The following is a 56,731-nucleotide window of genomic DNA, read 5'->3' as shown; positions in this document are numbered from 1 at the left end:
GCCAGTTATGCCCCGTTGTCGCCGTGCAAGACTTTCTGCGAATAACCGCATCAACAGCTTTCGAACCGTCCCGCGCGAAATATCGTAGAGAGGCATCAGTTCGGTCTCTGAAATCTCCTGCTCCAGTTGTCCCGTGACACGATTGCGCGTGATGCGCCTGTACAGCGCCTCGAGCGGCGAGTTGGGCACGATGTCGATCTGCCGAAATTTCTGAGACTGCGCTCCATTTCTTTTCAAGAGGTTGCCCGTGTCGCATTTCTGAAACCGATTCAGTGTGTGTGATAGGTGGTTCGTTTTATTTGAACAGTTTCGGGTTATTTCGTAAGTAGATTTTCCGCTTGGTTAAGCTGCGGCCGGGATTGGTCGTAACGGGTTGAGATATGCCTGATCGGGTGTTTGCCCGTCCAGCGATGAATGCGGTCTCCTACCGTTGTAGAACACCAGATACCGGCGCAGGCTTTCACGCGCAGCCGAGACGCCGTCGTATGCGCGCAGATACACCTCCTCGTATTTGATCGTTCGCCACAGCCGTTCGACGAAGACGTTGCCGCGCGCTACGGGTCGGAGCCTCTTGAGATGATGGTGTACCTGGCGGGACAGGGGGGTAGAGACGTAGGCGCACGGCAGGTTGACGATGTGGCGCCGGATATGCTGAATGGCCTGCTGCGCCCCTTCTGTCGCAAGTGTGATGCCGTTTTGACCGGTGGGGGAGGCAGCGGACCCTTTGAAGGCGGATTTCGCCGCAGGTGTCCCCGAGCTCCAACGCCAGATCAGCGAAATCGTCAGAGGGGACTCAGGCCGTCTCGATCGACTCGAGCGTGGAATTCGCACTCTGTGGGCGCCGCTCGATCGCGACGGGGCGGCCCGGCCTGTTCTCGCGCTCTGGTGCGATGAACCTGGATGGAATTGTCCCTACAAGGCCCGTGCGGCCGTCGGTCGGCCTGCGCCTCTTCAGCACCTAACAGTGCGCTGGCGGGCTCTGACGCTGATGATCCTACATGATCTCTTCGGAGCGGATCTGGTGCCCGGCGCGGTCCTGCCGGAGGCCGCCCTCGTCCTGTTCCTGCGTGTCGCACTATTGCCGTGGCTCACGGATGGGCGGGATCTACGGAACGGCAAAGGAAAGTGCACGATTGACGCTGGAGCGGAACGAGTCCACAGATTGAGCAAGAGGCAGTCCACCGGTTAAATGGAAATTTCCTCGACGAGAGAGGCAATTTCGGCCGAATCCACCCATGAAACTAAAACGACATTGAACTGATTTCCAGCATACTTATTTATGTTCGATAATGCAAACTTATTGGACATAATTGCAATCGGCAAGCTGGGGCGCTTAGGTTGGTATTCTATAGCCAAAAGCGCCGCGCACCTGTAGGCTGCGGCCATGACATTTGCCCGGCCGGATCCCCTCAGCGCCCTTGGCACCCCGTCCAGGATACCCTCCTGGGCCTCTTCCGTGCGCGCGGAAACCTTTGAAGATGTTGCGTTCTTTTCAGGTGCGGCGCTGAGCCATCTGCACTTTGTGCTGGAACGCGAGGAGGTGCCCCGGGCCTTGCTGCGGGACAGGCTGGCGTTGCGGGCGGCGGAGGCTTGCGTCGCGTTTTCCGGGCGCCCGGAGCGGGCCGCAGAGCTGCGCGATGCGATCCACCTTCTGCGCCCCGGCGACCTGCCCGGACCGGCAGGCGAAACCTGCCTTGAATGGCGGCGGGCTGCGGAGCGGCCCCTCTCGGTCAAGGCGCTGGCCCGCGCGCTGCCGGGCATTGAGCCGGGGCAGATCGCCATATGGCTCGACGCGGGACGCGGAGCGCCGGTGACCCGTGCGGCGATGGTTCTGGAGGCGGTGCAGTCCGATGCCCCGCGCGCGCCGGCGCTGGTGCTGGCCGATGCCGCCCTCGCGCAGGCGCTTGGTTGGGCCCATGTGGTCCCGCTGCTGGCCGCGGGCCTGAAACGCGCCGATCTGCGGAAGCAGGGTGATGACCTGCGGCTGGCCTGCCATCGCGCGCTTCTGACTTCGGCGGTCGAAGCGCTGCGTCTCGCTGCCGACCTCACCCGCCGGGCGGCGCATCTGGAGGCGGTCACCCCGAAGCTGCGGGCAAAGGCGGCGGGCGCCGCTGTTGAGATGTTGCTGACCCGCGACGCTGTTGCGCCCGCAGCACTACCCCTGCCGGATCGTGCCGCGCGGCGGCTGTGCGACCGTCTGGTCGATCTTGGTGCGGTGCGCGAGCTGACGGGCCGCGACACCTTCCGGCTCTACGGGGTGTAGAGATGGCGAAGGACAGATCGGAGCCGGAGCTTGACCGCGAGTTGTCCGACCTGCCGCCGGAGCTGAGGTGGCGCGAATGGATGCGCCGGATCGAGGCGGTGCTGTTTGCCAGCGCCTCGCCGGTGCCGCGCGAAGATCTGGCGCGGGTCGTGGGGCAGGGGGTGTCGGTCGATCTGCTGGTCGAGGATCTTAGCGCCAATCTTGAGGGTCGGGCCTTCGAGATCGCCCGTGTCGCCGGTGGCTGGATGTTCCGGACGCGGGCGGCCTACGCCCCCGCGATCCGCGCTGCGGCGGATGTCGGCGACCAGTTGCTGGACCTGAGCGGATTCGACGTCGCGGTGCTGGCGGCCATCGCGTACAACCAGCCGATCACCCGCGACGGGCTGAAGGACATCTTCGGCAAGGAGATCAGCCGCGACCTGATCGGGCGGCTGCATGAACGAGAGCTGATCGGGACCGGGCCAAGGGCGCCGCGTCGCGGGGCGCCCTATACCTTCGTCACCACCACGCAGTTCCTTGTCGCCTTCGGGTTGGCGAGCCTGCGCGATCTTCCCGATCGAGAGCAACTGGAGGATGCGGGATTCTCCGACATGAGCAAGTAGCGATTGATGCTGCTTCTGATGAGGAGATAACCGAAGTCTAGTCGTTTAGTTCAACGCCCTTGTTCTTGTAGACGCGCCAAAGTCCCAGACGCTTGATGCGATACTCAACCAGTTCTGGAGAAGTGCCGAACCAAGCGGCAATCTCAGCGGCTGACTTCCCTGCAGTGACCTGGGATCTCACTTCGGTTTCGGGGAGCATGGTCGCGGAAGCGAGATAGAACGCGTCGTGTTCTTCAGTGCTATCATACGTCCGACCGAACGCGTCGGCGACTTTGGCAATCCGGGTCAGTTTGTGTCCGAGGAGGATGTGCCAGCACTCTTCCAAATATGTAACTTTCTGACGTTCCGGTGTGTGACTGTCGTTCCGCAAAATTGCCCACCTATCCTCTGTCATGTCGAGAGGTACGCTCATGGCTGACCATTCGCGGCCGCCTTGTCCAAGCAAGAACTTCGCGCTTTCGGCACCAAGGCCATGGACATCGGAGATTGTGTAAACATCCACGCCATCAATTCGAATGTTCAGCGCGTCGAGGGGCGCATCTAATGCAACCTCCAAGTCGTCCCGCAGTCCATTCGCCATTTCTTCCATCTCGGATTTGGACAGTGCGACTGCCCCGGCCAACTCAGAGTCGGTTTCGGCGAAGTCCTCGCTGATAGGGAACGCGTTGCTGTTGTTTCGTACGAGTTGTTGTGCCGCCTGCAAGAGGCAGTGTACCGTTTTTGACTGGACGTTCTTCGCTGCGCGGAAGTGAACCAACGCCACACTGTCGAAGGATAGACCAGCATCTTGGGCATCCGGACCGAGCCACTCGATAATCCGAATCGTTGAATTGTTGTCGGGTTCACCCTCGCCGCGCTCAATCCGGGCCAGTGAGGAAAAGCTGATGCCGACGCGCTCTGATAGAGCCCTGATGCTAAGCCCTTCAGATTCGCGCTTTTTCTTCAGCGCTTTGATCAAAGCCTGCTTGTCTGTTTTCATAAGTTAATGCCGTGCTAATCGCACGCCTTGACACGGCGTGCAGTCCTCCCATAGTGTGCTTTTAACACAGAGTCGCACAACATCAAGTGTTCGGGCCTCGGTCCGAGGGCTTCTGGAAAGGGGCGGTAGGAATGAGGAAGAGCATTGAGGGCGACCTTAAAGCCATCGGCTTAGGCCTCGACGCCGGCATTCTGCCGACGGTGTTCAATCGGGGGGTCATTCGGCCCGACAACTCCTCGATTGTCTTGAAACCTTCGGGCCAGGAGAAAGCCGATGCACGGCACCAATCGACACGATCCGCAACCCGACCGTGGGAACGGCCCGCCGGATGGCAAGGGACGACCGGACAATCCCGGGCGCCCGCTTCCGGAGCACCGTTCGTCCAGCCAGGACTACGGTCTCGCTATGCGGAAGGCATAGGGGAATGCCGGGACGCGTACCCGGGTCTGCTCGCGTTTCCTCAAGAAAGGCAGATGTGGCTCTTCACTGAGAGCGATCTGATCGAAGGCCTAGGTAGACGAGCCGCATTTGCCATTCAACTTCCCTACACCACCAGAAGGCCGGTTCGAGCCTGGGGCTTTTGGACTACTGCTGTCAGTAAAACATGGATCGGGCCGAGGCATACGAATTTTCCCGATGGCTCGATTTGCGCATTCGAGCCACGAGACAAGACATGGCTTCCCGGCGGTTCGGTGACCGGACTGCTCGACCTTTATAGCCTCTGGGCCGTGCGACATCTCTACCTCGAGAAATACGGAAAATGGCCCGGCCGGCAATCTGTGCTGATTGCAGCTGAGAGACTGCTCGAACTCGGCGACGATGAGTTTTGCGGATGTGAACATCCATTCGGGAAATACGCCCAATGCTGTCGGTCATCTGACCAGAAGAACGCCTCCGGTTCTGAGTTACTGGATTTTGCAATGAAGACCCGCAGGCCTCCAGCGGAGGTTCTTCGGTTTGTTTGGAACCCAACCAGCCCTCCGCCTCGGAGGAACTACTAACACGCCAGACTTGAGAAGGAGAATTCAGATGGCAGGCAAAGGCAACAGCGGGAGCTATCGCAGCGCGAAATCGGGGCGGTATGTGACAAAGACTTATGGGAAGTCACATCCGCGCACCACGGTAAAAGAAGCGCCTGGCAAGAGCGGTTCTACCGGTGGCAGCTATCGGAGCGCAATTTCCGGTCGCTTCGTGACGGCAAAGCATGGCAAGGCGAACCCGGGTACGACCGTTCGAGAAAAGTGAGTTTGCCTCTCGCTCAGAGAATGTGTTAGCCAGGCTTCGTCCTAACGTACGGAAATTCGCCGTACACTTGACATGTACGACGATATGCCGTACATAGTTTCGTGTGAGCGGCGTCTTGCCGCTTGACGTCGTTTCGGAGCAAGGAGGCAACCATGTTGGCGTTTGAGGATAGCACTGTCGCTGTCGACGAGCCCAAGAGCGCTCGGCTGGAAGCGCGTACACAGCCTTCGGTGAAGGATGTGATCAGTCGCGCAGCAACCCTGAGCGGTGTTGAAGTAAGCTCCTTTGTTGTGAGCGCTGCATACAAGGCCGCGCAGACCACGATTGAAGCTCACAAGTTGACGGCGTTGGAGAGCGAGGCGGATCGTGCTGCGTTCTTTGGCGCTCTTGTGAGTCCTCCGAAGCCGAATAATCGGTTGAAGCAGGCTTTTGCATTGCGCGAGACGCTGATCGCGAATGCCGACTGACGCCGCCGTAGACACCAAGTTCACAATCGAGCCGTTCGATGCCAAGAGCCAGGATCGAACGGCTTTTTCCTGTGGTGTACCTCAAATCGACAATTACCTGAAGCTGACGGCCAAGAAGGGGTCGAAGGCTGATGTCGTCCGGATCTGGGTCGTGCTCGACGAGGACCGCAAAACCCTTGGGTTCTACGGTATCAACATGCATGCCGTCGTTGCAGAGGATATGCCGGAAGCATTGGCCAAGAAAGCACCGAGGCACGGCATGCTGCCAGCCGCGTTCATTTCCATGATAGGTGTCGATCAAACGATGCAGGGCAAGGGCTTGGGCAGCGCATTGCTTGCTGATGCGCTCAACAGGATTGGTCGCGTCTCAGACGAAATCGGAACCTGTGCTGTCCTTCTCGATGTGTTCGACTGCGGAAACCCCGAAACGGTGGCGCGCCGAAAAGCATACTACGAATCCTTCGGCTTCATTCCTTTGCCAGATCAGCCTTTGCGCCTTTTCATGCCGATACAGACCGTGCGGACATTGTCGGGCTAAGAGTTCACGGCATGAAGCCGCGATCTTATTTCGCAGTCATATCGGGACGGCAACGAGGAATCTCGTAGGGGAAGGATTAAACTACGTGTTTATTGAAAGACTCACTCTAACGAATTTTCGTTGTTACGGACCACTTGAGACAAGCGTTGATCTGGGCCCTCGTCTCACTGCTTTTGTCGGCATCAATGGCGCAGGAAAGACTGCCATGATGCAGGCCTTGCAGCGCCTCTTTGGAGTGACGAACGATCAAAGACGACTGCGGCGTGAGGATTTTCACATCCCTACTTCCGAATTGGTCGTGCCGGCTCAGCGGAACCTCGTTCTCGAGGCAATTATTGCCTTCCCAGAGCTAGATGCTGACGGCGGCGATGGCGTGGCAATTCCGGAATTCTTTCACCAGATGGCCGCTGATGAAGCCGGAAAGTTAAAATGCCGGCTTCGACTTGAAGCGACATGGACCGATGATGGTACGCTCGATGGTGCAGTTGAACAGAAATATTGGGCGATCAGAACTTTCGGCGCGTTCACTGACGCTGACTGCATTGATCTGAAGGCAACCGACAGGGCGCGGATCCAAATGCTTTACGTGCCGGCGACGCGAGACGGCGCATCGCAGGTGACGGCATTTTTGCGGGGAAGGTTGTGGCGTGCTATTAACTGGTCGCAAGGGGTACGCGACGCATTCACGAACACCGGCGCAACCTTGAACGGCGCATTTGGGGTGGAGCCGGCCGTTGATGTCATTGCCGCCGCGGTGACTCGGCGGTGGCAAGAAGTGCACACTGCGGGAACTGACGCAACGCCTGTCTTCCGCCCACTTGATCTCCGCTTTGAGCAATTCATCCGTAAGGTCGAAGTGGTCTTCCACCCGGACGAGGCCGGACGGGAGCGAGCTTTTGATGACTTGAGCGACGGACAAAGGTCGCTCTTTCACCTTGCTATGACTGCTGCGGCTCTTGATGTGGAAGCCGGAATCGCCGCAGATCCTGAGAGTGCCGGGTTCCAGGCTGGCGGCGTTCCCCTGCCGGCGCTCACCCTCATCGCGATTGAAGAGCCTGAAAACAATCTTGCTCCCTTCTATCTCTCCCGCATCGTTCGTCAGGTAAAAGACCTGACGAAATCGACACAGGCGCAGGCCGTGGTATCCAGTCATTCTCCGAGCATCCTTGCCCGCGTGGACCCTGCCGAGGTTCGACATTTTCGCCTCGATCCTCTTGATCGCACGGCTCACATCCGTCCGATTAAGCTGCCGACTGGCGAGGAAGAGGCGTCGAAGTTCATTCGTGAAGCGGTCAGGACCTACCCCGAACTTTATTTTGCGCGCTTCGTCGTGTTTGGGGAAGGAGCATCCGAAGAAGTCGTTCTCCCGCGCCTCGCCGATGCAATGGGTCTCGACATTGATCGTTCCTTCGTCTCGGTTGTTCCATTGGGCGGGCGCCATGTGAACCATCTCTGGCGACTGCTGACCGACCTCGACATTCCATACGCGACGCTGCTGGACCTTGATTGGGGGCGAGCTGGTGGTGGGTGGGGACGTATCAAGACTGCATGTACTCAGTTGCTCGCAAATAACGTCGCGCCGCAGGACATTTTTGGAAAGCATCTTGACCCAAAGGGGCCAGATGCCAATCTCGCGGCTTTCGATGCGTGGGCGGTCGAGGACACTGAGAATATCAATAACTGGATGAATTGGCTGCGCCAATTCAACGTCTTCTTCTGCGCGCCCCTCGATCTCGATTATTCGATGCTGAAGGCCCTACCGCTCGCCTACCAGATCGTTGAGCCAGGTCGCCATGGGCCTTCGCCCGCAGGTGAGCCTCGCACGGCGGTGCTCGGCGACGACGGTTTGCCTCATCTCTATGCCACCGACCAGGATGTCTTGATGCGTTGGTATCGCTACTTGTTCTTAGGACGCGGCAAGCCGAGCACCCACGTTCGGGTTCTGAGTGGACAAGTGCCAGCTGCTCTCGCGGCCGCCGCTCCTGAAGAGTTGCGCGCGCTCGTTACCTCGATTGCAGCGCGGCTTGCCCCGCCACCTCCCCCCGCAGCCTGACCATGCGCCTCATTCGACCAGATGACTGGCGCCCCAGTGGCATTGATGATCTCGAACCAGAGGCATGGAATGCCTTGCGTTACCCAAGCTCGGCTTGCGTTGTAGCTGGTCCTGGCGCCGGCAAGACCGAATTTCTGGCACAACGCGCCGACTATCTGCTTGAGACGGGCCTCTGCCGCGCGCCGCATCGCGTGCTGGCGATTTCCTTCAAAACAGATGCGGCTAACAATCTCGCGGCGCGTGTCCGCCAAAGGTGCCCACCAGAGTTTGCCAACCGGTTCGTGTCGGTCACTTTTGATGCTTTCACCAAGAGTCTGGTGGATCGCTTTCTCAACGCCATCCCGGCGGACTGGCGCCCGACCCGGCCTTATGAAATCGCCTTTCCAAAGCACAAGGCGATTGAGGGTTTCCTCACAACCGCCCGACTCCATGCACCGCCAGAATGGCATTCGGAAATCGCTGGCTATGGCCCAAGCAACTTTGAACCCAAGGTCGTTGGTAGTTATCGCCTGCCAATGGGGCCTATCGCGCCTCAAAATGCCGCTGAATTCGCCGTCGCCCGCTGGTGGGCAGCGCAATTGCGGCCTGGGCAAACCTCTTCGCTCACATTCGTTGGCATCAATCGGCTCGCGGAGCTGCTGCTCCGTGCCAATCCCCACATCCGTCGGGCGCTTGTCGCCACATATCCCTTCGTGTTTGTCGATGAATTCCAAGACACCACCTACGCGCAATACGACTTTCTGTTGTCGGCCTTCCATGGTGGACAGACAGTTGTCACTGGCGTCGGTGACGACAAGCAGCGGATCATGGTCTTCGCTGGCGCACGCCATGACGCTTTCCAGCGGTTGCAGGCCGATTTCGGAGGCGCCCGCTTTCCCCTCCTCTTTAACTTCCGTTCCTCGCCCGACCTGGTCGCTATCCAGCACGTTGTCGCGCGCGCGCTGGATCCGGATGCCGCCCCAATGGTCGCTCAAACTGTCTGCCAAGTCGATGGCGACGTGGCTCAGGTCTGGACCAGCCAGACCAAGGAGGCGGAAGCTACCCACCTGGCTCAATGGATTGCCAACGATATGGTCTCACGCGGCCGCGCACCGCGCGACTACGCACTCCTCGTGAAGCAGAAATCCGATGAATACGAGCAAGAAGTCGCGGGAGCTTTTGCGGCTCATGGCCTGCAGATCCGCAACGAGAGCCATGCACTTGGGAAAACCTCTCTTCAGGATTTGCTTTCCGACGAGTTGACCCGCCTTGCGATCTCTATCTTTCGGCTTGGCGCGACCCGTCGTGCACCGGCTGCTTGGCAACTGGTCGCGACGTCTGTCTTGGCACTACGTGCCGTTGGAAACCATGAAGACGCGCGCGCAACCAGAGTCGAGGCTGAACTCACCGCATTTCTCGCTAAATTGCGCACCGACATGGCGGCAACTGCCCCATCGAAGCAAATCGCCCTCGACTTCATCACACGGATATTCGACTACCTGGACCTGGATGCGATCTCTCGCACGTATCCCGAGTATGGCGTTGGCGATCTGCTCAAGATCATACTTGAAGCGTTTTGCATTCATTTATTTGCATCTGTCGACGGCGCGCCGAATTGGACTGCATGCTTGGACGCGTTCGAGGGTGTCAATCAGATCCCGATGATGACAGTCCATAAGAGCAAGGGGCTCGAATTCGACACGATAGTTTTCTTGGGCCTCGACGACCGAGCCTGGTGGGCCCATACCCCCGGCGACCCCGAAGGCGTTGCCGCTTTTTTTGTCGCCCTCTCCCGTGCGAAGCAGCGCGCTATATTCGCTTTTTGCCAACAACGCGGCCAACGAAACAACGTCGCTGAGCTCTACCAACTCCTCACGGCAGCCGGAGTGCCAGAGATCGCGATATGATGGACACGGAAGTTGTTCAAGTATGCGCCGTGCCTTTGATGCTAGCGCTGGCCGCTGTCAGTCTGCCATCTTGATGATTGCGTCCACAAGTGGGCTTTCGTCCCCTGCAAAGCTCGCTATCATTGCCTGCATGAACTCATCTTCATCAATATTATCCTCGATCATCTCAAGCCCCGCGACCTGCATAAGGATATCGAGTAAAGTAAGTTGGCAACGCCCATTCCCCTCTCGGAACGGATGGACGGCGTTTATGTCGGCGATGTAGTGGGCTGCACGTAGGGCAAAGTCCTGCAAACTGGTCGTGTCGGCTAGGTGGTTCTCTTCGCTGAGTTCGCGAAAAATCCGGTTCATCTCGGTGTCGATGTACTCTGGATAGCAAAACCAATTTCCGCCCTTGGCTGTGCGAATTTGTCGAGGCTTTCCGGCCCAGCTGTAGACGTCTTGGAAGAAATGGTGGTGGATGGCCCGGTAGTGGGCATAGTCGAGCGCACCTTCCGGCAAAGGCTCTTCGGACCTGGTCAGGAACATAAGTTGCTCGAATTGATCAAGTTCATCTTGATCTATCAGGTCTGCCTTGTTTCGTAGAACACCCGTGCCGGGATAACAGAGTGGATCTTCGGAGACGTCGTACCGGCTCATCTTCCTTTTTTCGTCGTAAACGAGCCGGTAATCGCTGAACGAAGTGCATCGCCCTTGAGCCCACGATCAGAATAGGTCTTGAGCGTCATGGCCGATTTTGAACTGGTCGCAACACCCTCAACCTTGGCAAACTTCGTGGCCTTGTCCTTGCCCAACGGCTTGGTCGTGAAGCGTCCTGTGGTCGCTGATCTTTTGAGAGCGGTGTTCTTGTTCATGGAGCCGATCTTATCACGGTCTGAGTTGAATGTGTATGAAGATTCCAGGCGGGGTCATGCCTGTAGCTTGGTCTTCTTGGTGGCCTCTGATTGTTGTTAGGTTAGCGGTCTCTCGCACGGTATGAGTGTAGGACGGTCTGATTGTCACCGATCGAGATCCCCGCGCGGTCGCGCAGGGATCACACGGGAGGGGGGCCCCTAACGCCAAACGGCCCCTGCATCCATGGGCCGCGCCAGGGCGCGTCCGTTTAGGGAACCGCCGGTTCCCCCACGCAAGGCCGCTCGCTTAACGGATCGAAGGGGTTTCCCCAACCACGGTCTCGGCCGGGGGCCGAGCTGCGTGGCCGGGTGATCCCCCTCCCCATCGATCCTACGAGCAACCTTGCGTGGGCCCCCCTCCTGCCCTCGCCGGGAGGCAGGCTTTCAGGAGAGGGCCGCTTGCAGCGGACCTCGCCAGAAACCCCGCCCCAATTTTCGGCACCCAGACCGAACAGGGCATTACGATGAAGGAGGGCCACATATGGCTGATTATCAATGCACCGCTTGCGGCGAGGTCGCGGTGGTTGGGAGCACGATCGTCTTTGCTTGCGCAGGTAAACTGACGACGCGTAAGTGACATTTTTGGCGAGGATCTGGCCCGGAGCCTTTGTGCGTTCCGCTTCGATCCACCATTGCCAAATCTTACGCGTGGATCGGCGCGGGCGTCTGAACTCTCTGACCAGTGGCCAAAGTGCCTCGGAACGCCTCCGATCAGGGGTGCAGTCTGGGCGGCAGCGCCAGACCAACTTCGCAGATGAAGCGGGTGATCTGATCCACCAGCGGGCGCTGCGTCTCGCGGTGTGTCACGATATGCGTCAATGCCTGAGATGTGCCGCTCTCGACAAGTGGGCGGAAGGTAACGTTTCGGCGTTGCACACAGATGGCATGTCCGGACACAACAGACAGCCCGAGCCCCACGCTGACCAGCGACAATATCCCCTCCGCATGGGCGAGTGACTGAATGATTTTTGGGGCAACGGCGTTCTGCGCGAAGATCGCTTGTTGAACCGAGTGCATATAAGGTCCCTTCGGGCCATAGGCGATAAAGGGTTCGCCCTGCAGATCCTGCGGTCGAAGGGTCGCGCGTGTGGCCAAAGGGTGATCATCGGGCAGCGCGACGAGAAGGTCTTCCCGCAGCACGATGCTGGACGTGAGGCGCGGCGTCAGCGACGTGGGCCGGGCCAGGCCGATGTCGATGTCACCGAAGCCAAATGCATCGATCTGCTGCAAGGCGTTCAGTTCCTTCAACTCCAGGGTCACGCGTGGATAATGCTTGGCCATGGCCACCATGATGCTGGGCAGAAGATAGAAACTCGCAGCGCCGTAGAAACCCATGCGCAAACGGCCTTCGGGTTCATCGCCGGCTTCGTTCATCATGGCCTCAAGATCCTGGGCACGCTGCAGCAGAGACTGCGCCTCCGGCAGGAACCGCAACCCGGCGGCGGTGAGCTCGACGGTCTGACTGTTGCGCTCCAGAAGCCGCTGGCCTAGCCGTTCTTCCAGCAGGCGGATCTGCCGGCTGAGCGGGGGCTGGGTCATGTGCAGCTTTTGGGCCGCCCTGCCAAAGTGGAGTTCGGATGCGACGGCGACAAAGCAGCGGAGATGAGACAGATCAAGCATGATACACAGATTGAATTTTAACAAGTCATACGTAATATTAGATTTGAATTAATGGCGCGTCTACCTTCCCGTCATTCGCCCTGCTCGCATCCGCGGGCTGGTGAGTTCAGGAGGAGGACAAACAATGAAATTCAATAAATCTATCAAGGGTGTACTTGTCGCCGCCGCGCTTGGAGCTGCTGGCGTCATGCCGGCACGTGCGGCCGAGATCGATTATCCTGTCGACAGTGTGCGCCTGATCGTACCGGCCAACCCGGGCGGTGGCACCGACACCGACGCCCGCCTTTTTGCAGAGTTTCTGGGCAAGTACACCGGGGCGAACGTCGCCGTGGTGAACCAGTTCGCCGGCGGCGGGGTGGTGGCGGCACAGACTGTCGCGACAGGCAAGAAAGACGGCTCGGAACTGCTGCTCTACCACACCTCGATCCATGTGGCGAAGCTGACCGGCACCTGGCCCTTCGGCCACGCCGATTTCACGCCGCTGGCGACTGTTGCGCAATTCGACGACGTGGTCGTCGCCCGCGCCGATGCGCCCTATGATACGCTTGCGGATTTTGTGGCCTATGCCAAGGCGCATGCCGGCGATGCCACATTCGGCTCTCAGATCGGCGGAACCACCGAAATCAAGGGCAAGGCGATCGCCGAAGCCGCCGGGGGCAGCCTGCGGGTCGTGGATGCCGGGTCCGAATCCGACCGCATCACCGCGCTGCTGGGCGGGCAGGTCGACGCCATCCCGATGGGTGTGAACAACGCCCAGCAATATGTGGAAACCGGCCAGCTCAAGGTGCTCGCCATTCTCAACGAAGTCGCCAGCCCCTTTGCGCCCGACTGGCCCACGGCACCGTCGCAGGGGATCGAGCTGTCCTTCCCGCTGGTGTTCCAGGTTTATGCGCCCGCCGATGTGGACCCGGCCGTTGTCACTGCCGTCGACGCGGTCATCGAGCGGATGAAATCCGATCCGGAGGTCGAGGCCGCATTCACCCGCGCCAAGCAGGTGCTGAGCCTGCGCGGAAGCGCCGAGACCCGCGATTTCATCGAACAGGAACACGATTTCGTCGCTTCCTACGTGACCGAGTAACGCCCCCTCCCGGCGTTCTCTCCCGGCCGCGCGAGGGCGTTCCCCCCTTGCGCGGCACCCCATCCCTACAGCCAAAGGACAGATCCCATGAAGGATTTCAGCGACGGCAAACGCCTGCTGCCCGTCAACCCGCTCAACGCTGGCCACCCGCCGGGAGAAGCCACCATCGACCGCATCGCAGGGGTGCAGCTGTCGCTGGTGTACCTGCCGCTGCATTCTCCGATTTCCGACGCGAAGGTGCTGGCGGGGCGGCAGAAGCCGCTGACCGAAATCGCCTTTCTGTTCTGCGAGATCAAGACCGAGGAAGGGTTCGAGGGCGTCGGCTATTCGTATTCGAAACGGGCCGGTGGTCCCGGCCAGTACCAGCATGCCTGCGAAATCGCCGACGCGATCCTTGGCGAAGACCCAAGCGACATCGCGCGGCTCTGGGACAAGATGGTCTGGGCCGGGGCGTCGGTCGGGCGGTCGGGTCTGTCGACGCAAGCCGTCGCCGCCTTCGACATCGCGCTGTGGGATCTGAAAGCGCGGCGCGCGAACCTGCCGCTGGCCAAGCTGCTGGGCGCACATCGTGACAGCGTGCGCTGCTACAACACCTCCGGCGGTTACCTGTCGATGGAGATCGACGAGGTGAAGGACCGTGTCAGCATGGCGCTGGAACAGGGGATCGGCGCGGTCAAACTGAAGGTCGGCCAGCCCGATCCGATGATCGACCTGGCGCGGATCGAGGCGGTGCGCGAACACGTGGGCGGCAACGTGCCGCTGGCCATCGACGCCAACCAGCAATGGGATCGGACCACTGCGCTGCGCTTTGGTCGTATCGCCGAGCAGTTCAACCTGACCTGGATCGAGGAGCCGCTGGACGCCTACGACTACGAAGGCCACGCGGCACTTGCCCGTGAGCTGGCGACGCCGATCGCCACGGGGGAGATGCTGACCTCGGTGGCCGAGCATTACGAACTTATCCGGCATGACTCGGTCGATTTCATCCAGCCCGACGCCCCGCGCGTGGGGGGGGTGACGCCCTTCCTCAAGATCTGCGCACTGGCCGATCACAAGAAGTTGAAGCTCGCGCCGCATTATTGCATGGAGATCCACCTGCACCTGACCGCCGCCTATGGGCAGGAGCCCTGGGTCGAGCACTTCGAATGGTCCGAGGCGATGTTCGAAGACAAGCTTGAGGTCAAGGATGGCCGCATGATCGTGCCGAACCGTCCGGGCCTTGGTCTGACGCTCTCTGGCCAGATGCGTGCCTGGACCCGTGAAAGCGCGACCTTCGGCAAGTTCTGAAGATCCAGTGAGGGCCCGGGGAGGGGCCTCTGGGGAACGCCCGCACCGGCGTTCCCCGACCCAAGGGAGGAGACAAGATGACCATCGTTCCCAATCTGTTTTTCATCGTCGTCGGCGCCGGGATGCTGTGGCAGATCCTGATTGCGCCCCCGGGACGGCTGCCGCAACCGGGCGATCCGGGGCCGTGGGTTCTACCGACCGCTCTCGCCGTTCTGATGATCGTGCTGGGGTGTGTCGAACTGTGGCGCGGGATGCGTCGCAAGGAAGTGCAGCTCTCAGAGAGCACGCTGGAGGCGATCAAGTCCGAGCGCCGGGAGAAGGACGCGGCGGGGGTTGAGACGCTTGCACCTCCGAAATGGCCCGCCCGGATCGTCTTTGTCGTGGCGCTTCTGGCCTATGTGATGCTGTTCACCCGGCTGGGGTTCACATTGTCGACCTTTGCCTTCCTGCTCGTTGCCGTCACCGCGCTCGCGGGCCCGACCCTTCGCGGGATTGGCTTGGGCGTGGTGATCGGTGCCGTGGCAAGCCTGTGCATTGGCTGGCTACTGGCGGGCGTCGTCGGCGTTCCGCTGCCCGGCGTGCTGCTGTTGCCGTGAGGAGCGCGACATGATTTCCCTGTTCTTCGAAAACCTTGCCGCCCTGGCCGAGCCTGCGACGCTGGCCTTCATGCTGGGCGGGCTGCTGTTCGGCCTCTTCTTTGGCGCGCTTCCGGGCCTGTCCGCCGCGATGGCCGTGGCGATCCTGCTGCCGCTGACCTTTTCCCTGACCCCCAATGTCGGGATGGCGATGCTGGTCGCGGCCTACCTTGGCGGCATTTCGGGCGGGTTGGTGTCGGCCACGCTGCTGCGCATCCCCGGCACGCCATCCTCCATTGCCACGACCTTTGACGCCTACCCGCTGGCGCAGCAGGGCCAGCCGGTCAAGGCGCTGGCCACGGGCATCATCGCCTCGGCCGTGGGTTCGATCCTGTCGCTGATCGTGCTGGTCGCCTGCGCGCCGGTCATCGCCAGATTCGCCATCAAGATCGGGGCTGCCGAATATGCCACCCTGACGCTGGCGGCGATGATGCTTGTGGTGATCCTGGCGCAGGCGAACCTTGCCAAGGGGCTGATGGCGACCGCTTTCGGCATTGCATTGGCCACCATCGGATTTGCCCCCATCGGCGCGACCCAGCGGTTTGCCTTCGGGCAGGTGGATCTGATGGCGGGGATCTCGATCATCCCTTTCATGGTCGGGCTGTTCGCCGTGTCGACCGTCATCGCGCAACTGATGCAACCCTCGCTGAAGCTGCCCGCGAATATGCAGCTGGGTGGCAAGGGGATCGGCATCACCCTCGCCGAATTCCTCGGCAACGGGTGGAACATGATCCGCTCCTCGGCCATCGGCATCGCCATCGGTGTGCTGCCGGGCATTGGTGGCACCGCGTCGAACCTGATCGCCTATGCCGCAGCGCGCCAGCAATCGAAGGAGCCCGAGAAATTCGGCAAGGGTGCGATCGAAGGGGTCTATGCTTCGGAAAGCGCCAATAACGCTTCGGTTGGCGGTGCGCTGCTGCCGCTGCTGACGCTGGGCATTCCCGGCGACGGTGTAACCGCGATCCTGATCGGTGGCTTTACCATCCACGGCCTGCAACCCGGACCCCTTCTGCTCAGCAAGGAACCCAGCCTGATCGCAATGATCTATGCGGCCTTCCTGATCGGCACGCTGCTGCTGCTGGCGGTACAGCTCTTTACGATCCGTATCTTCCCGCGGGTGCTGGGCGTATCGCGCAGCGTGCTGTTACCGCTTCTGGTGGTGCTGATGGTCACGGGCACGTTCGTCTCGGACAACCGCCTGTTCGACGTGTGGCTGATGCTGGGCTTTGGCGTGATGGGTTACCTCTTTGAACGCGGCGGCTACCCGCTGGGCCCGATGGTGCTGGGTTTCGTTCTGGCGCCGATCCTCGAGACCAACTTCCGCCGCGCGCTCAGCTATTCCGAAGGCGACTGGTCCGTCTTCGTCACTCGCCCGGTGTCGGCCGTCTTCGTCGCCGCCGCGCTGATCCTGCTGATCGCAGGGCTACGCAGCGCATGGCGCAGCCGACAGGCCACCCCCGCAGAATGATCCCTAAAAGACAGGAGACAATCATGTCCCAGAACATCGAAATCACGTCAGAAACGCTGGAGCTGCTGCGCAAGTGCGGGCAGGGCACCCTGACCACACAGCTGTTCAAACGCGGCTATCGGCAGCAGTTCCTCGTGGGCCTCGCGCCCTTGTCGAAGACCTCGGGCCGCTTCGTCGGCGAAGCCTTCACCCTGCGGTTCATCCCCTCGCGCGAGGACAAGGACTGGGATCTGGGCGATCTCAAGGCGCGTGGCGAGGACAATGTGCAATGGGAGGCGGTCGAAGAGATCGGCCCGGGCCAGGTGCTGATGATCGACAGCCGCAATGACCCCCGCGCGGCCTCGGCCGGCAACATGCTGATGACGCGGATGATGCGCAAAGGTGTGGCCGCTGCCGTGACCGACGGCGCCTTCCGTGACGGGGCCGAGATTTCCGAAATGGACTTCCCCGCTTATTGCCGCGCCAACACTGCCACGACCCGCCCGGCCTATCATCGCGCCATTGCCATGCAGGAACCGATTGGCTGTGCCGACGTCGCGGTCTACCCCGGTGACATCGTGGTGGGCGACGCCGACGGCGTGACCGTCATTCCCCGCCACATCGCCGCAGAGGTTGCCAGCGACAGCTACGAACAGGAACGCCGCGAAACCTTCCTCTTTACCAAGATCGACGCTGGCGCCTCGCTTTTCGGCACCTATCCCGCCGGGCCGGAGACGCTGGAGGAATATCAAAAATGGCTGGCAGAAGGAAACGACCTGTGACCACGCCCGCGCAAAAGGCCGAGGCTTTGATCCGGCACTACTTCGACATGTGCAACGCAGGCGATCGCCAGGGCCTGATCGACTGTTTCACCGCTGACGGCACCCATTACTTCCCCCCCGGCCTGCCCGGCGCGCCCTGGCGCGGGGCCGAGGCCGTGGCCGATGGCTGGGTCCGCTGTGTCGAGACGCTGGGGTCGAAATGGACCATCGAGAAGGTGCTGGCGGCCGAAGATGGCCTTGAGGCCGTGATCGAATGGACCCATTGGAAAACCGGGGTGGGTGAGGCGCTGCGTGGCGACGAGTGGTATGTCTTCAACGAAGACATCACGAAAATCCGCGAGATCCGCGCCTATTACGCCAGCCCCGTCGACAAGTCGCAGCCGATCAACAAGCTGCACGACTTCGATTACGAGAGCCGCGGCTATCACATGGCACCCCCGGCGGTCGCGGGGCGCGACTGATGCAACAGTTTGCCCTCATCTGCCGCGACGCGCCGGATGCACTGGCGGCCCGCATGGCGGCCCGTGCGGACCACATGGCCGGACTCAAGACCGAACGCACAGCGGGCCACATGGTCGACGGAGGCGCCATGCTGGACGAAGCCGGTAACATGGTTGGCTCCGTCGTGCTCTGCCAGTTCGAGAGCCGTGCCGCCCTGGACGATTACCTCTCGCGCGAGATCTACGCGCGGGAGGGTATCTGGGGCGAGATCGAAATCATTCCGATGCGCTTTGTGAATTGGCACGGGCTGATGGCCGACTGACCGGCCATCGCACCACCGACTTGAAACCGACCCCCGAAAGGATCCTTTCCATGGACGGCACCACCCGTTTCACCCCGCACGGCAAGCACCTCATTGCAGGCGACTGGGTCGCCGCTGAGACCACGTTCCAGTCGGAGCCAGCCCATGGGCCCGCGTATGACTTTTCCGTTGGCACGCCCGACCTCGTCGACGCCGCCTGTCAGGCCGCCGAAGAGGCGTTCTGGACCTACGGCTACACCACCCGCGCGGCGCGCGCGGACTTTCTCGACGCCATCGCCGACGAGATTGAGGCCCGCGCCGAGGCGATCACGCAGATCGGCACTCAGGAAACCGGCCTGCCCGAAGCCCGCCTGATGGGCGAGCGCGGTCGCACCACCGGCCAGCTGCGGCTCTTTGCCAGCTACATCCGCGAGGGCGCTTATCTCGACGTCCGCAAGGACGCGGCCCTGCCCGACCGCGCGCCCCTGCCGCGCCCCGACCTGCGCATGATCCAGCGCCCCATCGGCCCCGTGGCCGTCTTCGGCGCCTCGAACTTCCCGCTGGCGTTCTCCACCGCGGGGGGTGACACCGCCGCCGCGTTGGCCGCCGGTTGCCCGGTCGTGGTCAAGGGGCACTCCGCCCACCCCGGCACCGGCGAGATCGTGGCCGAGGCCATCGCCGCCGCCATCGAGAAGACCGGCATGCCGAAGGGCGTCTTCAGCCTGATCCAGGGCGGCAAGCGCGACGTCGGTACCGCTCTCGTGCAGCACCCGCTGATCAAGGCCGTGGGCTTTACCGGCTCGCTCGGCGGGGGGCGCGCGCTCTTCGACCTCTGCGCCGGGCGTCCTGAACCCATTCCGTTCTTTGGCGAGCTGGGCTCCGTGAACCCGATGTTCGTCTTGCCCGAAGCCGCCGCCGCGCGCGGCGCCGAGATCGGCACCGGCTGGGCCGGGTCGCTGGTTATGGGCGCGGGCCAGTTCTGCACCAACCCCGGCATCGCCGTGGTGGAAAAGGGCGCCGCGGGCGATGCCTTCATCGCCGCCGCAAAGGCCGCCCTCTCCGAGACCGGCCCGCAAGTCATGCTGACCGACGGCATCGCCGCGGCCTACCGCGACGGTCAGGCGCGCTTTGACGGGCGCAACGCCGTGACCCCGCTGCTGACCACCGAGAGCGCCGGCCGCGAAGCGCGCCCGAACCTCTACGAGACCGACGTCGAGGCCTACCTGCAGGACCACGCGCTCGGCGAAGAGGTCTTCGGCCCCCTCGGTCTGGTGGTGCGTGTGAGCGACGCCGAGGAGATGATCGCGCTGGCGAAGGGTTTTGAAGGGCAGCTGACCGCGACGATCCAGCTCGACGCGGGCGACGCCGCGCTGGCGCGCCGCCTGCTGCCTGTGCTGGAGCGCAAGGCGGGCCGTGTGCTGGCCAACGGCTTCCCCACCGGGGTCGAGGTTTCCGACACGATGGTCCACGGCGGCCCCTACCCGGCCTCGACGAACTTCGGCGCGACCTCCGTCGGCACCCTTTCGATCCGTCGTTTCCTGCGTCCGGTGTGTTTCCAGAACATCCCCGAAGGCGTATTGCCGGAAGATCTAAAGTAAAACACCTGCCCTGACCCGATGATGTCGGGTCAGGGCGCGGGCTCATTCAGCCAGATCGCGCATCACGCTGATAAGGTCCGATTTTCCCTTGAACCCAACACCGGGAAGTTCGGGCATGGTGATGTGACCATTGATCACCTGGACCCCATCGGGGAAGCCGCCGAAGGGCTGGAACAGGTCGGGATAGCTCTCGTTCCCTCCAAGCCCCAATCCTGCGGCGATATTCAGTGACATCTGGTGGCCGCCGTGCGGGATACACCTGCGGGCAGACCAGCCCGCCGTTTCCAGAACATCCAGCGTTCGCAGATATTCGACCAGACCATAAGACGATTCTAACCGGCTCTGCCCGATCCGCAGGCTCAACTCAACAATGCTCCCGGTCGGACAATCAAGCGATTGTCGGGCGCGTGGTGAATGTGCAGCGCGGCACCGGGTCATCCGGAGCAACCCTCGCATGCAGAATGCCGTGGGAGAGGCCGCTGACCTAGTCACCTTGCAGACCGATCATGGGGTCTAGGTGGGGTAGCCTTGGGTGGGGCAGGGGGACCGGGCCGCGTGAGGGAGGGGCCCGCCGCGACTGAGACTGCCGGGAAAAGTGAAAGGAGGCCTTGGGTCTGGTGGTTTTAACCCATCCGGAAAGGACAGACCCATGAGACATCCTAAACCCCTCGCGTTCAAATCGCCCGACGCGGTCGCCATCGCCGCGCAGAACGACGCCTTCCGCAGGCTTGCCTGCCTCGGGGTGCCACCGGATCGGCCCATTGAGGGCCGGATGCATGTGACCCGATCATTGATGGAGGCCGGCGAGGGCTTCGTGGCCGAGGCTGTGAAAGCCACCGGGGAGTTTGAGACTTTCGAGCCTGAGAACGATCCCGAGGGCTGGCACGATTTCGGGGCGGTCACGATCCGAGGGGAGACCGTGTTCTGGAAACTCGATCTGCATGAGGAAACTACATTTTCAAGGCCTTTTCTTTCTGTTCAACGCTGGTTTGGCTCCTCGAATATGCTCACTCCAGTGGCATCGACTTGCATACGGTGGGCGTGCAGCCCGAACCAAATTTCCGTTCACGTTCCCGGAATGGAGCCGCCTTGGTTGGGACCAAACTTCTACAGGGTTTGTGAAGACCATCAATCTTCTCGGTCACTCAACCATCCGGCGTTGCGCGTTGTTCTGAAGTTTCAGTGTCCCGTTTTACACCTCCGCCTTCAGAACCGCGCCAGACGGGACAAGTCCCGTTTCCACGTATCGCCACAAGGCCACGATCAGCTTGCGGGCGAGAGCGACGATGGCGACTTTCTTTCTCACTCCTGGGCGTTCAGCGGTGTATTTTCGGAACCATCGCGCGAGTGCACTCTGCGGCTGATATCGCAGCCAGCACCACGCCAGCTCGATCCCGAGAGTTCGGGCCGGTCGGTTTCCGGCCTTGCTGATGCCCTGGCTTCGTTCCACGTCGCCGCTGGAATAGGGGCTGGGCGTCAGGCCGAGATAAGACGACAGGTGCCGCCTGTTCTTGAACTCTCGCCCAAACACCTCCGCGGACAAAAGCATCGCGCTGTGCCGTCCGACACCGCGAAGTCCTTCGAGCAGCGCGGCCTTTTCGTGTTCAGGGAAATGCTCCGATCCAGTCGCAAGGGCTTCGTCGCGTTCGCCGGCCAGAGCCTTGATCATGCGGTTCGTCAGTTCCAAGCGTTCGAAGGAACGGACGATCTCGCGCATCAGCTGACGTGGGAAAGGACGGCCGTCAGCAGTCTCGAGGCCTGCCAGTTTCTTACGCCAAGTCACCATCGTCGGATTGATGTGCCGAACGCCTTGAAGGGCGAGCAGGGCATGAATGCGATTGATGTGGCCAGTGCGTTCGCTCATCAGCCTTTTGCGTTCTCTGTGGAAGCGCTTGGCATCTTCTTCGGCAACTGTCGGGACACGCACCGTGCGGAACGCCTTTCGATCACCGGAACAGTAGTTCTTGAGCAGAACGACCATGCCTTCGGCATCGACGCGGTCCGTTTTGACTCGGCGTGCTTTTCGGTTCACGAGAAAGCTTGTGGGATCCACGACCAAGGTCTCGATCCCCTCGTTGGACAACAGTCTCTGAAGCCAGAAGCCGTCGTATCCAGTTTCAAAGCAAACGATAGGTCGTTGATCCGCTCCGCAATGCTCCGTCGCCTCCGCGACGGTCTTTCGAACCAGATCGATCAGTCCCGGCGTGTCAAACCCGTCCAGGCGCACAGATTTGATCTTGGCCAAGTGCGGCGCATCAAGCGCCACGAGCCATTTCGATTTGCTCAGATCAATGGCGACAAAGCAGGTCGCCGCAAAAGTTGGCGTCGTCATCTTGGAAATCTCCACTCCCTTTGATTTTGCGCCAAACCTATCCGGTCAGCGCGATCTCCTGCATGGAAACTTCTACGAAGCGGACTCCGACTTCCGCTATGGCGCCGAGGATCCGGACAACCCCGAGACCACCACGCGTGTTCTGACCATCATGATGGCGCACGACTGGTAGGGGCGCCGCACCGCCTTCACCGACATCGATAGGCCCGCTGACCCTTCAAAAGGGAAAGTGGGCCTTTTGTCCTTTTGATTCCCGGATCCGGGGATCGGTCAGGCCGCCCGGGATGTCCGGGTGCCGCAGAACCCAAAGAAGGACATCTCATGACACAAGCTCTCCAGCCCGTTTCCGTCGCCATCGGCGATCTCGTCGCCCATCCCGCGAATGTGCGGGCACAGTCCCCTGAGGCCTACACCTCCGACAACATCGCGCATCTGAAGGCCAGCATTGCGGTGCTGGGCCTGCTCCAGCCGCTGCTCGTTCAGCAAATCGATGGCAAGTTCGGCGTCCTCGCAGGCGGTCGGCGTCATGCGGCCCTCATGGAGCTGGTCGCGGACAAGGCGGCCAAGGGGGTCACCAGCCGCACCAAGATCGACTGTCGCCTGGTCCCGGACGATTGCGACGTAACCACCGCGCTGTCGCTCGCCGAGAACATTACCCAGGCGCCGATGAATGCCATCGACGAGTTCGAGGCCTTCGCGCGGATGATGGAGGTTGATGGTCAAACGCCAGAGACCATCGCGAAGACCTTCGGCACTACGCTCGCAGCAGTCAAAGGCCGGCTGCGCTATGGGCTCATCCATCCGGAGATCCGCGCGGCGGCACGTGCAAAGGCGATCACGCTCGACGTGATGAAAGCCTTCGCGGATCACCCGAGCCAGGAAGTGCAGAAAGAGGTTTTCGAGGCGCTTACCAAGGAGGGCAACTACCTGCAGGCCTATACGGTCCGGAACGCGCTGAAGTCCCGCGGCGTGCAGGTCAGTGACGATATCGGGGCCTTCGTGCGGAAGGACTACGAGGCGCGTGGCGGTGCCATCGCGGCGGACCTCCTGGACGAGCATTCCGTGCTCGAGGATTCCGCGCTGGTCGAGACCATTCTCCTCGAAAAACTCACCGCCGCGGCCGAAGAGGCGCGAGCGGAGTTGGGCTTTGTCTGGGCCGAAGCGGTGATCCGGTACGATTACGCCGTCATGGCCGAATTCGGCAGGGTCTATCCGGGGCCGGTCGAGCCCGATGAAAGCGGCCAGAAACGCGTCGATGAGATCACCGCCGAGCTGGAGAAGCTCGAGCGCGAGATGGAGAACGAGGAACTCGCGGACGAGGCTTACAATGCGCTCTACGAACGGGTGGATGCGCTTGAGGCCGAGGCGCGGGATCTGCAGGAGGCCTACAGCGCCGAGGATCTTGCGCGCTCCGGCGTGATCGCCACCTGGTCGCAGGGCAAGATCTCCCTGCATCTCGGGCTGGTGCGTCCCGAAGATCAGCCGGAGAGGTCCGGCAAGGCGCCCGGCACGTCGGCGGATGAGGGCACTTCGGACAGCGACGAGATCACCTATCCCGCCTCGCTGACCGAGGACCTGAAGACCGAGCGGGCAATGGCGCTTGGCGCTGCCATGGTGATGCACCCGGAGGCCACGCTGGATCTCACGCTGTTCAAACTGGTCACCGATGTGCTGGGCCACGGCATGGGCGTCACCCAGGCGATCAAGGTCGATGCGCGCCAAGAGTACCGCACCCACGCCAAGATGGACGAGATCGATGGCACGTCGCTCGAGCAGGTGGCTGCCGCGCATGACGCGCTCGATTTCTCCTGGGCGGATGATGCGAAATCCCCCGCCGATCAGTTCGCCCAGTTCCGAACCCTCGATGCGCGTGAGAAGGCCAGGCTCGTGGCCTACGCCACGGCGGCAACCACGCAGTCCTGTTTGGCCCGGGACCGGCAGCGCGACAGCCTGATGCATGACTTCGAGATCGAGGTGATGCCGGACATCCGGGCGCACTGGACACCGAATGCGGCGCTTTTCAACCGGTTCAAGAAGGCGTGGCTCCTCAAAATCCTCGGCGAGGAGCTGGGGCTCACGCAGGAGGCGGTGACCCTGGCGTCCTCGACCAAGAAGGAAGTCGTCGCCTTCTGCGACAAGCTCTTCGCCGAGCCCTTCGCCACGCTCACCGATGCGCAGCGGGCGGCGGTCGCGGCCTGGTGCCCGCCGATGATGCAAACCTCGGGCACCGAACCTTTCGAAGCCCTTGGCGCCGAGCCGACCGAAGGCGAAACCGAGGTCTCTGAGGCGGCCTGACCCTGCAGTCGACCCGCACCGCATTTCCGGTGCGGATCGCACCTCTCTCAAACTCACAGGAAATTCCCATGGCACTTCTCAGCTTTTCCGCCGCGGACGTCGCGGCCCAGATCGCGCATGCGCGCGGCTGCTCCACCTTCCTGCCGAACTGGAATGGCCCGGTCGGCAACCCCGCTCTGATCTTGATCGTCGGCAATGGTGTCCATCTGCGCTCGAACGGGATTGATGGCTCCACCACGCGGATCGTCACGACGGAGCGCGCCGACCCCTCCTATGCTTTCGCCGCAGGCATCAACCCGTTTCGGGACACCGATTGGATGGCGGCCCGGCAAGCGGCGTTCCGTGATCTGACGGGCCAGTTCTACACCGACATGCTCGACGATGTGCAGATGCTCATCGATCGCGGACACGACACCATTCGGTTGGCGACCGACGGCCACACGATCCGGGTCTTTGCGCACCGTGCGGCCGATTACCTGATCGGCGGCACCTACGATGTCCCCTCAGGTCTCGGAGGCACGTTCCGGGTCATCCTTATGGACGCCACCGATACTCAGGCGCTTGTGCAGAACCGCGGCAACTGCGAGGATTTCGACGAGATGCTGCCCTACCGGGTGCCGCTCGACGCGCTGATCGAGGTCGACGACCGGAGGGTGGCATAATGGGCTGGCTCTTCTACACTGACCGCCGCGTGAGGACCTACGCGGACGAGAAGGCGGAGATTGCCCGGCTCTGTAGTTTCGAGACGGGTACCCGCAAGACAGTCCTGCTCAAGGCCTGCAAGGTGGGTGCGACCTGGTATGCCGCGGCCAGGATAACGACACTCGATGCCGCGCCGGTCGAGGATGCGACCTACGTGACCGACGCCGACGGGTCGATCACCTTCGGGGCCGTCTTCCTAACGCGCTACGACGATGGCTGCTGGGGCTACAAGGACATGGAGGAGGCTTCCGGACCGGTGGAGTCGCGCGCGCCCGTCAGCCTTCTGGCCCTGCTCTCCGAGTTGAAGGATCCCGACAGCTATGCCCATGCCTGGCGCCAGCGCTGCCGGGACTGGGCGGCAATCCCGGACTACGACGAGGGGGACCGGATACGGCTTGCAGCGCCGGTCACGCTGACCGACGGCAGCACCTGCCAGATCGTGACCGCCACCCATTACCGGCGCGGAGGGCAAAAACGCCGGTGCTACCGCATCGAGGAAACCGGCGGGCTCGTGCGTCTGTCAAAGGCCTCTCTGGCCGGATCGGAACGTCTCAGCTCGGCGAAGGGTGCCACAAGCCCCGTCCTAGCCGAGTTCTTCGCTGGCAAGGCCTCCTGACAATCGCCAGCGTCACCTGTCCAACATTGAGCCGCCTCTGCACTTCTGAAAGTGGAAAGGCGGCTTTTTGTCCTGTCAGACCCGTAACCTGACTGGAAGGACAGACCCCATGGTCGATCGTAGGCTGAACACCGATACCATTATCCCATCACATGCTCGGCTCAGGGAGGTCCTGCCTCTGATCGGCAGCGCGCTCGCCGAAGGACCGCTCAGAAGCTCGTCTCTGGCACGGTTCATGCGCGAGACCTTCGGCGGCAGCGATGCCGCCGGCGCCTGGTCCTGGCGCATGGCTTATGACGCGATGCAGGCCGCTGCGGTCCTGCAGGTCGTGCAGGGGACTGGCCAAGACGCGCTGAGCTCTGCCAGACTGCTGGCCTCGCGGCTTCTGACGGAAACGCGGCGCTCTGAGCAGCAGGTCCGCCTGCAGCAGTTCAGCACCCCGTTGCCCTATGCCGCGCTGGTCGCACGCGCTGCGGCCATACGGTCTGGTGAGACCTTCTTTGAGCCTTCGGCCGGCACCGGCGCGCTGGCCGGTTATGCTCTGCGCGCGGGGGGCAAGCCGGTGCTCAACGAGATCGATCCCTTCCGCCGCGCCCTTCTCGAGGCGGTCTTTGCGGTCGAGGTGACGGATCATGACGCGGAGCATATCGACGACCTCCTGGCCACACCTGATCTTCCGGGCGTCATCGTGATGAACCCGCCCTTCGCCTCTTCGGTCGACCGGTCGCGCGACAGGCATGTCGCGGCAAAGCATCTGATCGGTGCCGCCAAGCGGCTTGCCCCTGGTGGCAGGCTCGTGGCGATCATGCCGACGGGATTTTCCCCGGAGCGGGATGCAGTCCATTGGGCGCGGGCCTCGGCCATCGCGAAGCCGCGTCTCGCTCTCACGATCCCCGGCCATGTCTACCGCAAGCTTGGCACCACGGTTGAGACCCAGCTCATGGTTTTCGACAAGGTGCAGGAGGAGGTCGCGTTCGTCCGCGCGGTTGCGGCCGATCTGGAGGCGGCGCAGCACATCGTCGATGATATCGCCACGACCCGATCTGACGCTCCGATGCAGTCGAGTGCACAGGTCCGCGCCATACCGCGTCAGGGCACTACTCCTGCCGTACGCAGCCGACGGTTTGTCGCAACCCCTAACTCCAAACCCAAAGCCCAGGCAGTCGTCCCGCTGGCCTTCACCGCCCTCGATACTCCCCGCGAAAACACCCCCGTGTCCGACATCTATGCCCGCTACCGTCCTCAGCGGATCGAGATCGCGGGCGCGCAGGAACATCCCACCCCGCTGGTCGAGAGTATCGCCATGGCCTCGGTGGCCCCGCCGGTGCCGTCGAGAGAGGCCGCCGACGGCCCGCGCCTACCCGGTCGCCTGATCGAGGAGGGTCAGCTCTCCGAGGCCCAGCTCGAGACCATCGTCATGGCAAACGACGCGCATGAACGCGATCTGCCGGGCAGGTTCACGATCGACGAAGACCAGACCCGGATGGCCCGCGCCGACGATGATCCGGACGCACGGGCCTATCGCCTCGGCTATTTCCTCGGCGACGGGACGGGGTGCGGCAAGGGCCGGGAATGCGCCGGGCTCATCCTGGTCAACTGGCTCGCGGGACGGCGCAAGGCGGTCTGGATCTCCAAATCCGCCACGCTCATCGAAGACGCGATCCGCGACTGGACCGATCTCGGCGGCTCGCCCGCTGATATTCAGCCGCTCTCGAAATGGAAGCCCGACCAGCCGATATCCATGGGCGACGGCATCCTCTTCGTCACATATGCGACGCTGCGCTCGGCGGGCAAATGTGGGACGACGCGCCTTGGCCAGATCCTCGACTGGATGGGCGAGGGGTTCGACGGCGTGCTGGCCTTCGACGAGGCACATGCCATGCAGAACGCCGCCGGGTCTGAGGCGGGCAGGGGCGTCAAACCCTCCCAGCAGGGTCTCGCCGGGCTGCGCTTGCAGATGGCAGTGCCCCGGGCACGGGTCTTCTACGTCTCGGCGACCGGGGCCACGAGCGTGCACAATCTGGCCTATGCCTCCCGCCTTGGTCTCTGGGGCCAGGGGCCGGAATATCCTTTCCCGAGCCGCGAGAGCTTTGTCTCCGCGATGGAGGCCGGCGGGGTGGCGGCGATGGAGGTGGTGGCGCGCGACCTTAAGACGCTCGGTTTCTACACGGCGCGGGCGCTCAGCTTCGACGGTGTGGAGTATGACGTGCTCGAACATGCGCTGACGCCCTCCCAGATCGCGATCTACGACGCCTATGCCGGTGCCTTCCGGACAATCCATCACAATCTCGAGGCAGCGCTGACCGCGACCGGCGTCAACGATGCCTCCGGTCAGACGAACGCCTCTGCGGCGCGGTCTGCAGCGAAGTCACGGTTCGAGAGCACCAAGCAGCGCTTCTTCAACCACCTGCTCCTCGGCATGAAGGCACCGACCATCATCCGCGCGATCGGCGAGGATCTGGCGGAGGGATATGCCTGCGTCATCCAGGTGGTTTCCACCGGCGAGAGCCTGCTGAAGCGGCGTCTGGAGGCGATGGACCCCGAGGATGAGTTGACACAAGGCGGGCTTACCCCGCGCGACTATGTGCTGGGCTACCTCGAACAGGCTTTTCCGATCCACGCCCAGAAACTCGTCGAGATCGACGGGAATGTCGTGGCGGAGCCGCTTCGCGACGCGGATGGCGCTCTGGTCGTTTCGCGCGAGGCCGAAGCCCTGCGCGATGCGGTGATGATGGAGTTGATGGCCCTGGCTCCCATCCCCTCGGCGCTTGATCAGATCCTCTGGGCCCTCGGAGACGAGGCGGTGGCCGAGGTGACGGGGCGCTCGGTCCGGCCGCTGAAATCCCGGGACGGCGCGCTCTTCATCGAGAAGCGGTCCGCCAGCAGCAATTCCTCGGAAACCCGGGCCTTCATGGAAGGCGAGAAGGACGTCCTGATCTTCTCGGACGCCGGTGGCACGGGCCGGTCGTACCATGCGGCGAGATCAGCGAAGAACCAGAAACGGCGGCGGCACTACCTGCTGGAGCCCGGCTGGCGGGCCGATGCGGCGATCCAGGGGCTCGGCCGCACACATCGCTCGGCTCAGGTCAGTGCACCGTTCTTCCGGGTCTGCACCTCGGATGTCCATGGCGAGAAGCGCTTCACCTCCACGATCGCCCGGCGGCTCGACCAATTGGGGGCGCTCACCAAGGGGCAGCGCGAGACCGGCGCGCAGGGCATGTTCCGCGAGGAGGACAATCTCGAAAGCCCGATCGCGCGGGCCGCACTCCGTGGCTATTACGCCGACCTGGCCGCCGGCCGTGCCGGGGCGATGAGCTACGAGCGGTTCGCGGACTGGACCGCGCTTCGGCTGATTGATCAGGACGGGGTTCTGCTGGAAGAGTTGCCGCCCATCCAGCGCTTCCTGAACCGAGTGCTGGCGCTGCCGATCCATATGCAGAACGCGCTCTTCGCCGAGTTCATGACCCGGATTGCCGATCAGACCGAACGGGCGCGGGCCGCAGGCACGCTCGATCTTGGGGTCGAGACCCTGCGCGGAGAAAGGATCGAGCAGGTCTCGGCGGAGGATCTCTGGACCTGCCCGCGCTCCGGGGCGGTGACGCGGATCATCGGGCTCGAGGTGACGGACCCCGTCCATGTCCTCGCGGGGGATGACGCGATGAACCGAAACCACGACAAGCTGCCGATGGTCAATAGCGCCTCGGGGCGTGTGGCGCTGATCTCGTCGCGGCCCATGCAGATCTATGACGAGGAGACCGTCACGCTGATGCGCAAGGTCACGCGGCCGACTGGATCGACCTATGTCGAGGAGGGGAAGTACCAGGCTTCGGCCTGGGAGGACATCGCGCGTCCCGAGTTCCTGCGTCTCTGGGATGCGGAGGCCGACAGCCTGCCGAAAACCATCACGACGAAGCTCTATCTCCTCACCGGGCTGCTGCTGCCGATCTGGAAGGACATCCCCTCGGGCAACGAGCGCATCTACCGGGTCACGCCGGAAGGGCAGGGCAGCATGATCGGCCGGACCGTCAGCGAAGACGGTGCGGCCGCGCTGCGTGCCCGGTTCATGCTGGGCACACCGAAGACCCCGCAGGAGATGCTGACGGCGGCGCTCGGTTCCACCACGCCGGTCGATCTGGGCCGGGGCCTCACGCTCACCCGCCGCCGGGTAGCGGGCGCGGCCCGTCTCGAGATCGACGGAGCGGACCGGGGTGCGATCGACGGGCTGAAAGCTCTGGGCTGTTTTACCGAGATCATCGCCTACCAGCTCCGGGTTTTCGTGCCGCACGGGGAGGGTGTCGAGACCGCCGCGATCCTCGCCCGGATCGTGGGGGCGGGCTCTCCGAGGGCGGCAGATCGCGCCGCCTAAGCGGTGCCGATCTATCGGACGTGGGCGGCGGCGTCGCTGGCCGCGCGCCGCGTTGCCGCGGTCAAAACTGGAACTGGAGATCAACATGAACGTCACGCAGATCAAGGCCGCCGTGGATGCCGGCAAATCCGTCCATTGGGCGAACGAAGGCTACCGGGTGCATCGCGATGCCCTCGGCCAATACCTCATCACCTATCTGCCGAACGGCAGCACCATCGGTCTGACCGACCGGAGTGGCCGTCGTTTGAACGGGGCCGAGGCCGACTTCTTCATATCGGTGTCCACGCGTGGCGCAGACGGGGAGCAGGGAAGGGAGGTGCGAGGGGCGACGTCGGAGGGCCATCCTGACGCCGGGACGGGCTGACGGGCAGGAGAGAAAGGAAAGGAGGCTTTGGGTTTTTGCGATCCCATGAGGGGTCGGAAAAGCAATCCCGCGCGCTCAGGCAAGAAGCCGGGCAGCGGTATACCCAAGGAGAAGACCCATGTTCGCAGGAACCCTGACCAAAACCGCCGACACCGCAGCCGCAGCCTTCACTGGCATGATCCACTCCACCCGGTTCGACATCGCGATCCAGCTTGAGGCCCGGACCAAGATGTCCGAGCGGAGCCCGGATTTCGACGTGACGGCCGTCAACAAGTCCGGGCGCAAGGTGCGCATCGGCACGGCCTGGAACGAGATCGGCAATACCACCGGCAACCCCTACCTCGCGATGCAGATCGACGTGGGCCTCGGCCCGTTCCGCGTCAATGCGGTGCAGAGCAAGGAGGCGCGGGAGGCGCAGAGCGACGAGTATGAGATCATCTCGTTGGTCTCGAACAGCACCATGAAATCCGGATCCATCTCGGGTGAGCTGACGGCGATGGATGCGGACAACGCCTTTGCCGGATACGTCGCCAACATGATGTTCGATCTCGACTTCATGCTGATCGAGAACGCGTTCAAGACCGAGGAGACCCACCCCGACTACCGCATCGAGGTCAGCTCGCCCAAGGGCCACCCGATCCGCGTCGGCTCGGCCTGGATGGCGAAGAGCAATCGCACCGGGAACGACTACGTCTCGCTCCTCATCAACACGCCCGATGGTGATTTGCGGGTGAACGCGGTGCAGAACGAGGGGCAGCGCGGTGGCCAGACCTTCTCGATCATCCCCTTCGTCGAGGGCGTTGGCCAGGAGCGGTCGGACAACACCGCTCTCGCCCTGGTGGGCTGACGCGCAGCATTACCGCTGCGCGAGGGCGCCTCGGGGAACCGGGGCGCCTGTCACCCGTGCCTCTTACCCCAAGAGGCAGGTCCCGTGAGGGGCGCCGCGGGAGCGCGGCTCCCCTCTTTTCGTTTCTCCCCATCAAAGGAATAGACACATGTTCAATCTCGCCCATCCCAAGCTGGTCACGCTCGCCGAGGCCGAAGGCTACGCCGAGGTCGCGGACTTTCTGGAAGACCATACGCTCGGCAGCGTCGTGCCCGCGATCTGCGTGGCGTCCGATTGCGATCACACCGCCGATCTCGAACCAGATCAGCGCGCCGGCTTCTGCGAGGCCTGCGGCCGCGCTTCCATGAAATCCGGCCTCGTCATCGCCAGCGTGCTCTGAACGCCGCCCGCCGCGCCACTCTCAAACCATTGGAAACGATATGACACGACATGACCTGATCGACATAACCGATCCGCCCGCGCCGGGTTTCTCCGAGGCCGAAATCGAGACCATCGACGCCGCGCGCGTTATCCTGCGCAGGCATGTTCGGGCCACGGCCGTGCTGCAATCCTGGACGATGCTGACCGACTACCTGGCTCTGAACGCCGTCCGCGAACGGGTCGAGGTGTTCCGGGTGCTGCTGTTGGACCGGAAGAACAAGCTGATCCGTGACAAGATCATGTCACGGGGCAGCATCGATCACGTCCCGGTCTATGTCAGCGAGGTCCTGCGTTCGGCTCTCGTGCTTGATGCTTCTGCTCTCATCCTCTGTCACAATCACCCCTCCGGCGATCCGCAGCCAAGCCAGGCCGATATCGACATGACACAGAAGATCGTTGACGCCTGCAGGGTGATGAGCATCACCGTCCACGATCACCTCATCGTCGGCTTCGGGCGGGAACAGGCCGCGTTCAGCATGCGCGCGGCTGGGATGTTGGGCGATTAGGGTCGCGGGCGTTTCAGGCCTTGGTTGGCGGGTTGCACAGGGGAGCGGAAGCTCGACTCCGCGCCGAGATTGTCTCGTTAGCGCCGAAGCCGCCGTTCAGGCAGCGTGCGGCGAAGGTCGGCAGCGAGCCCATTCACGACGTTCGGGAGAGCAACAGGCGCATTCAAGAACCAATCAGAGGGAGCCGAAAAGGCAGTCTCTCGCAGCATGCCAGCTGTCTTGATCGGTGGCGCAAATCAAGCCCCCTGTGGTGTGGAAGGGCTTGTAATGGGAGCCATCGAAATGCGCGCTGAAGCCACCAGCTTCCTGATGCAAAAGCCACCCGGCGGCGTGATCCCACGGCATCAGCTTGTTGTAGACCAACAATTCGCAGTTCCCGCTCGCGGCGAGTCTGTACTCGTGCGCCGCACAACGCAGCCAGAAGTTCATAGCGAATTTCGACAAGTTCTTCTGGACGACCGGGCGAAGCTCGGGAGGCAGGAAGTTCGTTCCGGCAACGATGTTCATTCGGGCCGGCTCGCAGGGCAAGGCGACCCTGAGACGCTGGTCATCACATTCTGATTGTCGAAGCCACGCGCCCGCCCCGCGGAGTGCAGTTGCCGTCCCTCCAGTGATGGGTTCGTGAATTGCCGCGAACACGATCTCCCCTTTGGATACCGCTGCGATCATCGCTCCGAAGAGGGGTAGCCCCGATGTGAAATTCTTCGTTCCGTCAATTGGGTCGATCAGGAAGGCGATTGGCGCATCAGCCAACTTCTCTATGGTTCCCGGTGCATTGCCGGTTCGTTCCTCGCCTACGATCAACGCATCTGGGAACATGACGGCAATCGCTTCCGAAATGCGATCCTCGGCAGCTTCGTCGGCTTCACTGAACACGTCGAAGGACGAGGTCTTTTCGTGAACAGGGTTCGGGACTTGTGCCCGAAACCTGGGAAGTAACTCCTCGTCTCCGACACGGCGCAGAAGTTCACACAATTGATCGACATGAGTGGCGCTGAGCAAGGCTACGGCCTTTCATTGATGGGCGCAGGGCGACGCGGAAAATGTTATTCGTCACGAACGTCGATGTCAGCGGCAGAACGTTGGGTCAAGTGCCAGGCCACTCGTGGCCAGGGTCCTCTGAGACGAACTTCCGCTTTGTCCGCACTGTCGACGCTCGCGCCCGCCGCAGTGAACATCCGTTTCGGCATGGTCGTCCGGCCAGATGCAATGCATATGAAGAATAGGACAGTGCAATGTAAAACCATCCTGATGGCCCTCCGTTATTTCAGGCCACTTCGGTGTCATGGCGCATACCCCTTCCACTCTGTTCGGCTCTTGCATTGCTTGGCCTGCTTGGCCTGCTTGGGCAATCGCAACAGGCTCGGCATAAAATGCGAGCGACGGTCGTCGCTCCAAACGTGGCGCCAGATGCCTGACGGCCTCCCCTTCTCGGCTTCGCGTGTCGCAGGGGAGATATCGGCCCTTGGCCGATCGCGCATTCGGCCATGCGGCCTCACCGCGGCGTCGCGCCCAGATCCCCGGTTTGCCCGCCTCGCGAGCACGTCGCTCCCCGGCCGCTCCGACGGATTGCGCTCCGGTCTGTTTTGCCCAGAGGCCAAAACCATCCCTCCACTTCATCCGTCTCCCGCGTCCGGTCGCGGCGTTTGCCTGCTCGTGTCGGGCAAACCTACCGTCAAACACACACACATGAGCGCGGAAGCATATCCTCCGGATGGCCCCCAAATCAGCCCGCCTCAAGGATCGCAAAACTTTTCGGCAAGGGCGGTGAGCGCGGAGGTGTCAGCCCAGTGGTCGACGGCGCGCCCGTGGTTGTCGGCGCGCCCGGAAAACTTTTGCGCCCGGCAAGCCGGCGGCTTCGCCGTCCCTGACCCGGACAGATTCGGTGAACCAGACGTACGGCCATGCCCCCACACTCACGTGGTGGCTCCACAACCATCTGGAGATACCGACATGGCTTACGACAACGCAACCGCCTACGAGACCATCGAACTCTTCGGGCTGACGGAGAAGGGTGCCGTCCTGCCGATCCCCGAAGATGACATTCTGAAGGACAGCATCACCCGAGAGACCTTCGAGGCGCTGCTCGGGCAGCTGCGCGGCACCGGGCTCGAGGGCGAGATCGAACCGCTCGCGCATGGGTTCGCCACGATCCTGCAGCGCCGCAAGGTCGCCCTCGGCAAGGAGCTTGACCGCACCGCCGATAAGATCGGAGCACTCGCAAAATCGCACGACGGATCGGAGATCGCGGAGACCGCGCTGGAAGAGGCCCAGGTCCGCTTCCTGCAGCTGAGGGAAATCGTCGGAGCCGTCGAGACGATGGCCGAGGCGGCGGCGGAATGCTACGAGGTCGAGACCGGCCATGCCTTCATCCCGGCTGCAGGCTCGCGGGCGAGCGTCCGGGCGCAGGAGACCGGGGCGGTCTTCGAGGCCCAGCAGCTCCTGGAACAGCATGATCGCGAAACGGCTACGAAGTCGAAGGTCGAGGGGGTGCCCCTGATCGTCTCGGGCGCTACTGACTGGACCGATATCGACGTCATCTTCAACACGCTTGACAAGGTTCGGGATCGGATCCGGCAGAACCGCAATCAGGAGATCTTCCTCTGCCACAAGGGCGGCAAGCATGGTGCCGAGATGATCGCGGCACGGTGGGCGCGGGCGCGCGGCGTCGCGCAGGCGCGCTTCGATCCGCGCTGGTCCGCGCACGGCCGGGCGGCTCCGTTCAAGTGCAACGATGAGATGCTCGACGACAAGTTCGCCGCGACGGGTGTTGTGCTCTTCGGTGGCAACGGAGTGGCGCTGAACCTCGGGCAGAAGGCCGAGGCGAAGGGACTGACCGTGATGCGGGTTGCCGATCCGGCGAAGAAGGCATCGGATGAATGACCGAGAGAGGGTCGCCTTCAGGCGGCCCTTCCTTCCGGCCCTGCTTCGGCGGGGCCGTTTCGTTTGAGGCGGCCCTTTTGGTGTCCTGCCGTGTCAGGACACGAGGCCCTGCCCCGGCAGGACTGGCGCTGTCCGCGCGGGAGCCGCTAACGCGGCGAAATGGCCCCAGGAGGGGCCATTCCAATCCGTGAGCTAATGGCTCGTGGGCATCGGAACGATCAGCACATCCTCATCCGGGCACATCTGGCTGTGATATTGGATCATGGCATCGGCCGAGCGGAAGTGCTTGTGCTCGCCAGACGACGTCGTGAACACCGGCTCTTCCGTCTTGTCAGGGAAGACGCCCATGACGACCCAGACGGTCTTGCCGTTCGTGGGGTCCTTATGGGGTTCGTAGCGCAGGCGGCCCCCGCGTTTGATGAACTGGCGCACCCTGTTGCCGAGTAGCAGGGCGCGCTTCGGTTGTCGGACAGCCTCGCTCGATTGGTCCATTTATACCTCCTTCTTGGTTCGTCTGTGTCGTGCCACAGGTTGGGTGCCCGGCGGCGCAACGGGTCGTGTCGGCTCGCCGCTCGGGAAGAAGCGGTTGGCTGAGAACGTCACGCTGGCTCTCGGTCAGAAGTCCATGACGCCGGTCTTCGCGGCCTCACTGAGACAGTCGCGAAAAGCGGTCATCGTGGGCATTCACCACCAAGAGCCGAGCCCGGAATTGCTACTTTGAAACAGTCTGAGGTTGAACCTTGCTGTTCCATCGTTGCGCGGAAAGACGCCAATCAGCGTCAGGGCAAGCCACTGAAAGTCGATATGTTTTTGAATGTGTCCCAGCCCCGGGTAACGGTTGAAGATCAGCTTTTGCGCGAATTCCTCGTTTGGAGGGCGCGCTGCGACTGCAATTCAGCTCCAAATCTCCGACGGGTCGATGTGCGACGCCGGGTTGGGGGCGAGCGGTTTTCCAGCCTGGAATGGAGCGACCTTGGGAGCGGAGTTTCAGGCCGGAGCAGGCCCCGAACGAGACCCCAAGTATCGAGAGAGGGGCCTGTGGGAAACCGTGGCGGGACGTTGGGTCTGGGCCAATCCCGCGCAGGCGCGGGACCGCGTGCCGAGGTTCCGGCCGGCGGCGCCGGCCTCCACCCCGAGCCGGACACCCCCGAGCTCCCTTCGGCCGAGAGCGCTGCGGTCCGTCTCTCCGAGCCAGCCCTCAGCGCGGCCGAATGGTCGCTCAGGGGCCTCCGTCTCGGCCAAAGGTCTGGCCCGCATTTCGCGGTCGGTTTGGGGTGGTAAGGCCACGCAGGAAGGAACGCGCAGGTTCGGGCATCCGTCAATGTGCGCAAGCGCCTTCGCGGTGTGGCGATTTGATTGGGAGAGCATGCGCCGGCCACGGCCCGGTGCAAGGGCAAGCCCTTCTCCACTGCGCTGCGCTTCGTTGCGACCGCAGGCGGTGCACCCGTCCGCTCTGGGCCGTTGCGGTGATCTCCCGAAATCATCCATCACCGAAAGGAGCACACAATGAACAAGATCATCGCCCGTCTGCGCTCAATCCTGCGAAGCCTTGCCACAAAGGCGACCCTCAAGATCTCGGTCGCGCTCAGCGTCCCTGGCTTCCTGAAGGTCGAGGTCAGCTATTCCCGCAACCTGAATCGGCCGCCGGAGGAGGGCTGATGGCCCTCGGCGGCCCCGTCCATTTGGACTGCTCGCAAAGATCAGAAGAGACCCGCGCGGATTGCGCGGGTCACGTGTCCTCAGAGGTCAGGGCAGGGGATCGACGGGCCGGCGCCCGCTCACCCCAGCCCTGGCAGTTTCCTTTGATCTGGTCCGCCCAACAGACCTGCCCCGGAAAGTCAAAAGACAAGCGCCGCGCAGGCGCGTCGTCTCCGACGAGGACCGTGTCCTCGGCCTCCGGCCTGCGGGCCGCACCAACCTCGTCTCCGATCCTTTGACTGTCCGGTTCAGGCCCGTGGGTCGGGCTTCGCCCTCTCCCACTCTGTTCCGCCGAAAACATGCGTTTTCGGTCGGATCAGGTGGCCGAGGCGCAGCCCATCGGCGGAAGGAGGGCACCAAGCCTCCCCGTCCCACCAGTCAGGAGGCCACAAATGGCTAAATCGGATTTCGACATCTACCAGCACGTCACCAACCAGATCATCGAGGCGATGGAGGCGGGCGTTTCGCCGTGGCGCAAGCCTTGGTCCGGTGGCGAGCAGGGCGGGACCTTCCCGCTGCGGGCGAATGGCGAACCCTATCGGGGGATCAATGTGCTGATGCTCTGGCTTGCCGCCCACGCAAACGGGTTCGGCTCGGCGCACTGGTTCACCTTCAAACAGGCCAAGGACCTTGGCGCACATGTGCGCACGGGTCAGAAATCATCGACGGTGGTGAAATACGGGACCGTCGAGCGCGAGAATGACGACGGTGAGGCAGTCGCGATCCCCTACGCCCGCGCCTATCGCGTCTTCAACGCCGACCAGATCGAAGGTTTGCCGGAAGAATTCTACAACCACCCCGAGGTGCAGGAGGATCTTGGCACGCGTCCCCTTCCGGAAGTTGATGCATTCTTCCAAGCGGTCGGGGCCAATGTCACGCATGGCGGTGCAAGGGCGTGCTATATCCCGTCGGAGGATCGGATCCAGATGCCGCCCGTGTCCGCGTTCATTTCCGCGCAGCACTACACGGCGACGCTCTGTCACGAGGTCACGCATAATGCCGATGTTCTGATTATGCCGCGTTTCTGCTGGCGATTGCCTATTTGCTCGGGTTTCTTGCGTTTTCAGGCTGCATAAGACTGTCGTAGAGAACGCCTGTCTTTCAAACTAAGGAAGTCCGATCTGGAAAACCGCCATGTGCACATTTCGGACAGGGCCATACACACCCGTCCTCTGCCATAAGCACAGCCTTCAACCAACCAAGTGAAGGAAATACTTATGGAAAATAACATCGGACCAGATCGCGCGGAGCGCTTTGCTTCACAGATCCAGGATCAGGGGTACAGCCGCCACTCTATCAAACAATACAGGACCACAGCCGAAGCGCTTTTGACTGCGATGCTGAAGGCAAACCTCGGCCCCGCTGACTTGACCGAAGATCGCATGGACCAACTGATGGTGCCGATTATCGACGCCGCTTCTGTGAAGGACAAAAAGTACTGTCGATACCGCATCAATCGGTTCTGGGATTACCTGATTGAAAACGCGGGCGCGCCACCGCGCTCCGACCCGCCGCGGGACATGTCGCCAAGGGCTTGTCTGAAACGGGAATACGAAACCTATCTCCGCGTCCAGCGCGGCCTGTCCGAGGACACCATCTATCACTGCCTTCGGTTTTATGACCGGTTCCTGACCGCCAAGTTTGGTGCCGGTCTGGGCGATCTCAACACCATAAGGCCTGACGACATCACGGGGTTCATACTTTGGTTGCGGAAGGAGCAAAACGCGCCGCGTGACAAGACCGGCCCGTCGCATCTTCGCAACCTGTTCCAGTTCCTGTTCTGGAGCGGCAAAACCGAGCGCAATCTGAGCAACGCCGTGCCAAAGGCGCGACAACCGAAGCCGACCGGCATTCCGAGATATCTTGAGCCTGAAGAGGTCAACCGTCTCATCGAGGTGGTTCGCAATCACGAGAAGACGGGTCGGCGCAACTATGCAATGCTGATGCTGATCGCCCGGCTCGGTCTTCGGGCACCGGAAGTGACGGCGATAGAGCTGGACGACATCGACTGGCGCGCCGGTGAAATCCTGATCCGGGGCAAAAGACAGCTTCACGACCGGATGCCACTGCCGGTGGAGGTTGGCGAGGCGATAGTCGATTACATAAAGAATGAACGCCGGGGGCCGGATCGGGCGTTGTTCGTCTCTGCAAAACCGCCGTTCAAGAAGTTCAAAGACGCTCAAATCCTTCGTTGGATACTGCGGGATGCCTATGACGCGACCGGTATCAGCCCGCCACAAGCCTATATCGGCACACACATCCTCCGGCACAGTCTGGCCACCGACATGCTGCGGAAGGGCGCTTCGCTTGCCGAGATCGGAGATGTGCTACGTCACCGATCCGCGATGACCACGACCATCTATGCGCAATACGACGTGGATGCCCTGCGCTCGATCTCGCGGCCCTGGCCAACCTCGGGAGATGCCCAATGAAGACGCTTTCCCGACGACTTGACGAATATCTGGCCATGCGACGCTCGATGGGATTTGACCTCACCTTTGATGAACGGGTTCTGCGCAAGTTCACGACTTTTGGCGATGAAAACGGGTTTGATCGGATCTCGACGCCGTTGTTCCTTGATTGGAAGTCGAACTACGGAAACGCCGACAACAACACGTGGTCTAATCGCCTTGGTATGGTCCGCCGGTTCGCCTTCTGGCTTGCGGAGCACGATGATCGGACCGAAATCCCGTCCAGCCAACTCGTCACAGGGCGCTATCGAAGGCGGATGCCGTATATCTACGCGCCCAGGCAGATTGCAGATATTGTCGCGGAGGCCGGTCGACTGCCGTCACCATATGGCCTCCGGGCTGCTCTATGGCAAACCCTGTTCGGCTTGATCGCGGTGACGGGGATGCGTGTGAATGAAGCCTTGTCTCTGGATCGCCATGACGTTGATTTGCAGCGTGCTGTGCTCACGCTCCGGAACACGAAGAATGGCAGGGACCGGCAGCTTCCGATCAATGGCGACACCGCCCATCAGCTCGCCCGATATGCCGAGTTGCGGGATCGGTTGATCGTGCGTCAGTCACCCCGGTTCTTCATCAAAGAAGATGGCGAACCGGCGGGAGATTGCGGCGCACGCTACAACTTCGCGCAGGTCAGCCGAAATATCGGCCTTCGATCACCGCAAGCCTTCAACCGCCACGGCCATGGGCCGCGCATCCATGATTTGCGGCACACATTTGCTGTCCACACCATCCTGGACTGGTTCCGGGATGGCCGGGACATCGAAGCCGAGATGTACAAGCTCAGCACCTACCTCGGCCATTCTGAACCAAAGCACACATTCTGGTACATCGAAGCCGTGCCCGAGCTGATGCAGTTGGCGGCGGCGCGAGCTGAACGACGGGTTCTGGAGGGCACATCATGATCGCGACCTATCCCTTGCCCGTCTACGTGCAGCGGTTCTTCACCGAGCGGCTGTTGACCCAGATGCAGGCCAGCCCGAACACGATTGCCAGCTATCGCGATACCTTCAGGCTCTTGCTGAAATACGCGGCAGCAGAGACCAGGCTACCGCCGACTGATCTGCACGTGGCTCATATCGATGCAGACATCGTCGGGCGGTTCTTGACCTTCTGCGAGGAGGAACGCGGCAACAGCGCGCGAAGCCGGAACACGCGCCTCGCGGCCATTCGCTCGTTCTTCAAATACGTCGCGGGTTGTGAACCCCATTTGCTGCATCATTGCCAGAAGGTGCTGGCGATGCCGTCCAAGCGGCACGAAAAACGCGTGGTGGACTTCCTAACGCGGGATGAAATGGAGGCCTTGCTGAAGGCACCTGATCAGTCGACCTGGTTTGGTCGGCGAGATCGGCTGCTGCTCCTCACGATGCTTCAGACGGGCCTTCGTGTATCAGAGGTGATCGGCCTGCGCGTCAGGGATGTTGAACTCGGCACAGGGCCGCATCTGAGATGCATGGGCAAAGGCCGAAAGGAACGCGCGACGCCGCTGCGCGCAGACAGTAGGGATGCATTGAAAGCATGGCTCGCCCAAATCGGCACCGAACCCAATGATCCGCTGTTCGCGACAATCCGTGGCATGCCTTTGAGCCGGGATGCGGTTGAACGGATCGTTCGAAAGCATGCGGCCACCGCCGCCTCGAACAACGCGACGTTCAGATTGAAGCGCGTCACGCCCCATGTTCTGCGCCACACTGCCGCGATGCAGCTTCTGCAGAGCGGCGTGGACCGAACAATCATTGCTCTCTGGCTGGGCCATGAATCGGTCGAGACGACGCAGGTCTACATCCATGCCGACATCGAACTGAAAGAAAGAGCGATGGCGCTGACGAAACCGGTCGACGGCAAAAACGGACGGTATCGGCCGGGTGACGAGTTGCTGGCATTCCTCGAAGCGCTCTGAATTATGCTGACACGCCGCGCCGGTCTTCCAATACCGCAACAGGTTGCAAAGATCGGCGCGGCATAATCCGAACATCGGCATTATGACCCTTATGCCGATGTCGGCATAAGACCCATTGGACTCGCCACCCCAAGCGCCTTGACCGCAGTTTCGGTCGCAAACGCTGGGGCGACGAAGGTTATGCCCAGGAAGAGCTCATCGCTGAACTTGGAGCCGCGTTTCTGGCTGCTGATCTGGGCCTGTCTCCGGAACCGCGTGACGAACACGCCGCCTACATTGCGCATTGGTTGACCGGTCTTCGCAACGACAGGCGGTTCATCTTCCAGGCAGCTGCTCACGCGCAGAAAGCGGTCGATTACCTGCATGGGCTGCAGCCAAACACGGATGAGGTCGCCGCTTAGGCGACCTCAATTCGGGCTGGTTAGGCATTGTGTGGCGCACAGACTGCAAACACTAGCAGCAATGATGTCCAACGTCGGCATGCGCAACGATGGAGTCACACCAATCAGGGCGCGCAAGAACCAGCGTCCGTCAGCCAGGAATTCTCCGACAGCATGATCGTCAGTCCGCATCTTATTCCTCCGGCGGTCCATCCCAGACCTGCGCGGTCTCAGAGTCAAAGAAGCTGTAGTGGACGCCATCCCCTCCGAGCTTTTTGTATTTTGCCAGTTCGGCATCCAAAGCCGTGACCTTTTCGTCGTTTGGTTGGAAGACGCCGAAATAGACGTGCTTAGCCTTTGATCCGAAAATTGCATGATAAATATGGGCGTCGTTCGAATCTGCGCTGTGCCCGAACACGAAAACGGCGGCAGTGGTTTCCTGCAGTGCGCGATAGCAATGGCGGAGATACTCGACGGAGTTGATCTTGCGCAGCTTCGATGTTGAAGTGCCCTCGGCTACATAGAGAGGAAGCCGCCCGTTTTTTGCAATCTCGTGCGTGATGTTCGCTATGACTCCATCGCCATCGTTCAGAGCTTTGTAGACATCTCCGACTCCGTCTTGAAAAAGGTGTAAACCGCCATGTAGGTTGAAAGTTCGGCAGTATGCACCTTCTTGGAAAGGGCCTTTGAAACGGCCATCGTCTACGTCTTCGCCAAGGCCAAACCCGTCAGTTAGCAGGCTTTTTTCCAAATTCACCCAATAGAGCAGTAGGTCATAGTTTAGCGTGAAGACTCGGCCTTTGCTAAAGTGCTTCAGAAACGCTGCCGCGCTTTCATACTGGAATTCGAGGTCTTCCCGATGGGCGGGATGTGTCGCGTTGACGGCATTGACGAGGGCCTCCCTTACCTTTTGAGCGTCGGCCTCGAGTTCATTGGCATGAACTTCGTTGCCATAGGCCCGCTCGACAATGGATGCGTCCTCGAGAGCCCTGATAACCGCTTCGAAATCTACTGTGCCAAGTTGTTCAAACAGTGCTTTTACGGGGCTGCCGTCTTCCAGCTGCGCCTCCGTCAGAAGGTTCGCGTAGTTGAAATACTGCGCAGAAAAGCCGTTGCCGATCAGAAGAGCCTTATCTTCGCCTTTTGTGGCTTCTATCGCTTGTTGAAAGCTGATGATTTCAAGCATTTTGTTTAACCAATTTCTTAAGCCGTTACGTGCGTTCAGGCACTATTTCATTGTTTTAGATGAACTTGGCTGAGCCCCAGCCGGATGGCAACGGCCGAATTTCCTGTCGAGAGCTTTCGTCTGTGTCAGCCCAATCCCGCCGTTTGTGTCGGCATAGGCGGAGGTGAGCTCCATGGCCTTCAACAGTCGGGACTGGTTCAAGACAAGGTCGTCATCGGCAATGGGTCGAAGCTTGATCATGCCCCGCCATATCAGGTTGCGTGGGGACATGTCATTCCGGTCGTGGCAGGTTCATCTATCGTCGGGCGCCATCCATTGTGGACGTATCCGATCCTTTTGCGCTCAGGCGTGATCGGCACGTTGCCCGGCCACCTCGGTTCTCCTTTCGTTTTCTTCCTGATGCAATCTCCGTGACCTGGTCCGTCTGGCGGTCGTGGCTTTCAGCCACTCCCTTCAAGCAGAACTTTCCCCTGTGCGCTTCGCGCCCATTCCTCGCGACCCAAAGTTCAGCCTGACAGCCGGCCCGGGCAGTCACGGTCTCCCGTTTGCATCGATAACGAAGGAGAACCGATATGACCAAGTACTACACCGTCACCACCCCCGACACCGGCAAGGATGGCAAGACTCGCTTCCACAAGGTGGGCGTCGCCTTCCCGCAGACCGAAGGCGCCAAGTCCTTCATGACCATCCAGCTCTTCGCAACCCCGGTGAATGGTGAGCTCGTCCTCTTCGAGCCCAAAGCCGACAGCGACGACGGCCAGGTCACCGAGTGACCCGGCCGGGGAGGGGCCTCGCGCCCCTCCCGTCAACCTCACCGACATCTCATACGAAGGACGGACACAATGGAACTTCTGCCCCAAGCCATCCTCGACCAGCTTGCCGCCAATGGCCGAGAAAACCAGACCCGCATCGAAGCTGGCGAGGACACCATCGACCATCCCCCGGTGGTCAAACTCTTCACTCCAGACGGCGGCGCCACCTGGCTCCTGAGCGAAACCGATCCCGACGATCCGGATATCTGTTTCGGATTGTGCGATCTTGGCCTTGGCTATCCGGAACTGGGTTCAGTTCGGCTCAGCGTCCTCAAGGCGCATCGCGGCCGTCTAGGCCTACCGATCGAGCGGGATCTCCACTTCAAAGCCGACGCGCCACTCAGCTCCTATGCCGAACGTGCTCGCGAAGCTGGAGGGATCGTCACATGAGCACCAACATGTGTCCTGAACATATCAGCGCCTTTTAGGCGCTGACTTCGGGAGAGCACGACAATTTCGCTATGTTTTCCTGTTTCCTCGACGGAGTACCTGCGGTTGCGATTGTTGCCGTGACGCCGCCGGAAAACGCGGAGGACGAGTACCAGATCACACCGCTCTTTGTCGGTGTCACGGAAGGCATGGTGCTCACGGATCACGACGGGGTCATCGCCTGACTAGCACCTGAAAGCTGTCTTGGAACCTAAAAGTCACCCGTTTCGGGTGGCCTTTTTCTTTGCCTGTTGCCCCTAGTTTTACGCGTGCCTCAGACGGAGCCGGTGGCTTCTGAAACTGCGTGTTACCCGAGTTAAATAAGGCCAATTCGGTCAGCAAGGATTGGACCCTGAGGGTATTCTGAAACGCTCATTCGACTCCCAGACTCACCCTGTTTCAGGTAAAGACAAATTGACATGAAGGTAAGAAATATATAAAACGTAGTAAGAATAGACATTGGCAGGATATGGCAAATGTATACACATTTTGTCCGAGGGGTCTGAAGTGAAGCGTTCGCGCAAAAACCTGACGATCGAACAGCGGATCGAGATTGCCGGGCGGTTCCAGGCCGGCGAAGCGGCGCAGAACTTGTCAGCCGAATTCGGCGTGTCGGTGCGGCACGTTTCGCGGCTTGCCAAGGAGGAAATCGGAGAGGGTGTTGCTGTCCGCGATCCGTCCGAGGTTGTCACCTTCCGAGCGTCTCAATCCGAGCTTTCTGCCTTCGATGCAGAGTGGCGGGTGCGGGGATTCGCCAACCGCAGTCAGGCTCTCAAAGCGGTGGTGCGAGCGCGCTGCGGGTTCATGGATGTCACAGCGGATCGGCTCGATGGATTTGTCGGGGCCTGGCGTCAATCACGCGATTTGACCGATGCCGGGATGGTTCTCGCCAAGGCGGTGCGGCGGGGACGGACGGTGCTCACGGAAGAGGATCGGACACTGGTCTCCGAGCTTGTCGAACTGGCGCTGAAGATGACCCGTGAACTGGGCGCGATGAAGGATCTGGCACAGGTACAGCGCGGGGCAGGGCTGCGGGAAGTAGTCGATGACGAGGGCGTCGAACCAGTTGAAGCGGAGGCTGATGAGCGTTCCGGTTCAAAATCGGATCGGGCTTCGCTGCCTCTCGGCAAGCCTCGAACGCGAACTCCGATACATGATGTGAAGACTAAGAACCGGAACGCTCTACATGGCTGACCCGCTTTCCCTCTATACCTCTGTCATGGGCCGCCTCTGGGAAGACGAGCGTATCCGAGGCAAGGCCCAGGCGCGGATCGAAGCGCGGCTGGCAGGACGCCGACAGGGGCGAAGCTTTGCGCGGGTTGGACGGCTTTCGGTGCGCAACATTGCGAAGGCAGCATCCGGTCAGAGCCGGGCGGCGGTGTTCAAGCGGATCAGGGCAGGGGGGTGCAAGACGCGTGCTTCGCTCGGCAACCAGCTCTCCTACATCAACGACAAGGCGGTCTTCAGCTATTCGACGATGACCAATCCGCTAGATGAGGCGGCGGTTCTGACAGGCGAGCAGAAGGACAACATTATCGACTCCTGGGCCGAGACCTGGCGGGGCACCACGAAGCTCGGCTTTACCTCTCACATGCTTCTGTCCTTTCCGACAGATGTTAGCACCGACAAGGTCCGCGACATCGCGCTCGACTGGGCGGAACATTTCTTCGAGAGCGGTGAATATGGCGACCAGTGGGACTACGTCCTGGCGGTCCATGATGACCGCGCGCACCGCCATGCGCATATCGTTTTGAACAATCGTGGCCGCGAGCTGGGGACCTGGTTTTCCTGCTGGGCCGAGGGGGTGATGTCACCGCAGCTCATGCGTGAGAAACAGGCGGAGATCGCAGAGGGCTATGGCGTGATGCTGGACGCGACCACGCGGCTTGAGCGCGGTATCTTCGCCAAGGCTCCCGGTATCGAAGAAATCTACCGCGCCAAGGAAGAAGCGCGTCTGCCGCGTGAGATCGCGATGAGGCCTGAGGAATCCGCCATCGCCCAGGCCCAGGTCGTGGGCTTTGCCAAAGACTATGCCAAGCTTGCCGATCTTCTGGATCGCTTGGATCAGCGTCACCTCGCCCGCGCCGTGCGGGCCATGGCCAAGGGGCTTGGCACCAATACCGTTCACCAGTTCACCGCAGGAGAGATAGACATGAAGGACATCCAGACCGTCGGGGATGCGATCGAGTATTCCGAGCGCACCATCGAGGCCCTGCGGCTCAAGGCCGAGGAACTGGACGGTGAAGCACGCGCCAGTTTTGAGGTGAAAGCGGCACCGATTATTCGCGACCTGTCGCAGATGGTTCCCGACCCAGACCTGCGGGCGCGGTTTGGGCGGGACCTGGCCGAACCCTATCCACCGGGGGCAGGGGATGCGCGTCTGATCGAAGCGCTGCAATCCAGGCAGGATGAGGGTCTGGAGGGCATCCTGTCCGATGCGCGGGAAGCAGGGATCGACGGCGACGATCTCACTGCCCGCATCGTCTCGGGCGGCACTATGAATTACGGGTTGGCTCAGGATTGGGTCGAGCGAGACATGGATGCGGTCTTGGCGAAGGACGGCCTCACGGTAGAGACCGCCAATGATAACCAACTCGATGCCGCGCTCGAAAAGGTTGATGGCGTGATCGACCGCATCATGGAACGGGCACGTGAACTGGGTGTGCCGGTCGGGGTAGGGCTCAACGCTGAGGATGGGCATGACCTCTCACTGGTGGACGATGCAGACCGAGGACCGAACGTCTATCTGCAGGAACTGGCGAACATGCTGAAAGAGGGCACGCTTACCGAGGAACAGGAAGAGGTGGTCGAGCGGACCTTGCAGTCCGAGCTCTTCAAGGAGTTGGGTGAGGAAGGCCTGGCCGAGCTGCGACGCGGTAACTACGCCGTGTTGGAAGAAGCGCTGCCCGGCAAGATTGATCAGATCACGGTCACGCAGGAATTCCTCGAAATGACGCATGAGGAAGCCGGCGATCAGGTCTTCACCGATCGCGCCGCCGCCCTGCAGCAGGACAAGGTGACGGAGGTGGCCCGGCAGATGGAAGCCGAGCAGGCCAAATTCCGTGATCTCGGGCGCAATCTCGACGACGACCTGTCCTTCTGACCGGAGCGCTACCCATGAAACCCATTCCTCTCTGGGCCGCGGTGCCCTTCGGTCTGATCTGTGGCACATTGCTGGGCACCATTGTCGCCAGTTTCTATCTGGCGCTGGCCTTGCGCACCGGTTTTGGCCAGTTCGACATGTTCGCCGTCTGGCGTGCCAGTTCGGGCTTGCGCCTCGCCCATCCCGAGGCCTTCAAGGTGGCGTTTGGCGCTGTCGGCTTCGGGGCGCTCGGACTTGGCGTTCTCGCTGCCGCCTGGACCTGGAAGCGCGAGCAAGACGACTATGGTTCGGCCCATTGGCAGACCAAGGCGGAGCTTCGAAAGAACGGCATGCTGCAAGGTCCCGGCACAGGTTTTGTCTGCGGCAAACTCGGCAAGCCGAAATCCAAAGCCGAGTTCATTTCTTCTACAGAGATCCCGCATGTCATGATAGTGGCCCCGACCCGTGCCGGTAAAGGCGTGGGCTTCGTGATCCCAAACCTTTTGTCTTTTGCCGGGTCCGTCGTGGTGCTCGACGTCAAAGGCGAGAATTTCGACAAGACCTCACGGTTGAGGGCACTCAATGGCGATGAGGTATTCCGGTTCAGCCCGTTCGACTGGGCCAACAGCACCCACCGCTACAACCCACTGGCCCGGATCGCAGCCTATCCCAGTTTTGCGCAGCAGTTCACCGAAGTTTCGATTCTGGCCGATCTCTTCCTCGACAAGGATAACAAGACCCTCGACACTTTCTCCGAGGCAGGCAAGTCGATCTTCGTCGCCGCCTGTCTGCTGGCAATCCAGCGTGGCACGCCGACCCTGGGGGAGGTGAACAAGATCGTCTCGGCAGGCGACTACAAAAACGCCCAGTACAGCGCCTATGCGGAAGAGGCAAAGGAAGAGGTTGTGCGGGAGCTTTGGACCAACGCGGCCAGCGCATCGTCGCGGCTTTTGACCTCGAACATCCAGGCCCTGATGACCGCGGGCCTCAAGCAATGGGACAACCCGGCGGTGCGGTCTGCGACCGAGGCAATTGACTTCGACTTTGGCCAGTTCCGGCGCGAACCGCATTCGCTCTACATCGTGGTCTCCGAAGATCACATCGCGACGTTGGCCCCGCTCCTGCGTCTCATGTTTGCCGATCTCATTGCCAGCCTGCGCCTGAATGAACCGGGCCCAGATGAGCCCTGGCCGGTCATGATGATGATCGATGAATTCCAGCAGATGGGGGCCATGCCCTATCTCGAGCGTGCGATCCATTCTCTGGCGAGCTATGGCGGGCGGGTGGCGATGATTGCGCAGTCCCTGGCGGCGCTCGATCGTATCTATGGGTCCGAGGGTCGTGAGAGCCTCGAGAACGGGGCAGGGCTCAAGCTCTACATCACGCCGCGCGATCAGCGCACGGTTCGGGAAGTGTCGGCGGCGGTTGGCAGTACGACGCGCGAGGCGATCACACGCATGTATGGGCGCAACAAGGGGATTCTGGGGGCAACCTCGACCAGCGCGCGGTTGGAGGAACGACCGCTCCTTTCGGAAACCGAGGCCCGCCTTCTGGACCCTGACGAGGTGATCATCCTTGCCTCGCCGCAGCATCCGATCAAGGCGCAGCGGATCAAGTATTACGACGATCCGTTGTTCAAAGCGATGGTCGAGCAACAGGAGGGCAGGGACTACCCCTATCCGCCAAGTGTGGAAGGGGTGGGGCCTTGGGTTGATGGTGGCGAAGATGGTGATGTTGAGGAAGAACAGGAAACAACTGGAACGTTGAGGTCACGGCGGCGGCAGGCGCGCGCGATGCGGGCGGTAGCGTTAAAACCTGATACCGAAGGCTTCCGGCCGGAGGAGATGGATCGAGACGATGGGGTGCCGCCGGAGTGGGAGCAAGTGTTGGACCGGCAGGAGAGTTTCATTGAGGATCTGTTGGAAAGCTGAAACAGGAAGACGTCGTAGGAGCAAGCGCTCCGCAAAGCCTGAGTTGACCCAAAGCGCGACAGCAGACATCGGACGAACCTTTTGGCATCAAGCTGCCGTTGTTGGTCGGGTTGGGGGAAATAGCCTTAGCATGGTTCAACGCGCATATGTCTCAGACTTCTAGACTAATGGGATAGAGAACTGGGAAAAGCTGGGAATCATAAAGCTCACTCGCTTGTATTTCCCAATCCATCACCAATTAGCTGCCCGTCTCTGAACATCAGCAAATCACTACGGTCAACTGACAGGCCAACTTCAGTGCCTTGAACTAGGTTTTTGTGTCGTCGGGATTTTGCCTTAAGTGTTTCATTGTTGGTTGTGCGAAGAGTGAATATGCGCTCGATCCCGTGACTTTCTACCGACTCAACAATTGCGCGAGGCATTTTGTTCGGCTCTTCGAACAAATGAACATGCTCAGGACGAACTCCAAATCGGGTGGGACCCTGCAGTGCAGTTTTCGGCATCTCGAAGGTGAGGTCAAGCATAGGGCAGTACAATCGATCGCTGCGCAGTTCCGTAGTGAATAGATTGAGTGGTGGCGATCCGATGAAGTAGCCCACGAATTCGTTGTCCGGACGTTTAAATAGTTGTTCTGGTGATCCCGACTGCTGCACGCGCCCGTCCTTCATCACCACGACTTCATCGGCAAAGGACATGGCCTCGGCCTGATCGTGGGTGACGAGGATCATAGTTATCCCCGTTGCGCGGTTGATCTCGCGCAGCTTTCGACGCAGCTCGAACTTCATCTGCGGGTCGATGACGGTCAGCGGCTCGTCGAGCAGCACCGCACTTACGTCATCACGCACAAGACCTCGACCCAAAGAGATCAGCTGTTTTTGGTCTGCGCTTAATTTGCGCGCGGGTTCGTCGAGAATATCGGACAGATCGAGAAGCTGCGCAATATGGGCCACACGGTCGGTGATTTTCTCAGCGGCCCAATTGCGGCATTCAAGTGGAAACGCGAGGTTCTGGCGCACGGTCTTGGTCGTGTAGATCACAGGGAACTGGAAGACCTGCGCGATGTTGCGCGCGGCAGTGCCCGCTTTCGTGACGTCGACCCCGTCGAAGAGCAACTGCCCGTCGGAGGGTTTTAGTAGCCCGGAGATGATATTGAGCATAGTCGTCTTGCCACAGCCCGAAGGTCCTAAAAGCGCGTAGGTTTTCCCGTCCTCCCAGGTCAGGTCCACGGGTTTGAGCGCGTACTCGGCGTCGGATTTCGGGTCGGGCGCATAGGAGTGGGCGAGGCCTTTGAGGGTGATTTCCGCCATCAGTCGGCCCTTTCGGTGATATTGTCGCCGCCCTGCGAGAAGAGCATGAGCGCTTTGGGGTCGAGCGCGACACCGAGACTGTCGCCGCTATGGAATTCATGAATGCCGTCGACCAGCATGACCGCCTCCCCGAAGGGCAATTTCAGGTGGACGATTGTGTCCGAGCCGGAAAACTCAGCCAGTGAGACGTGCGCGGTGATGTCGCCACCGATGGTCAGCGCATCTGGTCTAATGGCGATTTGCAACTGCCCGTCAGGCGGCAGGGTCAGGCCGGTTTGCGGCACGGTGAAACCATCCGCGAAACGCAACGTACCGTCACGGACCTCGCCTGCGCAGATCGAGATCGGCGGGTCGGAGATGACGCGGGCCACATCCACGCTTGGCGGCGCGTCGAAGAGCGCGCTCGGATCGCCTTGCGCAACGATCCTCCCTTCATGCATGACAATCAGTTCATCGCCCAGCTGCATGGCCTCGGCGGGTTCCGTGGTCGAATAGAGGATGATTCCTTCGGCGTTTTCATGGAGCAAGCGAGGGAATTCCTCGCGCAGTTGTTCGCGCAGTTTGTAGTCGAGATTGGCCAGCGGTTCATCCATCAGAAGGATGCGCGCATGTTTGACGATGGCACGGGCCAGCGCGACGCGCTGTTGTTGCCCGCCCGACAGCTCGGGCGGCATACGCGCCTCGAAACCGGCGAGCCCCACCACGGCAAGCGCTTTTTTCGCCTGCGCCCGCGCCGTGGCTTTGTCCTGCCCTTTGCGCCGCAGCGGGAAGGCCACGTTGTCGAGCACGTCGAGATGCGGGTAGTTGATGAACTGCTGGTAGACCATGGCCATCTGGCGCGCACGGATCGGGGTGCGCCCGAGGTCTTCGTCGTCGAGGTGGATCGCGCCTTCGCTGATCTCGTCGAGACCGATCAGGGTGCGCAGCAGCTCGGTTTTGCCCGCGCCTGTTCGGCCCAGGATGGTGTAGATTTTCCCCGCCTCGAAGCGCGTTGTGAGCGATTTGAGCGGCACTTTCGGGTCCGATGTCGAGAGGTTTTCGAGTGTCAGCATGATGTTACCTGAAGGCTCCTGCAAGGGATCCGCGTGACATGAAGCGTTCCACGACCACGGCAACCAGCGCCAGCGGCGTCACCGAGATCAGCGCGAAGGCCGAGAGCGACCACCACGGGGTGACAGAGGAATTGAGCGACACGATAGCCACGGGCAAGAGTTGTGTTTTGGTGAAAGTCAGGATGAAGGCGAAGAAGAAGTCGTTCCAGCCGAAGATCAGGCAGAACATCCCAGCTACGACGATCCCCGCCACGGAATTGGGCAGGATGACGCGGAAAAAGGCGCCAATGGGCGTGCAGCCGTCAATCATTGCCATCTCGTCCAGCTCAGGCGGGATGGAGCCGAAGAAGTCGATCATTACCCAGACTGCGATCGGCAGGAGCAGCGCGATATAGACCAGCACCAGTCCCGCGATCGTGTCGAGCGCGCCAATTTCCTTGAGCATGAGGAAGAAGGGGATGGCCAGCACGATTGGCGGCATGATGCGTTGTGAGATGAAGAAGAACGTGATGTCAGAATTCTTCACGAAGCCCGCGCGGAACTGGTAGCGGCTCAGCCCGTAGGCGGCGAGCGTACCCAGCGTCAGGCTGAAGACGCTGGCGATCAGCGTGACCGTTGCGGAGTTGATGAAGGGGGTGACGATGTTGATCCCCTGACTGCCCGAGGCGAAGAGCGACTGCCAGCCTTGGGTGGAGGGTTCGAACTCCAACCACGGGATATAGGTCGCTCCGCTGGTGACCGCGTTGGCGTCCTTGAACGAAGTGGAGAGCGCCCACAGGAAGGGGAAGACCACGAAGGTCGACCAGCCCAGCAGGCACAGGTATTTGACGGTATGATAGGTGCGGCTCATCTCAGGCCTCCTTGCCGACGAGAAAGCGCATCAGAAGCTTGGCGATGATCGTCAGGGAGATGATCATTAGCACTAAATAGGTCAGCGACAGCGCCGCCGAATATCCGACCTGAAAGTCACGCAGACCGCGGATGTAGATGTAGTAGGATGGGGTTTCGGTGGCGGTGCCTGGCCCGCCCGAGGTCAAGACATAGACGGTGTCCATGATCTTGGAGGCCTCGATCAGGCGGATGATGACCGCGCCGATGGAGATGGGCGCCATGAGCGGAAAGGTCACTTGCCAGAAGGTGCGCCACGGCCCTGCGCCGTCGATGGCGGCGGCGAGGTAGGGCTCCTTGGGCAGCGAGACCAGCCCCGCCAACATCAGCAGGAACATAAAGGGTGTCCATTGCCAGACCTCGACCATGACCACGCTGATAAATGCCCCTGCAGCGCTGGAGAGCCACGGCACAGGGGCGATTCCGATCATGGACAGGATGTCGTTGGTCGGTCCCAGGCTTTCGTGAAGCATGGTGCGCCAGATCACTGACATAACCACAGGCGTCGTCATCATCGGGATTAGAAAGAGAACACGGAAGATGCGCTGCCCCTTGACCTCTTTCCACACGGCAAGCGCCAGCGCGAAACCGAGGACATACTGAAGGGTAACGGTGATGAAGCTAAGCGCGGATAGGCGCAAAAGGCTTTCCCAGAACCGTACATCATCGAAGACCCTCATGTAATTCTTACGCCCGATGAAATCGAGCCCTGCTTGATAGACGTCCCAGCTAGAAAAAGAGACACGGACCGTGAAAATCAGTGGGAAGAAAATAATAGCCACCAACGTGAGAAGCGCGGGCAATAGGAAGAAGTGTTTTGGCTTGAGCATAGGTCTTTCACCGCCGTTGGGGAGAGCGGGCCGACAAGGCGGCCCGCTTGAGTGTGTCTAGAACGAAGAGGAATGGGTACGCCGCAGTCTGGGATCAGATGCGGCGTATGAAGTCGCAGCCTTAGTTGTCCTCTAGGCGCACTACGTTGGCATAGGCCTCGCGCAGGCGATCTTCTCCAATACGTTCTACGATGGCGGCCCATTCGTCGGCCACACCGTCAAGCGCTTCTTGTGCCGACTTCTGGCCTGCCATGGCTTCGGCCACGCCGTTGGCCATCGAGGACATAAACTGTCCCACACCCGGCACGCGCAGATCGTAAACGCGGTTGGGGCTCTGTTCCATACCCGAGAGTGTTCCGACATAGCTGTCAGCCACATTGGCTTCCCAACCCAGGCCCTGCCAGAAACCACTGTCAAAATGGCTCTCGCGGTAGGGGTTCACGCCGAAACGGCCGATTTGCAGATCGTGAAACGTGTTAGCCTCATTGGAGAAAAAGCACAGAAAGTCGAACGCCATTTCCTTGTTATCTGACAGGTCGGACACGGCCGATGACCAACCCCAAGTCATGTAAGGCGCTCGATTGGGTTCCTCGAAACTGTCCCACTGTCCTGTGTCGCGGTTCCAGACTTCTTTTGCGCCGGGAAGCGGTGCGGCAGCGACCATGTTGCGAATCCGGCTTTCTTCCTGCTGGGCTTGAATGAAAGCATCGTCCCATGAGTAGCTCATAAGTGTTTGACCGCCCCCGAAGGAGAAGATTTCGTCACCTAGGCCAAAGCTGGTACCGCCCGGTGGGAACGCGTTTTGCGCCTCAATGAACAGCTCAAGACCGCGCACGAAACCGGGCGTGTTAATCAGGGGTTCCATGGTTTCCAAATCGAAGAAGAAACCACCGGAAACGTCGGGGTGTTTGGCGTAGGGAGCTGCACGGCTGATGAAGGCAGAGAACATCAGGTCGTCGCGCTTAGAGACTTCCGCAGAGCCGTAGTTTACCTCGCCATCCCCGTCCCAATCAAAGCCCGAAAAATAGGCGGCCACGGCGTTATACTCTTCCCATGTTTCCGGGATGGTCAGCTCGTTGCCCGTGTCCGCCAAGTATTTTGCTTGGAGCTCTTCATTTTCGAATACGTCGGTTCGGTATTTGAGATAGTGGCGGTCGCCATCCATCGGATATTGCACCATCTCCCCGTTCCACGTCGCGACCCCTATGAAGCTGTCTGTGACGTCGGACATGCCGCTCGAAGCAGTATATGCTTCAGGTACGGGGGCGAGGAAGCGGTTGAAATCGCCGATCCATAGTGACGCGTAGAAGAGCACGTCATAGGCATTTTGACCGCTTTGGAATGGAATCATGATTCGCTGGAACAGATCTCCAAAGGGTACGTGAACCACATTAACCTCAGCGCCCGTGAGGGCTTCGAATTGCTCCGCATGCAATGCGGTGGGTTCCCCGATCACAGGGATGGCGTGAGTGATGACGTCCAGGGTTCGGCCCGAATAGTCCTTTGCGTCGATTGCGGCGTAGTTACATGTCCCAGGCAGATCCTCCTGGATCCCAAACGACGTGTAGTCTTCGGCTTGCGCTGTCGGTGCGCTTAGAACACCGGTGACGGCCAGTGCAAAGGCGGACAAAGAGCCCGTTAGTTGCTGTTTCATAGTTTCCTCCCAGAAGTTGAAAAGTTGATTGTGAACAAAGACCTGCTCAGCGTCGCTTTCAGGGGACGAGAACGGCGCGGCCTTTGATTTTTCCGTGGTGTAGTGCCTGAAGCGCGTTGTTGGCGTCTTTTAGTTTGAACTCATGGGTTTCAAGGTTCACCAATCCGCGGTGCGCTAATTCCATGAGTTCGGTTAGTTCGGCCCAAGTGCCAACTAGATTGCCGATGATGTTCTTTTCGGTAATTACCAAATCAACGGTGGGGACCTGGACGTCTTCACCGTAGCCGACAACGTAGTAGCTGCCGGCGTTGCGTGTCATCGCGATACCCTTAGCTGTGGTGCCTTTTTCACCGACGAAGTCCAAAACCGCTTCGGCGCCATGGCCTTTAGTGAGAGACAAAACCGCATCGACCTCTCCTCCATCGGCGCGGACTAGGTGGTCGGCACCACATTCCTGCGCTAGTTGTAACGATGCATCCGAGGTATCGACAACGATGATCTCGGCGGCACACATGGCGCGCAAAACCTGAATTGCGATGTGGCCCAAACCACCCGCGCCGATGACAACGCAATACTCACCCGGCATTAGGTGACGTGTGGCCTTCTTTGCCGCGCGATAGGCAGTCAGTCCCGCATCCGAATAGGGCGCGACATCTTTGGGGCTGAGTGTTTTTGGGAGCGCTACGATGTTGCGTGCCGAGGTTACGAGCGCCTCGGCGTAGCCGCCATTCGCGTCTAGCCCAGGGAATGTCCCTTCGCCGTGCATGTCTTCGCCGCGACGACATGCTAGACAGGTACCGTTGGATATTTTGGGGTGCACGATGACTGGGTCACCCTTTTTCAGGCCCTCTACCTCGGGGCCGACCTCTTCGATCCAACCAGCGTTCTCGTGGCCCAAAATCAGTGGCAAGAGCGCGTCGCCCTCTGGGTCCATGTGGGGCCGCCAGACTCCCTCGATCACATGCAAATCGGTGCGACAGACCCCCGCCCCGCCGATGCGCACAATTACATCGGAACCTTTCGAAATCGCGGGATCGGCCACATCTTGATACGTCAGCCAAGACGGCGCGGTTAGATCATCATCATATTTGTGAAGCACTTGGGCTTTCATGCTTTCCTCCATTAAGGGACGCAATTTGTCTGCGTCCTTTAATGGGGGTTGGTCGTGCAGATGTCGGCGCGCCAAATGTTCAGAAATGTTAATGGGCGCGGTTATCAGCGTTCAAAAAGTGAACACATTGCTTGAAAGCAAAGGCCGCTAGGTGGTTTAGAGAGGGAGGGAACCGCACTTTTTGGGGAGGAAAACGTGCAATCACTGTTCATGAAAGCCCGCACCTCACTCGAAAACAATGGTGCCTTCTCGCATGGGGCGATCCCAGAGACTATTGCAGACAGCTGGCATAGGTGTCTACAAAATGGACTCGACCCCCAAGGCGAGCCCGTTGATGCCGCGCTTTCTTACCAAGATTTCCGGGCGGTAAAGGAAGCGAACGAACGGCTGATCGCTATTGTGCGTCCCGAACTGGAGCTGACCTGCCCCCCTTCGGTCCCTCGTTCATAACGAGAGTCTGCGGGTTTGATCTTGATAATCATGGGTTTCGGTTTGGGCAAGCGCGCCGGGCGCGGAGCCCTCAAATTGCTCAAGCGCTCGGCGCGCTTGCAGTGGCG

General features: G+C 61.1%; 51 protein-coding genes and 5 pseudogenes. 40 read left to right on the top strand and 16 right to left on the bottom strand.

Annotation, left to right across the window (positions count from 1 at the left end; all coding sequences use genetic code 11):
• Positions 1–342 precede the first annotated feature (342 nt).
• Positions 343–552, bottom strand: a pseudogene (locus AB9K34_RS14270) (integrase core domain-containing protein); the annotation flags it as partial.
• Positions 553–1,384: 832 nt separating this feature from the next.
• Between AB9K34_RS14270 and AB9K34_RS14265 the strand changes: the two are divergent.
• Positions 1,385–2,263, top strand: a complete 879-nt coding sequence (locus AB9K34_RS14265) for a DUF1403 family protein (RefSeq protein ID WP_369955099.1) — start codon at positions 1,385–1,387, stop codon at positions 2,261–2,263.
• A gap of 2 nt (positions 2,264–2,265) precedes the next feature.
• The gene (locus AB9K34_RS14260) at positions 2,266–2,865 is read left to right on the top strand and encodes an SMC-Scp complex subunit ScpB (RefSeq protein WP_369955098.1); all 600 of its coding nucleotides are present in this window, start codon (positions 2,266–2,268) and stop codon (positions 2,863–2,865) included.
• A gap of 37 nt (positions 2,866–2,902) precedes the next feature.
• Here the strand turns inward: AB9K34_RS14260 and AB9K34_RS14255 are convergent, their stop codons facing one another.
• On the bottom strand, positions 2,903–3,844 hold the full coding sequence (locus tag AB9K34_RS14255) for an ImmA/IrrE family metallo-endopeptidase (RefSeq protein WP_369955097.1): 942 nt from the start codon (positions 3,842–3,844) through the stop codon (positions 2,903–2,905).
• A gap of 1,029 nt (positions 3,845–4,873) precedes the next feature.
• Here AB9K34_RS14255 and AB9K34_RS14250 point away from each other — a divergent pair.
• The 5 genes from AB9K34_RS14250 (at position 4,874) to AB9K34_RS14230 (ending at position 10,033) form a co-directional block, all read left to right on the top strand.
• On the top strand, positions 4,874–5,089 hold the full coding sequence (locus AB9K34_RS14250; RefSeq protein WP_369955096.1) for a hypothetical protein: 216 nt from the start codon (positions 4,874–4,876) through the stop codon (positions 5,087–5,089).
• 152 nt (positions 5,090–5,241) lie between these two features.
• Positions 5,242–5,556 carry a DUF1778 domain-containing protein gene (locus tag AB9K34_RS14245; RefSeq protein WP_369955095.1) on the top strand — a complete coding sequence of 105 codons (315 nt, stop codon included), beginning with the start codon at positions 5,242–5,244 and terminating at the stop codon, positions 5,554–5,556.
• Positions 5,546–6,094: a GNAT family N-acetyltransferase gene (locus AB9K34_RS14240; RefSeq protein WP_369955094.1), complete on the top strand. Its 549-nt coding sequence runs from the start codon at positions 5,546–5,548 to the stop codon at positions 6,092–6,094. The genes AB9K34_RS14245 and AB9K34_RS14240 overlap by 11 nt, the downstream gene beginning before the upstream one ends.
• An 85-nt stretch (positions 6,095–6,179) precedes the next feature.
• The gene (locus tag AB9K34_RS14235) at positions 6,180–8,147 is read left to right on the top strand and encodes an ATP-dependent endonuclease (protein WP_369955093.1); all 1,968 of its coding nucleotides are present in this window, start codon (positions 6,180–6,182) and stop codon (positions 8,145–8,147) included.
• A 2-nt stretch (positions 8,148–8,149) separates the two neighbouring features.
• Entirely contained in the window at positions 8,150–10,033 is a 1,884-nt protein-coding gene (locus AB9K34_RS14230) for a UvrD-helicase domain-containing protein (protein WP_369955092.1), read from the top strand.
• Between the two features lie 57 nt (positions 10,034–10,090).
• Here AB9K34_RS14230 and AB9K34_RS14225 read toward each other — a convergent pair whose 3' ends face one another.
• The 3 genes from AB9K34_RS14225 to AB9K34_RS14215 form a co-directional block, all read right to left on the bottom strand.
• On the bottom strand, positions 10,091–10,672 hold the full coding sequence (locus tag AB9K34_RS14225; protein ID WP_369955091.1) for a Fic/DOC family protein: 582 nt from the start codon (positions 10,670–10,672) through the stop codon (positions 10,091–10,093).
• Complete coding sequence (locus AB9K34_RS14220) at positions 10,669–10,887, bottom strand: hypothetical protein (RefSeq protein ID WP_369955090.1); 219 nt, start codon at positions 10,885–10,887, stop codon at positions 10,669–10,671. The genes AB9K34_RS14225 and AB9K34_RS14220 overlap by 4 nt, the downstream gene beginning before the upstream one ends.
• A 750-nt stretch (positions 10,888–11,637) precedes the next feature.
• A complete protein-coding gene (locus tag AB9K34_RS14215; protein ID WP_369955089.1) occupies positions 11,638–12,546 on the bottom strand; it encodes a LysR substrate-binding domain-containing protein in 909 nt (302 codons plus the stop codon).
• A 124-nt stretch (positions 12,547–12,670) separates the two neighbouring features.
• Here AB9K34_RS14215 and AB9K34_RS14210 point away from each other — a divergent pair, with 124 nt between their 5' ends.
• The 8 genes from AB9K34_RS14210 to AB9K34_RS14175 all read left to right on the top strand — a co-directional run bounded on the left by AB9K34_RS14210 (position 12,671) and on the right by AB9K34_RS14175 (position 20,115).
• Positions 12,671–13,624 (top strand): tripartite tricarboxylate transporter substrate binding protein, encoded by a 954-nt coding sequence (locus tag AB9K34_RS14210; RefSeq protein WP_369955088.1) that lies wholly within the window; start codon positions 12,671–12,673, stop codon positions 13,622–13,624.
• A gap of 87 nt (positions 13,625–13,711) precedes the next feature.
• The gene (locus AB9K34_RS14205; protein WP_369955087.1) at positions 13,712–14,911 is read left to right on the top strand and encodes a mandelate racemase/muconate lactonizing enzyme family protein; all 1,200 of its coding nucleotides are present in this window, start codon (positions 13,712–13,714) and stop codon (positions 14,909–14,911) included.
• Positions 14,912–14,988: 77 nt separating this feature from the next.
• The gene (locus AB9K34_RS14200) at positions 14,989–15,507 is read left to right on the top strand and encodes a tripartite tricarboxylate transporter TctB family protein (RefSeq protein ID WP_369955086.1); all 519 of its coding nucleotides are present in this window, start codon (positions 14,989–14,991) and stop codon (positions 15,505–15,507) included.
• A gap of 10 nt (positions 15,508–15,517) precedes the next feature.
• On the top strand, positions 15,518–17,014 hold the full coding sequence (locus AB9K34_RS14195) for a tripartite tricarboxylate transporter permease (protein ID WP_369955085.1): 1,497 nt from the start codon (positions 15,518–15,520) through the stop codon (positions 17,012–17,014).
• A 23-nt stretch (positions 17,015–17,037) separates the two neighbouring features.
• Positions 17,038–17,775 (top strand): ribonuclease activity regulator RraA, encoded by a 738-nt coding sequence (locus AB9K34_RS14190; protein WP_369955084.1) that lies wholly within the window; start codon positions 17,038–17,040, stop codon positions 17,773–17,775.
• Positions 17,772–18,236, top strand: a complete 465-nt coding sequence (locus tag AB9K34_RS14185) for a nuclear transport factor 2 family protein (RefSeq protein ID WP_369955083.1) — start codon at positions 17,772–17,774, stop codon at positions 18,234–18,236. Before AB9K34_RS14190 ends, AB9K34_RS14185 begins: the two co-directional genes overlap by 4 nt.
• Positions 18,236–18,538 (top strand): YciI family protein, encoded by a 303-nt coding sequence (locus AB9K34_RS14180; RefSeq protein ID WP_369955082.1) that lies wholly within the window; start codon positions 18,236–18,238, stop codon positions 18,536–18,538. Before AB9K34_RS14185 ends, AB9K34_RS14180 begins: the two co-directional genes overlap by 1 nt.
• 50 nt (positions 18,539–18,588) lie before the next feature.
• Entirely contained in the window at positions 18,589–20,115 is a 1,527-nt protein-coding gene (locus AB9K34_RS14175; protein WP_369955081.1) for an aldehyde dehydrogenase (NADP(+)), read from the top strand.
• A gap of 42 nt (positions 20,116–20,157) precedes the next feature.
• Here AB9K34_RS14175 and AB9K34_RS14170 read toward each other — a convergent pair.
• Positions 20,158–20,442 (bottom strand): annotated as a pseudogene (locus tag AB9K34_RS14170) (mandelate racemase); the annotation flags it as partial.
• Positions 20,443–20,764: 322 nt separating this feature from the next.
• On the opposite strand from AB9K34_RS14170, the pseudogene AB9K34_RS14165 reads away from it, so the two are divergent.
• Positions 20,765–21,061, top strand: a pseudogene (locus AB9K34_RS14165) (DUF3768 domain-containing protein); the annotation flags it as partial.
• 246 nt (positions 21,062–21,307) lie between these two features.
• Here the strand turns inward: AB9K34_RS14165 and AB9K34_RS14160 are convergent.
• On the bottom strand, positions 21,308–22,360 hold the full coding sequence (locus tag AB9K34_RS14160; protein ID WP_369955080.1) for an IS110 family transposase: 1,053 nt from the start codon (positions 22,358–22,360) through the stop codon (positions 21,308–21,310).
• 154 nt (positions 22,361–22,514) lie between these two features.
• On the opposite strand from AB9K34_RS14160, the pseudogene AB9K34_RS14155 reads away from it, so the two are divergent.
• The 9 genes and pseudogenes from AB9K34_RS14155 to AB9K34_RS14115 all read left to right on the top strand — a co-directional run.
• A pseudogene (locus tag AB9K34_RS14155) lies at positions 22,515–22,619 on the top strand (DUF3768 domain-containing protein); the annotation flags it as partial.
• A gap of 149 nt (positions 22,620–22,768) precedes the next feature.
• Positions 22,769–24,742: a ParB/RepB/Spo0J family partition protein gene (locus tag AB9K34_RS14150; RefSeq protein ID WP_369955079.1), complete on the top strand. Its 1,974-nt coding sequence runs from the start codon at positions 22,769–22,771 to the stop codon at positions 24,740–24,742.
• 68 nt (positions 24,743–24,810) lie between these two features.
• Positions 24,811–25,404, top strand: a complete 594-nt coding sequence (locus tag AB9K34_RS14145; protein ID WP_369955078.1) for a regulator — start codon at positions 24,811–24,813, stop codon at positions 25,402–25,404.
• A complete protein-coding gene (locus AB9K34_RS14140; RefSeq protein ID WP_369955077.1) occupies positions 25,404–26,060 on the top strand; it encodes a hypothetical protein in 657 nt (218 codons plus the stop codon). The genes AB9K34_RS14145 and AB9K34_RS14140 overlap by 1 nt, the downstream gene beginning before the upstream one ends.
• A gap of 109 nt (positions 26,061–26,169) precedes the next feature.
• Positions 26,170–30,426: a strawberry notch-like NTP hydrolase domain-containing protein gene (locus AB9K34_RS14135; protein WP_369955076.1), complete on the top strand. Its 4,257-nt coding sequence runs from the start codon at positions 26,170–26,172 to the stop codon at positions 30,424–30,426.
• Positions 30,427–30,511: 85 nt separating this feature from the next.
• Positions 30,512–30,790 (top strand): hypothetical protein, encoded by a 279-nt coding sequence (locus AB9K34_RS14130; protein ID WP_369955075.1) that lies wholly within the window; start codon positions 30,512–30,514, stop codon positions 30,788–30,790.
• Positions 30,791–30,908: 118 nt separating this feature from the next.
• Positions 30,909–31,637, top strand: a complete 729-nt coding sequence (locus tag AB9K34_RS14125; RefSeq protein WP_369955074.1) for a DUF736 family protein — start codon at positions 30,909–30,911, stop codon at positions 31,635–31,637.
• Between the two features lie 148 nt (positions 31,638–31,785).
• Positions 31,786–32,016, top strand: a complete 231-nt coding sequence (locus AB9K34_RS14120; protein WP_369955073.1) for a hypothetical protein — start codon at positions 31,786–31,788, stop codon at positions 32,014–32,016.
• Between the two features lie 40 nt (positions 32,017–32,056).
• Positions 32,057–32,563, top strand: coding sequence for a RadC family protein (locus AB9K34_RS14115; protein ID WP_369955072.1), 507 nt, complete (start codon positions 32,057–32,059; stop codon positions 32,561–32,563).
• Positions 32,564–32,737: 174 nt separating this feature from the next.
• On the opposite strand, the gene AB9K34_RS14110 is transcribed toward AB9K34_RS14115, so the two are convergent.
• Positions 32,738–33,565, bottom strand: coding sequence for an inositol monophosphatase (locus tag AB9K34_RS14110; protein ID WP_369955071.1), 828 nt, complete (start codon positions 33,563–33,565; stop codon positions 32,738–32,740).
• A gap of 951 nt (positions 33,566–34,516) precedes the next feature.
• Here AB9K34_RS14110 and AB9K34_RS14105 point away from each other — a divergent pair.
• Positions 34,517–35,446, top strand: a complete 930-nt coding sequence (locus AB9K34_RS14105; RefSeq protein WP_369955070.1) for a DUF2493 domain-containing protein — start codon at positions 34,517–34,519, stop codon at positions 35,444–35,446.
• A gap of 192 nt (positions 35,447–35,638) precedes the next feature.
• On the opposite strand, the gene AB9K34_RS14100 is transcribed toward AB9K34_RS14105, so the two are convergent.
• Positions 35,639–35,938 carry a hypothetical protein gene (locus AB9K34_RS14100; protein ID WP_369955069.1) on the bottom strand — a complete coding sequence of 100 codons (300 nt, stop codon included), beginning with the start codon at positions 35,936–35,938 and terminating at the stop codon, positions 35,639–35,641.
• A gap of 1,014 nt (positions 35,939–36,952) precedes the next feature.
• On the opposite strand from AB9K34_RS14100, the gene AB9K34_RS14095 reads away from it, so the two are divergent.
• The 6 genes and pseudogenes from AB9K34_RS14095 to AB9K34_RS14070 all read left to right on the top strand — a co-directional run.
• Positions 36,953–37,105 (top strand): hypothetical protein, encoded by a 153-nt coding sequence (locus AB9K34_RS14095; RefSeq protein WP_369955068.1) that lies wholly within the window; start codon positions 36,953–36,955, stop codon positions 37,103–37,105.
• 431 nt (positions 37,106–37,536) lie between these two features.
• The gene (locus tag AB9K34_RS14090; RefSeq protein ID WP_369955067.1) at positions 37,537–38,220 is read left to right on the top strand and encodes an ArdC family protein; all 684 of its coding nucleotides are present in this window, start codon (positions 37,537–37,539) and stop codon (positions 38,218–38,220) included.
• A gap of 141 nt (positions 38,221–38,361) precedes the next feature.
• Complete coding sequence (locus AB9K34_RS14085; protein WP_369955066.1) at positions 38,362–39,576, top strand: tyrosine-type recombinase/integrase; 1,215 nt, start codon at positions 38,362–38,364, stop codon at positions 39,574–39,576.
• A 137-nt stretch (positions 39,577–39,713) separates the two neighbouring features.
• Positions 39,714–40,517 carry a tyrosine-type recombinase/integrase gene (locus AB9K34_RS14080; RefSeq protein ID WP_369955065.1) on the top strand — a complete coding sequence of 268 codons (804 nt, stop codon included), beginning with the start codon at positions 39,714–39,716 and terminating at the stop codon, positions 40,515–40,517.
• Entirely contained in the window at positions 40,514–41,512 is a 999-nt protein-coding gene (locus tag AB9K34_RS14075) for a tyrosine-type recombinase/integrase (protein WP_369955064.1), read from the top strand. The genes AB9K34_RS14080 and AB9K34_RS14075 overlap by 4 nt, the downstream gene beginning before the upstream one ends.
• A gap of 167 nt (positions 41,513–41,679) precedes the next feature.
• Positions 41,680–41,913: pseudogene (locus AB9K34_RS14070) on the top strand (zincin-like metallopeptidase domain-containing protein); the annotation flags it as partial.
• Between the two features lie 172 nt (positions 41,914–42,085).
• Here the strand turns inward: AB9K34_RS14070 and AB9K34_RS14065 are convergent.
• Positions 42,086–43,078 carry a DUF4917 family protein gene (locus tag AB9K34_RS14065; RefSeq protein ID WP_369955063.1) on the bottom strand — a complete coding sequence of 331 codons (993 nt, stop codon included), beginning with the start codon at positions 43,076–43,078 and terminating at the stop codon, positions 42,086–42,088.
• A gap of 84 nt (positions 43,079–43,162) precedes the next feature.
• Between AB9K34_RS14065 and AB9K34_RS14060 the strand changes: the two genes are divergently transcribed.
• From AB9K34_RS14060 to AB9K34_RS14030, 7 genes are all read left to right on the top strand, one after another.
• Complete coding sequence (locus tag AB9K34_RS14060) at positions 43,163–43,492, top strand: hypothetical protein (protein WP_369955062.1); 330 nt, start codon at positions 43,163–43,165, stop codon at positions 43,490–43,492.
• Between the two features lie 158 nt (positions 43,493–43,650).
• Positions 43,651–43,851 (top strand): hypothetical protein, encoded by a 201-nt coding sequence (locus AB9K34_RS14055; protein WP_369955061.1) that lies wholly within the window; start codon positions 43,651–43,653, stop codon positions 43,849–43,851.
• 69 nt (positions 43,852–43,920) lie between these two features.
• Positions 43,921–44,280 (top strand): DUF2958 domain-containing protein, encoded by a 360-nt coding sequence (locus AB9K34_RS14050; protein ID WP_369955060.1) that lies wholly within the window; start codon positions 43,921–43,923, stop codon positions 44,278–44,280.
• Positions 44,281–44,351: 71 nt separating this feature from the next.
• The gene (locus AB9K34_RS14045; protein ID WP_369955059.1) at positions 44,352–44,504 is read left to right on the top strand and encodes a hypothetical protein; all 153 of its coding nucleotides are present in this window, start codon (positions 44,352–44,354) and stop codon (positions 44,502–44,504) included.
• 322 nt (positions 44,505–44,826) lie between these two features.
• Positions 44,827–45,513: a hypothetical protein gene (locus tag AB9K34_RS14040; protein ID WP_369955058.1), complete on the top strand. Its 687-nt coding sequence runs from the start codon at positions 44,827–44,829 to the stop codon at positions 45,511–45,513.
• A complete protein-coding gene (locus AB9K34_RS14035) occupies positions 45,506–47,422 on the top strand; it encodes a relaxase/mobilization nuclease domain-containing protein (RefSeq protein ID WP_369955057.1) in 1,917 nt (638 codons plus the stop codon). Before AB9K34_RS14040 ends, AB9K34_RS14035 begins: the two co-directional genes overlap by 8 nt.
• A 14-nt stretch (positions 47,423–47,436) precedes the next feature.
• The gene (locus AB9K34_RS14030) at positions 47,437–49,332 is read left to right on the top strand and encodes a type IV secretory system conjugative DNA transfer family protein (RefSeq protein ID WP_369955056.1); all 1,896 of its coding nucleotides are present in this window, start codon (positions 47,437–47,439) and stop codon (positions 49,330–49,332) included.
• Positions 49,333–49,538: 206 nt separating this feature from the next.
• Here the strand turns inward: AB9K34_RS14030 and AB9K34_RS14025 are convergent, their stop codons facing one another.
• The 6 genes from AB9K34_RS14025 to AB9K34_RS14000 form a co-directional block, all read right to left on the bottom strand.
• Positions 49,539–50,639 (bottom strand): ABC transporter ATP-binding protein, encoded by a 1,101-nt coding sequence (locus AB9K34_RS14025; RefSeq protein ID WP_369955055.1) that lies wholly within the window; start codon positions 50,637–50,639, stop codon positions 49,539–49,541.
• Positions 50,639–51,691 (bottom strand): ABC transporter ATP-binding protein, encoded by a 1,053-nt coding sequence (locus AB9K34_RS14020; RefSeq protein ID WP_369955054.1) that lies wholly within the window; start codon positions 51,689–51,691, stop codon positions 50,639–50,641. The genes AB9K34_RS14025 and AB9K34_RS14020 overlap by 1 nt, the downstream gene beginning before the upstream one ends.
• Before the next feature lie 4 nt (positions 51,692–51,695).
• Positions 51,696–52,541, bottom strand: a complete 846-nt coding sequence (locus AB9K34_RS14015; protein ID WP_369955053.1) for a carbohydrate ABC transporter permease — start codon at positions 52,539–52,541, stop codon at positions 51,696–51,698.
• A 1-nt stretch (position 52,542) separates the two neighbouring features.
• Positions 52,543–53,409: a carbohydrate ABC transporter permease gene (locus AB9K34_RS14010; RefSeq protein ID WP_369955052.1), complete on the bottom strand. Its 867-nt coding sequence runs from the start codon at positions 53,407–53,409 to the stop codon at positions 52,543–52,545.
• A 121-nt stretch (positions 53,410–53,530) separates the two neighbouring features.
• The gene (locus AB9K34_RS14005; protein ID WP_369955051.1) at positions 53,531–55,063 is read right to left on the bottom strand and encodes an ABC transporter substrate-binding protein; all 1,533 of its coding nucleotides are present in this window, start codon (positions 55,061–55,063) and stop codon (positions 53,531–53,533) included.
• A 58-nt stretch (positions 55,064–55,121) separates the two neighbouring features.
• On the bottom strand, positions 55,122–56,174 hold the full coding sequence (locus tag AB9K34_RS14000) for an NAD(P)-dependent alcohol dehydrogenase (RefSeq protein ID WP_369955050.1): 1,053 nt from the start codon (positions 56,172–56,174) through the stop codon (positions 55,122–55,124).
• A 195-nt stretch (positions 56,175–56,369) separates the two neighbouring features.
• Between AB9K34_RS14000 and AB9K34_RS13995 the strand changes: the two genes are divergently transcribed.
• A complete protein-coding gene (locus AB9K34_RS13995) occupies positions 56,370–56,624 on the top strand; it encodes a hypothetical protein (RefSeq protein ID WP_369955049.1) in 255 nt (84 codons plus the stop codon).
• Positions 56,625–56,731 lie beyond the last annotated feature (107 nt).

The sequence above is a fragment of the Sedimentitalea sp. XS_ASV28 genome, assembly GCF_041224545.1.
Classification (GTDB): domain Bacteria; phylum Pseudomonadota; class Alphaproteobacteria; order Rhodobacterales; family Rhodobacteraceae; genus Sedimentitalea.
Note: the sequence above shows the minus strand (reverse complement) of the source record. Positions and strands in the feature narration are given on the sequence as shown.

Bases quoted from the DNA above. Each gene is read 5' to 3' on its own strand.
- AB9K34_RS14265 (WP_369955099.1), top strand. From the start codon at position 1,385: ATGACATTTGCCCGGCCGGATCCCCTCAGCGCCCTTGGCACCCCGTCC.
- AB9K34_RS14260 (WP_369955098.1), top strand. From the start codon at position 2,266: ATGGCGAAGGACAGATCGGAGCCGGAGCTTGACCGCGAGTTGTCCGAC.
- AB9K34_RS14255 (WP_369955097.1), bottom strand. From the start codon at position 3,844: ATGAAAACAGACAAGCAGGCTTTGATCAAAGCGCTGAAGAAAAAGCGC.
- AB9K34_RS14250 (WP_369955096.1), top strand. From the start codon at position 4,874: ATGGCAGGCAAAGGCAACAGCGGGAGCTATCGCAGCGCGAAATCGGGG.
- AB9K34_RS14245 (WP_369955095.1), top strand. From the start codon at position 5,242: ATGTTGGCGTTTGAGGATAGCACTGTCGCTGTCGACGAGCCCAAGAGC.
- AB9K34_RS14240 (WP_369955094.1), top strand. From the start codon at position 5,546: ATGCCGACTGACGCCGCCGTAGACACCAAGTTCACAATCGAGCCGTTC.
- AB9K34_RS14230 (WP_369955092.1), top strand. From the start codon at position 8,150: ATGCGCCTCATTCGACCAGATGACTGGCGCCCCAGTGGCATTGATGAT.
- AB9K34_RS14225 (WP_369955091.1), bottom strand. From the start codon at position 10,672: ATGAGCCGGTACGACGTCTCCGAAGATCCACTCTGTTATCCCGGCACG.
- AB9K34_RS14220 (WP_369955090.1), bottom strand. From the start codon at position 10,887: ATGAACAAGAACACCGCTCTCAAAAGATCAGCGACCACAGGACGCTTC.
- AB9K34_RS14215 (WP_369955089.1), bottom strand. From the start codon at position 12,546: ATGCTTGATCTGTCTCATCTCCGCTGCTTTGTCGCCGTCGCATCCGAA.
- AB9K34_RS14210 (WP_369955088.1), top strand. From the start codon at position 12,671: ATGAAATTCAATAAATCTATCAAGGGTGTACTTGTCGCCGCCGCGCTT.
- AB9K34_RS14205 (WP_369955087.1), top strand. From the start codon at position 13,712: ATGAAGGATTTCAGCGACGGCAAACGCCTGCTGCCCGTCAACCCGCTC.
- AB9K34_RS14200 (WP_369955086.1), top strand. From the start codon at position 14,989: ATGACCATCGTTCCCAATCTGTTTTTCATCGTCGTCGGCGCCGGGATG.
- AB9K34_RS14195 (WP_369955085.1), top strand. From the start codon at position 15,518: ATGATTTCCCTGTTCTTCGAAAACCTTGCCGCCCTGGCCGAGCCTGCG.
- AB9K34_RS14190 (WP_369955084.1), top strand. From the start codon at position 17,038: ATGTCCCAGAACATCGAAATCACGTCAGAAACGCTGGAGCTGCTGCGC.
- AB9K34_RS14180 (WP_369955082.1), top strand. From the start codon at position 18,236: ATGCAACAGTTTGCCCTCATCTGCCGCGACGCGCCGGATGCACTGGCG.
- AB9K34_RS14175 (WP_369955081.1), top strand. From the start codon at position 18,589: ATGGACGGCACCACCCGTTTCACCCCGCACGGCAAGCACCTCATTGCA.
- AB9K34_RS14150 (WP_369955079.1), top strand. From the start codon at position 22,769: ATGACACAAGCTCTCCAGCCCGTTTCCGTCGCCATCGGCGATCTCGTC.
- AB9K34_RS14145 (WP_369955078.1), top strand. From the start codon at position 24,811: ATGGCACTTCTCAGCTTTTCCGCCGCGGACGTCGCGGCCCAGATCGCG.
- AB9K34_RS14140 (WP_369955077.1), top strand. From the start codon at position 25,404: ATGGGCTGGCTCTTCTACACTGACCGCCGCGTGAGGACCTACGCGGAC.
- AB9K34_RS14135 (WP_369955076.1), top strand. From the start codon at position 26,170: ATGGTCGATCGTAGGCTGAACACCGATACCATTATCCCATCACATGCT.
- AB9K34_RS14130 (WP_369955075.1), top strand. From the start codon at position 30,512: ATGAACGTCACGCAGATCAAGGCCGCCGTGGATGCCGGCAAATCCGTC.
- AB9K34_RS14125 (WP_369955074.1), top strand. From the start codon at position 30,909: ATGTTCGCAGGAACCCTGACCAAAACCGCCGACACCGCAGCCGCAGCC.
- AB9K34_RS14120 (WP_369955073.1), top strand. From the start codon at position 31,786: ATGTTCAATCTCGCCCATCCCAAGCTGGTCACGCTCGCCGAGGCCGAA.
- AB9K34_RS14115 (WP_369955072.1), top strand. From the start codon at position 32,057: ATGACACGACATGACCTGATCGACATAACCGATCCGCCCGCGCCGGGT.
- AB9K34_RS14105 (WP_369955070.1), top strand. From the start codon at position 34,517: ATGGCTTACGACAACGCAACCGCCTACGAGACCATCGAACTCTTCGGG.
- AB9K34_RS14100 (WP_369955069.1), bottom strand. From the start codon at position 35,938: ATGGACCAATCGAGCGAGGCTGTCCGACAACCGAAGCGCGCCCTGCTA.
- AB9K34_RS14095 (WP_369955068.1), top strand. From the start codon at position 36,953: ATGAACAAGATCATCGCCCGTCTGCGCTCAATCCTGCGAAGCCTTGCC.
- AB9K34_RS14090 (WP_369955067.1), top strand. From the start codon at position 37,537: ATGGCTAAATCGGATTTCGACATCTACCAGCACGTCACCAACCAGATC.
- AB9K34_RS14085 (WP_369955066.1), top strand. From the start codon at position 38,362: ATGGAAAATAACATCGGACCAGATCGCGCGGAGCGCTTTGCTTCACAG.
- AB9K34_RS14075 (WP_369955064.1), top strand. From the start codon at position 40,514: ATGATCGCGACCTATCCCTTGCCCGTCTACGTGCAGCGGTTCTTCACC.
- AB9K34_RS14065 (WP_369955063.1), bottom strand. From the start codon at position 43,078: ATGCTTGAAATCATCAGCTTTCAACAAGCGATAGAAGCCACAAAAGGC.
- AB9K34_RS14060 (WP_369955062.1), top strand. From the start codon at position 43,163: ATGGCAACGGCCGAATTTCCTGTCGAGAGCTTTCGTCTGTGTCAGCCC.
- AB9K34_RS14055 (WP_369955061.1), top strand. From the start codon at position 43,651: ATGACCAAGTACTACACCGTCACCACCCCCGACACCGGCAAGGATGGC.
- AB9K34_RS14050 (WP_369955060.1), top strand. From the start codon at position 43,921: ATGGAACTTCTGCCCCAAGCCATCCTCGACCAGCTTGCCGCCAATGGC.
- AB9K34_RS14045 (WP_369955059.1), top strand. From the start codon at position 44,352: ATGTTTTCCTGTTTCCTCGACGGAGTACCTGCGGTTGCGATTGTTGCC.
- AB9K34_RS14035 (WP_369955057.1), top strand. From the start codon at position 45,506: ATGGCTGACCCGCTTTCCCTCTATACCTCTGTCATGGGCCGCCTCTGG.
- AB9K34_RS14030 (WP_369955056.1), top strand. From the start codon at position 47,437: ATGAAACCCATTCCTCTCTGGGCCGCGGTGCCCTTCGGTCTGATCTGT.
- AB9K34_RS14025 (WP_369955055.1), bottom strand. From the start codon at position 50,639: ATGGCGGAAATCACCCTCAAAGGCCTCGCCCACTCCTATGCGCCCGAC.
- AB9K34_RS14020 (WP_369955054.1), bottom strand. From the start codon at position 51,691: ATGCTGACACTCGAAAACCTCTCGACATCGGACCCGAAAGTGCCGCTC.
- AB9K34_RS14015 (WP_369955053.1), bottom strand. From the start codon at position 52,541: ATGAGCCGCACCTATCATACCGTCAAATACCTGTGCCTGCTGGGCTGG.
- AB9K34_RS14010 (WP_369955052.1), bottom strand. From the start codon at position 53,409: ATGCTCAAGCCAAAACACTTCTTCCTATTGCCCGCGCTTCTCACGTTG.
- AB9K34_RS14005 (WP_369955051.1), bottom strand. From the start codon at position 55,063: ATGAAACAGCAACTAACGGGCTCTTTGTCCGCCTTTGCACTGGCCGTC.
- AB9K34_RS14000 (WP_369955050.1), bottom strand. From the start codon at position 56,174: ATGAAAGCCCAAGTGCTTCACAAATATGATGATGATCTAACCGCGCCG.